This window comes from Bacillus cereus group sp. N8 (assembly GCF_016483685.1).
In the GTDB taxonomy this organism is placed as follows: domain Bacteria; phylum Bacillota; class Bacilli; order Bacillales; family Bacillaceae_G; genus Bacillus_A; species Bacillus_A proteolyticus.
The window spans coordinates 1-57671 of record NZ_JAEHBK010000018.1 but is presented as its reverse complement, the minus strand read 5'-3'; the positions used below and the strand labels follow the sequence as shown (position 1 = coordinate 57671).

Sequence of the window (57671 nt, the reverse complement as noted above, 5' to 3'; positions counted from 1 at the left end):
CCTTAATGAAAAGAGATCCTGCCTTGTATGAATGAAACAGGATCTAAACGAAGAATTACTAAATTAAAACACATGAGTAAATTGCAACGTTAAAATTAAAATGCCTAATCCCCATACGTAATACGCGAATACTTTTAAGGAGTGACGTTTTAAATATTGAATCATCCATGAAACAGCTATGTAACCAAAAAACGCTGCTGATAACGTTCCGACAATTAAAGATGTACTAGAAATAGATTCTGCTTTCCCTTGAAAAACATCTATAAATTGCAAAATGATAGCTCCAACAATGGCTGGTGTCGACAGTAAAAAAGAAAAGTAAGCAGCTGTTTCACGGTCTAATTTTCTCCATAATGCAGCGACGATTGTCATACCAGAACGGGAAATTGCCGGAAAAATAGCAGCCGCTTGAAATGAACCGATGATAAATGCATCTTTATATGTAATGTCATCCATTTTTTTACGACCATTTTTTTGTTTATCGGCCATGTAGAGAAAGAAACCTGTCACTAAAAACTCCCATCCAATCGTAATACCTGTTTTTGAAATATCTTCAAAGAAGTCTTTAAATAACAATCCAATTACAACTGCAGGTATCGTCCCAACAATAAGCAATAACATTAGTTTTGAAAATGGATTTTTAATTAAGTATATAAATTCTTTTTTGTAATAAATAAACACTGCAAGCAAAGTTCCGATATGCAGCATCGTATCTAAAAATAAACCTGCTTCATCTAATTGAAACAAATGCCTTCCTAAATAAAGATGTCCTGTACTACTAATCGGCAAAAACTCTGTTAAACCTTGTATTATTCCTAATATAAAAGCTTCTAACCAATTCATGATGGTCCCCTTTCTCGTTTGCTTGTACCAATATATGAAGGTTCAATTTTCGATATGAAAAAAACTATTTTTCTCTATGAATTCATTTTTATTTTATGGATATATATGTAAAAAATAGTGAGGAGGGTTACTATGTGGCAACATACGAAATTCGGCAATGTATTACTGTGGGCAGGACCTATCCATGTGTTTATAGGGTTATGTATTACAAATGTTATTTCAGATATTCCTTTTTTTGAAGGAAAACATAAAACGCTTGTAATTATAATTTTATTTATAGGGCTTTTCTGTTTAATTGCTGCTAATCATTTTAAAAAAGGAGAAAGAAATGAAGAATGAAACACAAAAAAACAATCCCAGTATATGTGCTAGGATTGTTTTTTGTTACTTATTTATAGAACACTTTATCAACGTTATATTTTGCTTTATATTCATTAATAATGTAAGTTTCGTAAATTTCTCTTTCTGTTGGATCTTCTACGATACATGCATCGATACGATATACTTCATCACGATGATTTTTGATTGGTGAAACATTGTCTTCAAAATGCTTTTTAATACGTTGTCTAATTTTACGAGCTTTACCTACGAAAAGAAGTTCGTCATTAATATTGTAAAACATAAAAATGCCGCCTTTATCTCTAGGGAACAAGTGGAAATCGATAAAACCGTTAATTGGAGTAATTAATGGCTCGTCTCCTTTAATAACTTGTTTACGTTCAGTAATTGAAACATCAGCTTCAGGAATATTAATTTTAATCAAGTTCATTCACGTCCTCTTTTATTATAAAGATAAATAATAGCATAAGTATGTAAGAAAAGCTATGTTAAGAGAGATATTTCATTTTATAATTCAAATATTATAGGTATATCATGTAAACTTTTTTTCCAAATCATATGATCGTTTGATTCGCCCCAATAATCCTTCAGCACATAACTAGGTTTTCCAAACTTTTTTGTCCATATACTTTGTGCTTTTTTGTATCCACTATCTAAACAGCATTCGGTTATTCCTCTGCTAAGTAATGTAAGATACATTGTATTTAGAAGTAAACTCCCTATACCTTTTCTTTGGTACTCCGGAAGTATAAATACAGTTCCTATTTCATACAAATCCTTAAGTACACCGTCTGTACAACTATTAATCAATGTACTTGCTGGACCGACTTCAATTGTTCCAATAATTTTATCGTTATTTGTATCTATTGCTAATAAAAAGTAACGGTTTTCTGCATTACTATCAAAATCATCTTTCAAATATTGCTTTTTCGAGTTAATTTCATTTTCTATGTCATCTAATAGATGTGATAACCCTTCGTTTTTAAATGTATTAGTAATAACAAGACGAAAAAACAAATGTAGTTCATCTAAATCATTCGAATTCGGCCTTCTAATTTCAATGTTATACATGACTTAAATCTCCAATCTTTGAAAATATATGAGAAAGTGTATTTGTTCAAAAAGATTTTATGCAATTGTTAAGACCATACTTTATATACTCTATTCATCATTATTCTACACAACTCTGCATAGATCCAGCAGTATACAAAACTCAGTATAAATATTAATGTAATAGCTTTTATATCCATACTTGTATGAACAGTAGGACCAAGTACTGGAAAGCGGAATATATCGAGAACGATCATAATTCCTATAAGTAGACATATTGCTGAAAAGGAAACTATCAAAATCCTCCTCTTGAATTGTAAAAAGGATACTCCTAACGCTATACCTAATAATCCTGTAGTAAAGGGAAAGACAATTAGTTCACTCGGCTCAATAATAAATAATAGGAAAATAGTAAGAATATAAGAGAGTATCCCCTCACGAATAGAATAGCAAATAGCAAAAAATATCGGCAGTGTCGAGAATGGACTAATAAATAGACCTATACCAGGAATTAAGTTCCCTGCAGATTGAAAGATAGCAGCAAGTGACCCGAGTAATGCTGTAACGACTAACCTACTTGCAGGATTCATCCTTCTTTTATGAACTAAGTTCACATCATTTGATATCATCAATCGATACCAATATCTTCTAAAGCGATTCATCAAATTCCCCCTAAAGAGACCTAATCCATCACTTTCTATTTTTATTCATATACTTAATGGTTATGTTTCTGCTTGTTAGGAATCACTATACAATAGATGTTTATCCATAGAAGGTTTTTAAGAGGCGCTAAATCATGCGTTTGAAAAAATATAAATTCCATATATTTTTAGACTCAAAGTTTATATCGTATTAAGGAACAATTTCAAAAATAGTACCTTTGTTAAAATCCGTTACTTTCATTGAACCATAAACTCCTAAATATAACCTAGTTTGATCTAAGTTTGTTCCCAAACTCATATAATAAGCTGCTTGAGCACCAAAATCATAATTGGTTTCAATAACATGAAAATCATTACGTTTCCCATCTGTAGCTGCTCTAGTAAAAGCTAACACTCCCTTTACTGGAGATTGAGATTCTTCTTTCTTAGCAAGATCCGTAAACACGACACTACCAGCTAAATTTTGAATTGCAGTTCCCATATATGGCTGGACTCCTGTAAGTGAAGTTCCTCCAAACTTATCGGCCCTGGAATCTTTATGAAAATAACTAATTAGAGGCTGAATACGCCTCACTGACGTTTGAATTGTTTCATTATAATAAGCCATTGTTCTCTCATCCAAAGTAGGATTCTCAGAACAGTGCCTTATAAAAGAAGTAGGTAATTCTCCTTCCCATCCTCGCCAACCAAAATTAATAAATCCATCTTGATTGGGTGTGGATCTCATTAAATGCGTTTGAACAAGTTCGGTAACCGGTATGGGTTTATAATACACAAACGAAAAAATAGACTCTGTAATATCCTGCCCGACATTTCCGATGCATTTGATATATTGATTATAAAACCTTTGGAATGAAATACCTGTTATATTACGAACCCCTTTCGCAATTACCGTAAGTGTTTCTTGTATAGATAAAGGAAACTCATTAAAGAGCGTAACTACTGGAGGGTTATTTATAAATGTATTTTTACTTACATCGATTTCAATTATTTTACCCGCTATTTCTAAGTCATCCTGGCTTAGATTAAATGGATCATAACCCGATCCACCATCTCCATTTGTAAAAACAAGTTTTCCAGTCTCGGGTGAAAAGTTTAAACTATTAACACCGTTATGATTAAAAAATGGCCGTTTTATATTAAGTAACGTTCTTCGTTTTTGAGGTTGACCGTTTGATTGTAAAATCCATTCTTCAATTGTATCAATATGATCATATTGAGTATCTCTATTTATCCACTTTAAGTTTAAAGTTTTCGGGTCACAAGGGTTCGGTTTAAATTGTTCTGCAAGTGCACCTGGTCCTTGAGTCCCAGCCATTGAATAATGAAGATAAAATAAGCCATTATGATTAAATTGCGGATGAAACGCTAGTCCTAGCAATCCGCGTTCATCATAACCGCTACTAGAAACACCTTCTTCAAACGTGCCTAATTTGATAATTCGCGGACGAATATTTAAAAATGTTTTTATTACACCGTCTCCTATATAAAAAATCTCTCCTAATTGGGTTGCAATAAATAGTCTTTCAGCCGATTCACCTGGAAGTATGGCTGTTTTTATTACAGTTGGTAAATTTATGTTATGAACGATGGGCCGTAAACTAACCTTAACTTTTGTCAACTTACTTTACACCCCTTTAATTGCGTTTTATTAAAAGAGTATGATTAGAACTGTTCGATTAGTATTCAATTAGGGACTAAGGACTAGGGACTTGGATACTAATTCTGACTGCGCTGCTTTTCCTGCTTCTCCATATAACTACGCATCCATCGCATATATTCAGGTGCGTCCGTTGGATTCCCTGCAATCATTTCAATTATACAGAGTCTTTTGGCGCTTTCCTTTTCAGCATGGATTATAGCCTGATCAAGCTCTCCATAGGTCCGGACCGTAACGGTAAACGCGTTACCTCCAAAAGCTTCGGCCAGCTTGGTGTAAGACCATCGAGGGATTTGGTTGTACTTTTGATCCTCTGTTTTGACATTTAAATATCTCTCGATCGTATAACCACCGTTGTTCAAGACAAAGATTATGGGCTTGCAGCCGTAATAGAGCATAGAACTGATTTCCTGTACTGTTAGCTGCAGGGCACCGTCACCTGTAAACACCAATACTCGGCGTTCCGGCGCGGCCATAATAGCACCAAACGCCGAAGGGATTGCGTAACCGATGGACTGCCATCCACCTTGTCCAATATATGCTACATTGTCCGGCAGTCTTACCTCTCCCATTCCATAATAAAACGTTCCGGTCTCGGCGATTACAATATCCCCATTTTTCAGCATGCGCTGAAAACGCGGATAATAGCCGTCCGCCATTAGAGGTCCGTCGGCAGTTGTTGTGAATTGCTCATAAGGGAGTGACAATTTTTTTGTCAAACCTTTGCCCGTATAACCCACCTTCTGAACGGCAAGTAGCATGTCGGCTGCAAGAACATTCGGATATTCCGCCTCAGCGATTTTAACTATATCTGGTTGAATATTGACAGTTATCAGCGGGTTCAGCTTCACGGTAAAACTTGCGGTGTTTGTGTCCGCCCATACCATGCCAATCGCAATGATACAATCTGCATTCTCCACCGTACTTTGGACTTCAGCCCTCCCGAAAGAGCCTAGATACATTCCGATATAATTTGGATGGGTCTCATCGAATCCTCCCTTCCCGTACAGCATCGTTACAACAGGCACATTCATTGCATCGGCCAGTTGCCGAGTTGCTGTCTGAAGGCCGAAACGTATAGTTTTCACATCCACCAAGATAACCGGTCGGTGAGCACGTTCCAAAAGCGGACGGACATGATTCACTGCAGCCTGAAGGGTATTCGAGTTGGATGTTGGGCGTGGTGGTATTGGCTCTGCCCAAATTTTAATCGGCTTGGTCACTAAATCATTAGCCACAACCAGGTATACCGGCTTTTTCTTTTCCTTAGCAATGCGAATCGCAGTCTGAATTTCAATCTTGGCATTTTCCGGCGTAAGCACCGCGGTATATGCCGTAATCTGCTCATACACTTTGCGAAAAACGTCAAAATTTCCATCCATTAAGGTGTGATGCATCAGTTGATGCTCTTTTTGATCCTTCTCAGGAGGCGCACCCACAATGTGTATTATTGGTACATGCTCGCTGTTGGCTCCCGCTATTGCATTGCAGGCGCTGAGCTCCCCGACCCCAAATGTCGTAATAAGAGCGGATATTCCTTTGATTCTTGCATAGCCATCTGCAGCGTAACCTGAGTTTAGTTCGTTTCGTCCTTCTATAAAACGGATGCCGTTATAACGCTCCAAAGTATCAAGAAGTGTAAAATTATAGTCCCCTGCGACACCAAAAATTTCGGTAATGCCCTCGAGTTTCAGGCAATCGAACAAATACTGGCCAACCGTTTTTTGAGCAGGTCCCCTTTGTAAACCAAAGTTGCCCGTATTAATCATGTTGTCCATCGCTAGCTCACTCCTTATCTATTTCTTGGGCTTGTTCTGTTTTATAGTACCCTTTTTGATAATTCCCTTTAATTAAACAGGTTATCCGTTAAGCAACAATTAATGGGGAAGAAATGCTCCTTATCTTTGGAGAAAGTCATAAAACAAGAGAAGGAGAAGAACACTAAAACTTTACGAGGCTACGGTGAAGATTTTTGTACAACCATAACAACTACATTCTTCGTATTTTATATATTATCAATAAAGAGTTCAGAAAACCCATAAATAAAAAAAACGAGTGCCGTGAAGAAACGCACTCATTGAAAGGAATTTACCAACCTCGACGATTATCATGATCACAGTCAGGATCATGGTTTCCCTTTAAAATATTCCATTTATCATGCTCCTCACTCTGCTTTGTAAATGTCTAGATTACTTTTAAAAACTTTGTAACAGAACCTTAAAAATGATAAAAACCCACGAAGAAAATGCATTTTCTTCGTGGGTTTAGTTATTTAAATGGACTTTCAGCTAACTCAAGAAGCATCCGCACCTTCAAACTGACTATTATAAAGCGAAGCATAGAAACCATCAGCTTTTAATAACTCTTCATGATTACCTTGTTCTACAATATCCCCGTCTTTCATGACAAGGATTAAATCTGCATCACGTATTGTTGATAATCTATGGGCGATAATGAAGCTTGTTCTACCTTCCATAAGGTTTTCCATCGCTTTTTGAATCAGTACTTCTGTACGAGTGTCAATGGAGCTTGTTGCTTCATCGAGTATTAATATTTTCGGATCCGCTATAAGGGCGCGTGCAATTGTTAGTAGTTGCTTTTGTCCTTGGGATACGTTGCTTGCTTCTTCGTTTAGTTCCATTTGATATTTATTTGGTAATGTTTTTACGAAGCTGTGAACGTGAGCTGCTTTCGATGCTTCAATTACTTCTTCGTCTGTAGCATCTAGTCTACCGTAACGTATATTTTCCATGATGGATCCGTTAAATAGCCAAGTGTCTTGAAGTACCATACCAAACATGTTGCGCAGGTCTTCTCGCGTAAAGTCTTTTATATCGTGACCGTCGATACATATTGCACCGCTGTTTATGTCATAGAAACGCATTAACAGTTTTACAATCGTTGTTTTACCAGCTCCGGTTGGTCCGACGATTGCAACTTTTTGTCCAGGCTTAATATTAGATGAGAAATTATTGATGATGATCTTATCTGGATTGTATCCAAATTGAACATCTTGGAAGGTAACTTCTCCTTGAACTTTTTGCAGCTTCACTGGATTTTCTGCTTCAGGCACTTCCTCTTCTTCTTCTAAAAATTCGAAGACTCTTTCTGCAGCAGCTGCAGTGGATTGAAGTACGTTCGCGATTTGCGCTACTTGAGCGATTGGTTGCGTAAAGCTTCTAACATATTGCACAAAGGCTAAAATGTCTCCAACTGCGATGGTTCTCTTTACCGCAAGCCATCCGCCTAAAATAGATACAGCGACGTAACCGATATTACCGATAAATGTCATAATCGGCATCATCATTCCAGATAAAAATTGAGATTTCCATGCGGAGTGGTAAAGGGTATCATTTACCTCTTCGAATTTTTTAACTTCTTCTTCTTCTTTGTTAAAGGCTTTCACGATATTGTGACCACTATAAATTTCTTCGACCTGACCGTTTACGTGTCCTAAATATTCTTGCTGAGATTTGAAGTATTTTTGTGATCGTTTTACGACTGCCATGATGAGAATCATCGATACTGGCAATATTAAAATCGCTACTAATGTCATTTGCCAGCTGATTGATAACATCATGATAAGTACACCGATGATTGTAATAACAGATGTGATGATTTGCGACATACTTTGGTTTAAAGTTTGGCTCACCGTATCTACGTCATTTGTAATTCTCGATAATACTTCGCCGTGCGTTGTTTTATCAAAGTATTTCAGCGGCATACGGTTAATTTTTTCATCGATTTCTTTTCTGAAGTTATAAGATACTTTTTGAGCTACTCCAGAAATAATGTACCCCTGGATAATACCAAACACAGTGCTCAGTATGTATAATCCAAGGAGTAAAATGACAATGTTTCCGATATAAGTAAAGTCAATGGCCGCACCGGGTGCTCCTGATACTTTGCTTACGAGTCCTTCGAAAAGTCTTGTTGTCGCATTGCCTAAAATTTTTGGACCAACGATTGTAAAGGCTGCACTACCGATTGCGAAAAGAATAACGACTAAGATTGATAATTTATAGGGCTTCAAGTATTGAAGGAGTTTATTCATCGTTCCTTTAAAGTTTTTTGCCTTCTCAATCTTTCTCATGCCGCCGCCCATAGGACCGCCACCGCCAGGACCGCTTTGTTTTCTATTTTCTATTTTTCTATCACTCATGATGACAACTCCTCTCTTGAAAGTTGTGATAAAGCAATTTGCTTATAAACTTCACAGTTTTCCATAAGCTCTTCATGAGTACCAGTTCCAACTATTTTTCCTTCGTCAAGTACAATGATCTTATCGGCATTCATGATTGTACTAATTCTTTGGGCAATAAGTAAAATAGTACTTCCTGTAATCTCATTATTTAAAGCTCTGCGCAATGCTGCGTCTGTCTTAAAGTCAAGAGCTGAGAAACTATCATCGAATATGAAGATTTCCGATTTTTTTGTAAGAGCACGCGCAATAGAAAGTCTTTGTTTTTGACCACCGGAAACGTTCGTACCACCTTGTGATATTTCTGTACGGAAGCTTTCAGGTTTCGCTTTAATAAACTCCATAGCTTGTGCAATTTCTGCCGCTTTTTCGAGTTCTTCTTCAGTTGCTTCTTTCTTACCGTATTTCAAATTACTCTCGATTGTACCTGAGAAGAGAACTCCTTTTTGCGGTACGTAACCAATTTTCTCTCTCAATTCCTTCTGCGATACTTCTCTAATATCCGTGCCATCTATTAATATTTGACCGCTTGTGACATCGTAAAAGCGTGGAATTAAGTTGATTAATGTTGATTTACCACTACCTGTACTTCCGATGAAAGCTGTCGTTTCACCAGGTTTTGCAGTAAAAGTGATATTGGAAAGCACATCTTCTTCTGCACCTGGGTATCTAAAGCTAACATTTTTAAATTCAACGTAACCTTTCTTGTCTGAAGCAAATGTTTTCGGCTCTTTTACATCACTAATGGTAATGTCAGTATCTAAAACTTCTGCGATACGTTGTGCGGAAACTGAAGCACGTGGAACCATAATAGATACCATTGAAATCATTAAGAATGCCATGATGATTTGCATTGTATATTGCATAAATGCCATCAAATCACCAACTTGCATATTTCCCATATCCACTTGGTGTGATCCAACCCAAATAATAAGTACAGTAACGGCATTCATGATAAACATCATCATTGGCATCATAAATGACATTAAACGGCTTACAAATAAGTTTGTTTTTGTTAAATCTTGATTTCCTTTTTCAAATTTCTTTTCTTCATGTTTTTGATTATTAAAAGCACGAATAACGAGCATACCTGTTAAGGATTCACGAGTGATTAAGTTAATTTTATCTACTAACTTTTGGATACGCTTAAACTTAGGAATCGCGACGCTAAATAAACCAATGACTAAGCTTAAAATTGCGATTACGGCAACTCCGATAATCCATCCCATTGAAACGTCTGTAGTAAGTACTTTAATAATGCCGCCTATACCTAAAATCGGTGCATAGAATACAATGCGAAGCATCATAACCATAAGTGTTTGAACTTGCTGGATATCATTTGTACTTCTTGTGATTAGAGATGCAGTGGAAAACTTATCAAACTCCGCATTCGAAAAGTTTGTAACTTTCCGAAATACTTTCTTTCTAAGGTCTCTGCCGAGTCCAGCAGCTACTTTTGCAGCAAGTAAACTCACGATAACGGTAGCTGCCATACTTACTAAGGATAAAAGCAGCATTTTCCCGCCGGAAGTAAAAATATAATTAGATTGAAGTTTATTAGTATTGATACCGATCTTCTTATACTCATTCTCAATGTATGGAACAGCTGACTGTGTTACCATGCTACCTGGCATATTCTTGAACTTCTCATTTGCCTTGTCTTTCATTGCATTGATTTGATCTTGAGGAAGTTTCGCAATGATTGCAAAAGGATCAGTATTTGGCGGAAGCTTCACTGGTGTTTTGTTGTCGCCTGTCGCAGCAGGAGGGAAAGCAGATGAGCCGCCTTTTTCAATTCCTTGTGTAATTAACATTGGTTTCCCAAAGATATCGTTAAGTTCGTTAATTATTTTTTTATCTTCTGTATGTAGCTTATAAAGTGGCTCTTTATCAAGCTGCGGATAATCTTTTAAATCATTTTTCAGTTCACTTTGAGAGAGGTTGTTCTTATCTAAAAGCGCATAGTTGTCAGCTACTTTTTTCTTTTCATTTTCATTCATAAAGAGCGTAAGTTTATCCATTTCACTTTTACGAATAACCTCAGGTACTGCATTTTCTACACCTTTTTGTTGAATCCCTACATTGACAATGTTAGACATATAGTCTGGTAGTGATAGATCGCATACTGCCTGTACAGTTAAAAGACATACAACTGCAATGATGGAAGCAACAAATGGTTTTAAATGTTTGATGATCTTTAACATTTAGTTCATCTCTCCATTTTCTTTGTCTAATTTTTTTAGTTTTTACTCCGCTTCTCTCCTTTATTCTTCGTATTCTCAGTAATTCATTCTAGCAGCTCTTTACGTATTTTCGACTACAGATTAATTTTATGACTATATGAAGATATGATGCAACTTTTAGGGTGTAGATGTTGTTTTATAGGACTTAAATCCCAAAATAGATATCTAACTAATCTTTTCTGGCGGAAAACCAGAATTTTGTAAACTACCTGAATTGATTGATGAATATCGGATTAATATGTTTCCTGTAGTCTTAGGCAGTGGACTACCTTTATTTAAAGAAATTACGGAAAAAATCAATCTTAAGCTTATAAAAAACAATACATTTAAAACCGGAGTGGTTGGTCTTATCCACCAACCGAAGGAAAATGCTTGACTGCTCGGCACTTCAACTATCGGGTGCTAATATTCAACAACGCGTACCGAAAATAATCAAACATATTTTATAAAAAGTGATTCTATAAAATATGTTTAGAGCCTGTTTTGATTACTCTTTTTTTCAAAAACGTTTTATTATATTAGGTAAATTAGCAGTAGTAGTATTACCTTTGATCAAACATGTTTATAAACCAACATAACGTACAGGAAATCGACTTTTCTCATGTCGGAATTTACTTAGCATACAGTGGTCATATATTTTCAAGAATAACGGAAGAATATATAGAAAATGCTACATAAACGTGAAGTTTAATCAACTTAGGGGGGACAACCTTGTTCAATCAAATAGTAAAAGCTGTACCCAATTTATTTACGATTGGAAATTTATTGTGCGGTGTTTTTTCAATTACCATGAATATGAGTGACTATTTGGAAGTGGCTTCTATTTTTATTTTCTTTTCAGCTGTTTTAGATCTCCTTGATGGAAGAATTGCGAGAAAATTAAAAGTGAACAGTGAGTTTGGTGTACAATTGGATTCCTTAGCTGATATTGTTAGTTTCGGAGTTGCTCCTGCACTTTTATTTCATTCGATAGCAACACCATCTATTTTAACTTCTTTGGCATTTATCCTTTTCCCAACGATGGGCGCTTTAAGATTAGCTAAATTTAGTGTAAAACCAACCATTGGATATTTTAAGGGATTACCTATTCCAGCTGCTGGATTACCATTAGCTGGAATGGGATTATTTTCATATAGCAATGCATGGATTACATTAATCCTTGCTCTCTTAATGGTAAGTCCAATTAGGTTTAAAAAACTTTAATTGGGATCCCGTCTATCACTTTAATTTCATTTATGAAACGGTTCGCTAATATCCATCAAGTTGAGGTTTTTGATGTTATTCATCATTTTACGGATTCAGCGATGGGACCGACTTTAAAGAGCTTACCTATTGTAATAGATTATGAAATTTGGATACCCTCCAATTTTTAAGGCTATTGTTTATATTTCTGATATGTATAAAAAGAAAGGATATTCGCCTCTATATTGAACGAATCAACCTTTCTTCTCTAATGCCTCAAACGATAAAAATGTACTTCGTTGCGAAAAAAGACAAAAAATTTCCGTTTTGTGGATTATCTATTTTCTTAGCTTAATAGTGATGTAGTGGTACCCCTTTGTTTAAAAGAACACCTACCGCCCAAATAACATAACAAAAAAGATTAGGAAATCATTCCTAATCTTTTTTGTTTATTACTATTCCAGTGCACCAGCAACATCATAATCATTTAAATCCAATTCAATTGGTTGTCCCAATGCAAGTTTAGCAAGTTCAGATCCTAAGTATGGTCCAGCAGTTAAACCCGAAGCACCTAATCCGTTTGCAACGAGAATACCTTCAAACTTAGGTAGTGGCCCAATAACAGGTAAGAACCCTGGTGTAAACGGTCTAAAGCCGACTCTTGTTTCAATCATTGTACCATCTTCTAAACCAGGCGCTACAGTTAATGCTTTATGGAATACTTCATGTAAACCACCTGCAGTTACACGGTGATCGAAACCAGTATCATTCTCATGCGTTGCACCAATTACGACATGGCCATTGTCAAACGTTAAAATATATTGATCGTTTGGCGGCATAACAACTGGCATATTTTCTGTTGCTGTATTTTCCATTTGCAGATGAACAATTTGCCCTTTTTGGAACGTAACTAAGAAATTAATTCCTAATGGGTTCAAGATTTCGTTTGCCCATGCGCCTGCAGTTACCATTACCTTTTCCGTTACAATTGTTTCGTCATTTACTTTAACTCCCGTAATATGATTCCCTTCACGGACTAATACTGCATCGCCTTTTATGAAAATTGCACCATGCTTTTTCGCAGCGCTTATTAATGCGTTGCGTAATAATCTTCCATTTACTCGTGCAGCGCCACTAATATGAACAGAACTATATTCTTCCGATAATGCAGGGAATAATTTTTTCGTTTCTTCAGCTGATAAGCGAGTGATTTCACCGATCTCCGGTGCATCTTCACGGCGTTTATACGCTCGCTCTTCCATTTGATCTAGTTTTTTCTCATCAGTATGTAAACTAATTGCGCCTACACGGTTGTAACCTGTATCCGTTTCACCGTCTTCTTCTAATTGCTGAATTAACGAAGAATAGTAACGTGCACCGCCTTTAACGATTTTATACCATGCTTTATTACGACGTTGCGACAGCCACGGACAGACAATACCTGCTGCTGCGTCAGTTGCTTGACCTAAATCTTGACGATCTACAATAGTAACCTTCGCACCAGCCTTAGCAAGATGATAAGCAGTAGACGCTCCTAAAATTCCAGCTCCAACTACAATATACGATTTCATTTCAAACACCTTTTCTCTTTTGCTGATTATTTAAATATAAGAACATACTTAAGTATAATAGAAGGAATCCTTTTTTCAATGTACTCATCGCAATCAATTGTTTCATCATTGTGACTTTCCTAATTGTTATTTTTTCTTCTTACGGAATAATTCAATTGTTTTATAGCCTTGTGAAAGGATTTCAATCATTTTCTCAAGGCGTTTTTCACGCGTTTTTTCTTGTTTCACAGAAAATAAATTACGTGCCCAATCTTTCTGATATCCAGGAGTTAAACTTTGATAAAACTTAAGTTCATTTGGATGATTAGCCAGTAATGCTTCAACATCTTGAATACGATCTGCATAATCAGCAACACATTGACTCACTGCAGGTGTTTTCTTCGCTTTTTTCTTTTCGCGTTTTAAACCTACAACTGTAAAGACATCATCCATACTTACCATTCGCGCAAATTTAATTTCGCTTTCCCCCACATATCCATCATCTCCAACGTTTAATGCCGGAAACATCTCATCACGGTGAATAAACGTACTGTAACGAGCGTTACCTTTTTTCGGATATGCGAAAAACACGTAGCCTTTTTCAATTAGTAATTCTTCATTACTAATAATAAAATTCGTTTGTTTCACCATTTCATCAAGTGTTTCAACAAAAATAAAAATAGCATCATGTTCTTTTGAAAATGAAGTTTCTTTACCTGTGAAAATGTCATAATCACTTGGTTCGTTAATTACGACCATATTTGTATACTTATTTAGTTTCAATTTATCAATTACTGACATTATAATCTTCCTTTACATCCAATATTCATTTTATATACTTCTTTATACTGTTCTAGTGTATTATATCTATTAAGAAAATTAAACGTTAAATAGTGTTATTCTGTTTCAAAAGAACAAAAATCTTTATTTGAAGGGGTGGTTTTATGCCGTATGTAATCCGAGATGAAGGACTGGTTTTACAGGGGGATGATGGAAAGGAACCAGTTTTCAATTCATATGAAGAGGCTGCAAAAACATTAAAAACATTAACTATACCACAGTTTCCAAAACACATTAGAAGAAAACCTTTTAAACCAAAATTATACAAATAGCCGATTCTGAATAAGAACCAGCTATTTGTATATTCACAACTCAATAGCAAATACAGTATATAAAAGCTCTCTATATTGATCTTCTGTAATTTCACGTTTCGTTTTTTTCCCATGAATCATTTCAGTTAAACTAGTATTCGTTAAAGAGACATGGCCATAGTCCGTCAATTTCACTACAATTGGTCCCTTATTGAAAATAGATTTCTCATCTTCTATTACTCTACTTTGAACATCATTGACTACTATCTCATCAATGATACGATTATAAAAAGCGTGACAAACTTTCCACTCTCCGTTAGTATCTTTTCTTTCTAAAACGAAATTTCCTTTACTCGTATCTTTTCGTCTCACTCGATACGTTCCATTTTTAGAGGTAACAGACTCGTCAGTAAAAGGTACAGGGACTAGAGGTACTAATGAAGCAATACCTACATCAATTAAGTATCGTACGTTATCATAATTTAAAATAATCGTTATATGCCCATCCTCAAGTGCCCATGCGTTTATTTCATTTTTATATACGGTACCTAGTGCAAGTTGTACATCAAAACCACAATCTTTTAAAAAGTAGTAAAAAAGAGTATTTAATTCATAACAAAGTCCGCCGCGGGATCTACTTAAAATTTTCTCCTGTAAATTTTCTATAGTAATTGTATTCGCATTACGTGCTATAACATCTAAATTCTCAAATGGTATAGTGTGTGCAAATGCAAAGAGAATTGTATCTAATTCTTCAAACTTCACTTCAGTAAGGTTTGCAAGATTCAATCTTGTAAAAAGCTTATGTTGTAGACTTGTCATAGTCAGCACCCCTTAAAATGTATAAGTTAAAATAGTATATGCTGATTGTAATTTTGATGGGGTACTGAAACAATGTACATTTCGTTTAACTGTACCGGTACAAAAAGTCTAACCAACAAGATTACTTAAGATAAGAAGCTACGAATACAAATTTAATAGTTTGTCTATGGGTATATTATGATCGCTTAAATCAACAAAATACTGAAGTTGCCACATTTGGCTCTTTTTAGCTTGGTTGCTAACAGGGGTATCCCAGATCGGATAAATCCTCATAGCCATCTTGCCTTTTTGATTTTGTGTTCTCAAAATTTTTTCCTTAAGAAGAATCTCTTTAGGGAAAATAAATTGTCCTAGTTTATTATCATCTATACAAGTAATAACTAATAAATCAGGAGCAGCATCATAAGAAAACGCTTGATTTTGCATATTGTCATCTTTCTCCCAAAAAGAAACAAATTGACCAATTTTATTAGGAGTAATTTTTGACTTTCTAAAACGAATGGTTTTGTTATTTAAGTGAAATAAACATCCTGCATATTCTGCGTTTTGCTTTTCTTCTTTTAGATTCGTAATTATTAAATTGTTAGGTTTGTAAACTATATTGTTTAAATTTCGGATCGTATCATTAAAATTGTTCAAGAAAACTCCCCCTTTATTCATTTCTTAGTTTACCACAAACATCAGTTCCTATATGCTGTAAATAATAAGCAATGTGAAAAAGAGGGAGATTTTACTGGGGTATTATTATTGCTTTAATGTACTTAGTTTTTCAATTGCTTGTTGTTCAGTTGCTAAGTAAAAAATATCTTTACCTTTATTACATTCATAAATAAAATCCTTTAAGCTTTTACTAGTATACATAGAAAAATCCCCAATGATAGCAATCTTTACCTTGTAGTTTATAAACTTTTGAAGGATATCGCCCGCAAGACGTGTTTTTAGATCAAAGAAATCTTCACTTATTAATGATTTATGGATAATAATATGTTTCGCATCTACCTCATATTGAACTGTTGCCAAAAGATCCAACGCAGTTTGAACATCAGATATTACTACTGTATCATTTCTAACAAGAGCAATCTTTATTCCGCCAATTACGACTTTCTTTATTTCCATAGTCTCACTCCTCTATAATTTATAAAGTATATATTAAACATGCTGTCTAGATCTTCATTAACACACATAAATGATTTGCCCCTGGCTCTATATCATCGTAAATAAATATTGTTTTAAAACTTCTCATACGGTCAATGAAATTAAGGGTAATCTATCTTTTTACTATTTTTGATAATTTATCTCCCCACAATAACTTAATAAATTATCAAAAGAAGTAATCTCGGCATATGGTTTTATGTCGGTATTATTCTTAAACATATTAGGATTGAACCATATGCCCTTTATATTTGCATTTTGACAACCAGCAATATCCTTTTCTAAGTCATCTCCAACAAATAATACATCTTCTGGTTGCATATTTAGCTTATTTAATGCTAGTTCGAATATACGTTTATCAGGTTTACTAAATCCCACTTCTTCAGAGATAATGATAGTATCAAAGTAATTGTTTAAATTTGTGTTAATTATTTTAGCCGTTTGCCTTTGAGTTGAGCCATTTGTAATAATACCAACCTTAATATGCATCTTGATACTATTTAAGAAATTAATAGTATTTTGGTTTATAGAAAAACATTTAGGGAAATTATTATTCCAAAAATCTTGAATGTAATTGCGTGGCAATCTATACTTCGGCGGGAATTCATCAAACAATGATTCCAAAACTATCGTTTTATTACTTATGCCGTATTCCCCTTTATCGTATTCTTTGAATTTCTGTAACATATTGTTTTTGACTGTATCACTAACATCCTCATAACACTTTTCTAAAACTAATAAAAACAAGTCATCTACTGCCTTTTCCCTATCAAGTAACGTATCATCTAAATCAAACAGCATCGCTTTATAACTCATCAAATAATTTCACAACCTTTCTCACATGATTTAAATAATCCCTAGTTCGCACCTTAGGCCTTTACTAAATTAGCAAAAAAACTCCAAATTTTGTGGCGTACGCTCTAGAATTTCGCTGGCTTCTTTTATATTTAAATTCATCTCCCTTTTCCCTTCTAGTAAAGTATCGAAAGTATATTTTCAAACAGTTTAAAAAACTACACACATTTTACATTATTATACATTAGTTTTTCGTAAATATTAATCGTTCAGCTTTTTATATGATAAGTTTTTTCAAGCACACAAATATTTCTCCATAAAAAAGGAATATGGGTAATAATACTTTTTTACGGAGAATACACAATCTTGAAAATGGAGTTAATACGTTAAACGTCCTATGAAGTTTCCTACTGTATCTCCACATAAACTACAGATAGTACGGCTATAATGACTACCAGAGGTGATATTATGAAAAACTATCATATCCTCGTGGTTGAGGACGATCAAGAAATTCAGGAATTAATTAAACAATTTTTAATGACACAACAGTATACAGTGGTAGTTACTTCAGATGGACTAGAGGGTATGACACAATTTAATAAGCAATCCTTTGATTTAGTTCTTCTAGATGTAATGATGCCCAATCTTAATGGATTTGAAGTTGCTAAAATGATTCGAAGTCAGTCAAACATACCAATTATTATGCTAACTGCGTTAGAAGAAGAGGAAGATCAAATGAAAGGGTTCGATCTTGGAATCGATGATTATATAACAAAACCCTTTTCGTTTCATGTTTTGATTAGACGAGTCGAAGCTGTACTTAGAAGAAGTTATGATAAAAATGTAAATAATCATTTGGTATTTAAAGAAGTGCGCATTGATGTTGATGCATATAGAGTATATGTAAATGATGTTGAAATTTTATTAACGACAAAAGAGTTCGAAATTCTACAACTACTATTTCAAAATGAGAGAAAAGTACTCACAAGAGAAAATATCGTAGAAAAAGTTTGGGGGTACGATTATTTTGGAGAAACACGAATAATTGATACACATATTAAAAACCTACGTAAAAAGTTAGCTATTCCTTATATTAAAACAATAAAGGGTATTGGTTATAAAATTGATGAATAGTATTGTGAAAATCATGAAGATGAAGCAAATTACTTATAAACTCTTTATGACTACCTCTCTCATTTTGTTATCCTTTGCATTATTGATTTATTTAACTTTATACTTCTTTCTCCCTACGTTTTATGAGCAATACAAAACAGATCAACTTCAAACAGGGATAAAAGAAATCATTGATAAGTCTAAAGATCTTACGTTTCAAGATGCGATACCACTTTTTGATGAATATGCCAAAAAAAATAATGCGATGCTTTATCTTCAAAATAATGAGGGAATAATTAAATACTCTCCTTCATTTTCTTTTACTCAAAATGGTTCGCAAACAACAGTAGTTACTAGAGCGACACGGTTCGATAATGCAGGTACCCTTAGCAATTCATATAACGTTACGCAACCAATTCAATTCCAAGATGGTAGTTTAACGCTTATAGTCTTTGCTACATTTCAACCAATTGATGAAGCTTCACAGGTTTTAGTACGCTTTCTCCCCTATATTAGTATCATTGTACTCGTAATTGGTGTAGGGAGTGCTTATTTCTATTCCAGGTTTATTACAAAACCACTTATTTATATTAATGAGGGTGCACAAAAGATGGCAAATTTAGATTTCTCCGAAAAAATTGAGGTTCGCTCTACAGATGAGTTAGGAGAATTATCTAATAGTTTGAATGACATGTCTATTAACTTACAACAAGCTATGTTTGATTTAAAAAAAGCAAATCAACAATTAAAAAATGATATTGAAAAAGAACGAGAAATAGAAACAAAACGCAGAGAGTTTTTTGCGATTGTAGCACATGAATTAAAGACCCCTCTTACTGTAATGAAAGGATACTTAGAAGGGATGATATATAATATTGGCCCTTATCAAAATCGTGATCAATATTTAAAGAAAAATCATCAAATTATTGAAAGTATGGAACAATTAGTTCGTGAAATTTTAAGCATGTCGAAATTAGAACAACACACCTTTAAACTAAAAGTAGAAGAAGTTAATCTTTCGAAGTTAATAGATACAATCACAAAAGATCTCGAATTTTTTGCTTCTCAAAAAAGCATCCAAATAATAAAAGAAATTGATTCTGATCTTTCTGTTTATACAGATCGTGTTCTTTTTGAAAAAGCATGTAAAAATATTATCCATAATGCGGTTATGTATTCACCACATAATGAAAAAGTCTATATAAAGTTAAGTGAGGATTCTAAACAAGGTCAAATCAAAATGCAAATTATGAATACAGGTGTCAATATTAAAGAAGAGGATATACAACAAATTTTCAAACCATTTTATCGAATTGAAAAATCAAGGAATCGAAATACTGGAGGAAGTGGTTTGGGGCTATATATTGTTAAACAAATTCTTGAAACGCTAGATATAAAGTATTCTATAAAGAATATGGAACGTAGTGTACAATTTAGCATGAACATTCCATTATCTAAACAAAAAACAAACAAACTCCCCTCTTAGTAGGACGAGTTTGTTTGTTTGTTTTTTCTAGTTTTAGTATTGTTATTTTTCAAGTTACTTTTTAAGCAATATTGGGATTAGCCTTTTTACCAATCCACATACCTAAGCCCACCATGCCAAGCCAACAGCAAATTGCTAGCATAAACATCAATCGTTGTACGGATAACCTTTCAATCTGCATTTGACTCTTCCCAACAATGGTTTGGAAAAGTTGCGACCATTCGACATTGTAAAAGACCCCTACTCCCACAATCACAATCAATATAAAAAATTGTAAAAATATATTCCCCATATTTCTCCATGTTGTGTAAATGAGTAAAGAAAGCTCTCTATGTGTAGCATCCACCATATATACTTTCAAATTATTTTGAGAAGACATACTATTAATGGCATAGCTCCCAAATGTAACGCTAAGGACTATAAATATTGGAGAATAAGACCCGAATATCATGATTAAAGTACTTACTAAAAACAAATGGATTGGATTAACTTTCTTAGCAGCTTTGATATCTAAAAATATGGACATCAAAATCCCTAATAGGTATGGTCCAACTAAAATGAAAATACAGGTTAACATGTTATAGAAAGTAAAACTATAAAAAATACCTATCAAAAATAAATATCCATTTCCTAATCCAAGTAAAAATGATTCTGCCTTTAAGCGAATTGGTAAAGAAGATGAAAGTTTATGAAAAAACTTTCCTTTCAACAAACTCAAAAACATGAAACAAATAAGCGCTATAGAAAGTAGAAAAAAATAGAAAATATATTGTTCATTATTTATGTTACGACTTGTTCGTATCAAAAGAATAAGCATTGAGACAAAAAGAAACTTTCCTACTACCGATACGATAGAGAAAGGTAAAAGCCCTTTGGCTAACTCTATTTTCGGCATTTTTTTTATAGCAAAAAGGATACTGATTAAACAAATCCCATATATGCATGTTATCAGCGGTGGCGATAGAAAACTAATCGCTAACAATACGATTATTAGTAAAAGAAAAACGATACCAATAATAATCGCTTGTTGATTTTTATTATAAATCTTTCCCCCGCCTTCCACATGTAGAAACAATAAAGTACTCGTCATGGTAGAAATTGTACTAACTGCAAAACTAGAAACTAACGCACTTATTTCTAGCCATCTTGAACTCCATCCAAAGAAAGTAACACTAAGTAATGATACTATCAGAATAGAAACAGTCCAATATAAGGAGCGGTGAATCCCAGCCCTATTCACAATAGGTATCCAGATAAACACACCCGTCATATAAGTTGTATAAAACAAGATTGATGGCCAGTATCCCTCAAAGCCTTTCGAAATCTGTAATCCATAAACAATGTAAATAAGCATGGGTGTAAAGATAGTCGTTATTAGTAGACTAAATGTAGTTATACTTTGCACCACAAGTCTTTTTTGCTTTGGCGTATGTATCGTATAACACCTCACTTAAAATGAAATCAGTAGTTGTTATTACTTATTCTATCCGAAACGAGGTTGTTATATATGCGCTATCCAATTGAAATTCCCGTTACAAGGAAAACTCAATCTAAATCCATATTAAATTAAGTGAAGTTCAAAAATGGATTTTGCGATGCTTAAAAACAAAGTTAATGGATATACTAAAAACTTTAATCATAAATGGAACAAATGCGTTACTTAGATTGTCTATTACATATAAAAAAGGTGCTTTTGGTAGTTCTCTCATTTTGTAATGCAAGAAACACATGAAGAGTGCTATCCTGTGCATTTGTTAATTGTATAGGTATGTAAAATACCTATACAAAATCCATATATTCTTGAAAGAGGTTGAAAATGTATGATAGTTTCAAAGAAGTTTTTTCACATTGCACATTATAAAAAGATGCTCCCTGTAGTATTACTTTCATGTGTAACGCTTATAGGCTGTTCCAATAGTAATATTCAATCCGAATCCCCTAAACAAACCAAACAAGAGCATATAAGTAATCAATCTTTTGTTAAGCTTGAAAAAGATTATGATGCTAAGCTTGGTATTTATGCATTGGACACAGGTACGAATCAAACCGTTACTTATCGTTCAGATGAACGGTTTGCATACGCATCTACCCACAAAGCCCTTGCTGTGGGAGCACTGTTACAGAAGAAATCAATAGAAGATTTAGATCAAATAATTAAGTATACTAGCAAAGATCTTGTGAATTACAATCCAATTACTGAAAAATATGTAGATACAGGTATGACTCTGAAAGAGCTTGCGGATGCTTCCATTCGATATAGTGATAATACTGCACAAAATCTTATTCTTAAACAATTAGGTGGGCCAAGTGAATTCAAAAAATCACTGAGAGACATAGGAGATACTGTCACAAATCCTGAACGTTTTGAACCAGAATTAAACGAAGTGCAGCCAGGAGACACTCGTGATACTAGTACCCCAAAGGCATTAGCTACTAGTCTTCAAGCATACGCGCTAGGGGATATACTTTCCATTGAGAAACGGAACTTTTTAATAGATTTGATGAAAAGAAATACTACGGGGGACAACTTAATTCGTGCTGGAGTTCCAGGAGAATGGGAAGTAGCCGATAAGACTGGCTCTGGGTCTTATGGAACAAGGAATGATATTGCAATCATTTGGCCACCAAATAAAAAGCCAATTATTCTTGCGATACTTTCTAATCATGCGAAAGAAGATGCGAAATACGATGATAAACTTATTGCAAATGCAACTAAAATAGTGTTAGATTCTTTAAAAGTAACGAATAAATCATAGTAATGAATTTAAGCTACTCCTGCTTTACGGCACATATAGTTAGACTTGTACTTATCTAAATGCTAAGAAATGTAAGCGTGTTTTCAGGCAACGAAGGAGGCAAAGGCCTCCTTCTGCTCCTAATCGAACTCTCATCCCATTCCTAAAGAAGACGCCACCACATCGTAGTGGTCTTTCACGTTCGAATCTCCTATTTAGAGTTAATATTTTACGTTTCCTTTCATCTTCAACCATTCTAATGCTCAATCATATTACGCATATTTTTAGATTTTCCATTTGTAGCTATATTAATCGAGACATTTAAATCTAATTCTTTATTTTGAAGGGATATTCCCCCCTCTTTTTTATATTGTTTCCACAATTTAGAATTCTGCCGATATAAGGAATGTGATAACTGATACGTGTCAATCCCTCTTTCGATTCCTTTTCGGTACGTTTTTTTAATTTCTTTTTCAACTTGGGCCTCTGCAATTTTTTTAATATCATTTACAGGCATAGAATTTATTAATTGAAAAATATCAGCATCAAAATGGATGTTCATAAGCATGCGTAACTTTCCATTTTTAATAAAATGCTTTGTATCTATCTTTGGATTTTTTAATACTATATGTCCAATGATTTTCTTGTTAAATTTTAATAGTAATGGAGCTCGTTTAGTATTTTCATCCGTCCATCGAACCCCAGCAATATCATGGTTGTTTAAATGATTTATATAGGATTTATCGTTTATAAAACCATAACCACTAAATTTTAACATTGGAAATGATGTATGCCCTTTTTTCCAATATGTTTTAGTCGTAGCTAAGAAAGGAATGCGAGTTGTCATCCCAGGTTCATAATAATTTCTTTGGAATTTATATAAAGGTAAAGGATCTATTATTGTATATTGCTTGGTTATCTCTTTTGGTAAATTAATGATTGTATATAATTGAGAAATATTTAATATGTTATTGTTCGCTAATATATTTTCTAAAGGTTCTTTAGTTCCAAATATCCACATAGTATCTCGAAATTGAAAAAAACGAGAAAAAAAATCATTAAATTGATTTAAGTCACCATGTTTTAGAAATCTCTCTGTTACAACAATTGTTTTGAGATGCTCCCATGAGATTTCTTGTTGAGCACCCTTATAAAAATCAAATGCTGCATCATCTAAAATAGGGCCTTTTCCCTTTCCAATATAGGCCTGACTATAATTACGGGTAGTGCTCCCTTCTTGTTTAGCTATGTTAGAAAAATTAATAAATTGCGGACGGATGATATAGTTATTATCTTTAAAATCGATACTTAGACTATTTATATACAAAACGTGATGCAACTCTCTTTGATCCCAACACCCTGTTAGAAACGTACACATTATAAAAAGAAATATAACTATTCTTTTATTTTTCTTCATCGGTACTCTCTCTTTTCCTTGTATTATCTTGCGTATGCAATTCTTTAGGTCTTTTTTTCATATACGTGAAAGGAAGTCTAAATGTGGCTGCTAGCATACTTTTAAACACAGGGGGTGAATATGGTGTAAAGAACGGAACTCCAAAAGAGCGTAAATTTACTACATGTATCACCATCACAAGGACACAAAAGATAAATCCTACTATGCCTAATAAAGAAGATACTAAGAATACTACATACCGCAATATACTTATTATTCCTGTTACTGACTGATTAGTTAAAGCAAATGTCGAAACAACCGAGATTGCTATTATAATGACCATAGATGCTGAAACAATTCCTGCACTAATAGCAGCTTGTCCAATAATTAATCCCCCTACAACAGATAATGTTTGACCAAATACGGCAGGAACACGCAATCCTGCTTGTCTCAAAATTTCAAATAAGGTCATCATAATTAGCCCTTCTAAAGGAGCTGGAAAAGGAATCCCTTCTCTTGATAAGCTTAATGTAGCTAGCAACGTATAGGGAATCTGATCTGGATGATATGTAATTAGTGCTATCCAAATTCCTGGAAGAAATATAGAAATTGCTATCCCCAAAAGACTTACAAGTCGTACAAAGCTACCGAATATGTAGAAAAGATCTTGATCTTCAGATGTATTCACAAAAAAAGGAAATGTAACTGGTGCAATTGTCGCTGTTGGTGACCCTTCAACTAGTAAAATAAAACGCCCATATAGCAAACAATTCACAGCATAATCAGGGCGCCCTGTATATTCAACTAAAGGAAATACACTAAATTGATTGTTTGTGATTAACTCTTCAATTTGTGCACTTGAAACAACCCCGTCCATTTTAATTTGTCTTAATTTTAATCGAACTTGATTAATGATATCTTGGGATGCGACATCTTTTAAATACAGGAGTGCTACTTTAGTTTGTGTTCTTTCTCCAATAATAAATTCTTCATAACTAAGAGAACTCGTTTTTAGTCTTTTTCTAATTAATCCTATATTTGTGTTTAACTCTTCAACAAATCCATCACGTCCACCACGAATGGTCATCTCTGTATTTGTTTGTTCAACCGATCTGGTAGGTATTTGAGCAATATCAACTATATATCCATGTTTAGATTCTTCAAAAATAATAAGGAGGTTACCTTCAAATATAATCTGAGAGATAGTTTCATTCGAATTTACCATATCTAATTTCTGTACTGATAACTGGGGAATTAATGTTGAGAGGTTAAACTCTTCTGTCGAATTACTTGAAAGCTCTTTGCAGACATGGGATGATGTGGCTTGTTTTAATTTTGTATTGTCAATTAAGTTTTGACAATACATAAACAATACTGATCTCTTTTTTTCTTTCTCATCCAATTCACGCTTTATTATTTTTACATCGTTGCATCCTTCAAACCATTCTAGAATTATCTTCTCGTTTAATTCTACTCGTTTGTTCATCTACGTTGTCTCCTTCAAACTCAGCAACCTTATATAAAATACATCTTCATACTCTTTTAAGAGCTTTTCTTAAATTTAGCAACCCATACAAACACTATTAGTAAGATAGAAAACAAAAATAGCCCTAAAGCTGAAACTGGTAAAATAATTTGAGATACAAACCAATAGAAACTAGAGTCACTGATGGGTAGTATACTTATTAATAAAATACATGAAAGTATTGCAAACATAATCCCATTTCTCGTTTTCCGATTTGTAATTGATAACAAATCTGGTATAAGAAAAACAACAAGTGATAGACGAATAAATATCCCTACAAGCCACTGATACACGGAGAGAAAGTCTAAATTTTCAATATACCTTCCTATTGACACAAGTCTCCATTCTTCAAATGCTGGATATCGTTGGTTTGCTGCTACGAAAGGTCCAAATTCTATAATAGCTGCCATAACTGGGCCTATTGTGATACCAATAATAACCATTCCCAAAGCAATCAGTTGATATAATTTGACTTTTGAACAAATGTGATGCTGTAAGAAAAGAATAAAAATTAACTCTAAAAATCCTGCTGCAGGATAAACCATCCCCTTAAATACTGGCTTCATTCCATTTTCCATCATTGGCTGAAGTAAAGAATAATCTTTATGCGGAACATTTGCAAACATTACAAAAAACCAAGTAGAAATACAATAGGTAACAAAACACCTGTTGTAAGTGCAATAGATTGAATTCCTCTTGTAGCATTATAGAGACAAATCATTGAAAAAAGTATTCCTAATACAAAGTGAGGTGTTTCTGGTAAATAAAAAGAGAAAAAGGTTAATGTTTCTTTTAGTGCAACGACACCAATTGTTATTAAATAAATCACAACTATGAATATGATTGGATATACACTGAGTTTCCCAAAATTATTTTTTAACCACGAAAACAAGTGTTCATTTTTTATGTTTCTATATATGATGAATATTAATGAAATCCAAATCAAGTATATAACGCTTACTAATATGATAGAGATCCACGAATCTCTACCTGAGGTATCTAATAACATAGGAATCATAATGACATGATTAATTATCCCAATACTACCAATGAGTATCATAGAAACTTGAAATAAAGTAATTGTTTGCTTAGTCATACATACCACCATATTTTGTAATGAATAAATATTACATAGTATAACTGATACATTGCATCTTTATTCCAAATGGTTAGTGCTTAGAGCCATGGACAATTAAACGCTCTTATTTATAAAATCTATCACATGAGATGTAAGCTAGTTCCTTTTTACAGATAAATAATTAAACGGGACAGTATTTAGATCATACATCTAAATACTGCCCCGTTTTTTATATGCAATTCTTCAATGATATAGTAAACCGATCATAACAAAAAGAACCTGTAGAATATACTACAAGTTCTTTTTCAAAAATTGTTAAAAAGGGAATAACAAACTATCTTAATATTCAATACAGGGAGACCATTTTGATTATGGCTTGGTTATATTGTATATCAAATATAAATATTTGAAGAAACTGATTTCGAAAATTATGTGAATTAAAAAACTAGGGTGATATTAAATTTCGTTTACTACCAACTTCTTCTTACTTAAATAGACTGCACAGTCTGATTTTTTAGCAACTTCCTGTGAGTGCGTCACAACAATAATACATTTATTTTCTTTGTGTGCAAGTTCTTGAAACAGTTCTATTATATCCATTGCCGTTTCTTCGTCGAGGTTTCCTGTCGGCTCATCCGCAATCAGTAAATCAACATTACAAGATAATGCTCGAGCGATTGCAACACGCTGCTGTTGCCCGCCACTTAGTTGCAGAACATTTCGTTTCGCTTCTACTTCTGTAAGTCCTACTTTCTCTAATAATTCTAACGCCCTTGCCGTTTTATTTTGCACTTTAACACCTGTAATTTCCATTGCTGTTAAGACATTTTGAAGAGCAGTCATATAGGTAATCAAATTATAAGATTGGAAAATTACCGATACATTTTGATTACGGTACCGATCCAAACCAATTTTTCGAATATCCTTTCCATTAAACAGTACATAACCATTTTTAGGTATATCTAGCCCGCAACCTAAGCTAAGATTAGTGGTTTTACCAGATCCGGATGGTCCTAGAATTGTGTAGAAATGTCCTTTTTGAAAAGAAAAGTTAACATTGTCTAGTATCGCTACTTTTTTTCCGTTACTTTCATAATAATAATCTAAGTTTTTAAATTGTAAAATCGTCTCCATATCGAGCCTCCTTATTCATCTTTTAAAAGAATTTGTTTTGGATTCAGGCGTAGAATAGATAATGCTGGAAGAAGCGTTGCTAATATAGCAATAGCTAGTCCAATCCCCCCCATTTTCCCTACATCTTCTCCTGTTACACTTACATTAATTTTATCAATTGGATCCTCTTTTTGATTTTGTACAGTTCCACCAGGTCCAGCTACCATTACAGTTCCATTTTGTGGGGTGTTTGTTTCTTCTCCTGCTGTAGCAATTTCACTCGAAAGTAAATTATCCCCTATAAATTGAGAAATTTTTGCTCCTGTTGTTATGGATAATCCAAATGCTAAAATAGCGATACATACTACTTCTACTACGAACTGCGCCATCAGTTTCCACTTTTTCTCTCCAATGGACAATAGAATCCCCATTTCCTTACGACGTGCTTTAATCGATAACATAATGATTAACCCTAAAATAATCGCACCTGCAATTGATACAATATAAATAATCATTTGAGAAGTAGATGAGATATTTTCGATAGGCCCAATCATTTGTTTGTACAACGAATCATGTGCATCTAATTTATAATAATTAAAATCAATATCAGATTTTTTTGCTTCTTCTTTAAATGCTTCAATGTTTTGTGGATCTTTCAAGAAATACACGACTTGAATGCTACTTATACCTTGATCTATTTCTAATTTTTTCATAGTTGAATGCGGCATATATAGTTTATTAGCTGGATCCATTATAGGAGGAGCTTGTTGACCCATTGCTTGCTCATTCGTTTCGTAAATACCGATAATTTCAACCTCGAGGGATTCCTTCTTATCCCCTGATTGTACTTTAACTTTGTCTCCTACTTTCAAGTTGTTTAATTCCGCTAATCGTTTTTCCATTAAAGCTACATTCTGATCTTTCATCTGTTCTGTAATTGGTTTCCCATCAATGATTTTACTTTTTCCATTCTTAAAGCTTTCTTGTAATGCAGTTTTGCGAACTCCCTCAATCATAAAAGAAGAATTCATATCTATTTCTGTACCGGAGCCTGAACCGCCTCGTACAGCCGCCATTCCCGCTTTTCCTTTTCCTTCTTCTTCTCCTTCTGAAGCTCCTATTAGTTTAAGTCCGTCAGAAATTCCGAGAGTGTTAGTTATGTAATTATAGTCTTTTACATACTTTGACTTCGCTAATTGATCTGCTTCTTTTGTATTAAGCTTCGGTGGATTAGGCATCTCTCCAGTTTCCCTAGCTTGTTGACCTAATTTGTCAAAATCAAGAATTAAAGTAACATCTGCACCGAGTTTTTTTCTTGCTGCATCAGCAGCTTTTTTTGATGCATTTTGGATTGTGAATCCTGCCAACACTAAATTTGTAACAATTAGGAAGACTGCCATCAAAATTAATGATGTTCCTACTCTTTTTTTCATACTGAGAATTGCTCGTTTCATAAAGTTCATTTTTTCTTACCTCCTTGATAACTTGTATTCTATATAGGTTATCTAGAGTCTATATGGAGCTAATCGGTAGTTTATCTAGAGATATAAGGAGTTTATGTGTAGTTATTCAATGACCTGGTCAAGAAAAACCGGAACACCAATCCAAAAACGTAATCGTTTTTGAATATTGATAAAGAGGCAGTCCTTAGAGTTAGGTTAAAATTCATTGAATGAGAGCATATAAATCAATGCTTATTACGTAATTTCTATACAACAAATAAAAACCACCCTATTTGGATGGTTATATGTGTGCTTGTTAAATATGAAAATTCATTAAAGAATATGGAGTTTTATTGAAGTTGGTCGGATTTTCTAATAATAATATGGTGTTAAAAAGCCTAACTTATAATTTTATAAGTTAGGCTTTTATGCTATCTATAAGAAAAAGTTATAGAGACTCATAATATTTTATAATTTAACCTATTGTATTTAAACAAGTAAAATAAAAGTAACAAGTGCATATATTAAGGAGGTTTTTTAATAGTGACAGAAACTATAACATTTAGGATTGCAACGGCCGATGATTTAGATGAAATTGTAAAAATGCTTGCTGATGATGTTTTAGGAAATAAAAGAGAGCGCTATGAAACGCCACTCCCTGATAGTTATATAAGAGCATTTCATGCTATTGATTGTGATCCAAATAACGAGTTGATTGTAGCGTGTGATGGGACGGAGATTGTTGGTATTCAACAAATTACATTTACGCCTTACATTGCACGTCAAGGGGGTTGGAGAGCTACAATTGAAGGTGTACGGACAGCCTCATCAAAACGTGGTAAAGGTATAGGAAGTAAACTTATTAAATGGGCTATTCAACGTGCTAAATTACGGGGATGTCATTTAGTACAGTTAACAACAGATAAAGAACGACAAGAGGCTTTACAATTTTATAAGAAATTAGGTTTTAAAGATTCTCATGAAGGATTAAAACTCTTTCTCTAATGAATATAGCTATTTATATACCAAAAAAACGTATATTGTAAGGTTAATTAACTATAGGATTCAAAATTATGGTAACTATCACTGTATTAGATATACAAATTGACACATTGTCTTTCATATAAATTACTTCACTTCAAAAGGTGTACCTTTTGATACGAAAATAAGAAAGTTAATGTTCTCTTTTATGAATAAGAATATTAACTTTCTTTTTAGATTTTAGTAAAAATTATTTATAGTTTTATTTTATTGATAACTTTATAATATAATATACAAATTCCTCACCTGTTTTATAATTCAAGCATCTACTATTAGGAAAAGAGAATATTTTATAATTAATTTACAGCATAAATTTTATCCATCTTTTAGACAATATATATTTTGGAGGAGGTTAATTTGATTTTTTCAAAACTCATTGATCGATACGCCTTGTATGATTTGCACAAAAAAAGAAGTGTAGAGTTTCAGTATACTTCTCTTTCTAACACCTCACTATATATAAAGGACATAGATTTTTTTTATAAAGTAAAACCATCTCATATTCATTTTAACATTAAGCATTTAAAACAAGACAAGGAATACATGGTTGGACAATTCAAATATAAAAGCTCGGTTCAATCTGGTGATTCACGCAACGACTCTGTCACTGGGGAATTATTCTTACATAAAAATGAAGATGCACCTCATGTCATCTTTGTTCACGGTTGGAGGATGGATTCTAACGAACGTGTAAAAAAAATATTCCACGACCATATGACCAACTTGAAGTGGAATATGTATTATTTCACTTTACCATATCATTTTGACAGAAAACCGAACCAATCCCTATACAGTGGAGAGTACATGGTAAGTGCCAATGTTGAACGAACTGTAGAAGCAACTAGACAAGCGGTAGCTGATTTACGAACTTTAATCAAATGGATTAAAGTAAATAAAAACGGTCCCTTGATTTTAATAGGAATCAGTTTAGGTGGAGTCATTACTAACTTAACATCTCTTGTTGAACCAGAAATTGATGTGTTAGCATCCATTTTCTACGCGAATCGACTCTCTTATTCAATTTGGAAGACAAATCCAGGTAAATTTATTAGAGAAGACTTGGAACATCATGGTGTTACGTATGATGATTTAAAAGCTTATTGGAAAATCACTGAACCGAGTCAAGCATTACCAAAAGTAAAAAAAGAAAATATTTTATTAATTTCAGGCAAGCACGACCTATATGTGCATTCTGAGGATACAGACTATTTGTGGGAATCCTGGGAAAGACCTACTCGATATATTTATACATGTGGGCATGCTGGGATTGTTCTTAAACGTAAAAAAATTGCAACTGATACTATCAATTTTATTCAGAATCGATTGGACTCCCAAAACTTACCCAATGACATGCCTTAAATTGTGAGATTACTAAGTAGGGGGTAGTACCAACATTCGTACGCTAAGATTCTTTCAACATAAAGATTGTTGATAACTTGTACGTGTCAGTAATACTGGTGTTACTTTAAGTACAAAGAGCATGTTTTAAAAAATGATAATAACATGCTCTAAACTTATCTATTTATTTTAATTTCCAAAAGATATCTACAAGTAATATTGAAACATCTCATGTATTAAAAAGTGTTCCCTGCAGTGCTTTTGTGTATCGATCTGCTGACTTCTGAACAGCAAGGTCCGCATGCTCTGACACGACTCGATGAAAAGCATTATAAATACGGTTGAATGGTAGCCCTTTTACTTTAATCCGCCATCTCTCTTACTTTACTAGCAGGAAGTAGAATCAGATTTGGATAACTGTATATGAAACTAACCCACTGACAGTCGGCAATCACTTGAATGATATCACCTGTTAGCAAAATACCTTTATTATGATTTCCACCTTTCCAGTGTAAAACAGTTCCTCCTTTAAAATGACCTCCAATACGATTTAAAGTAATGCCATTTGTTAATTCAAAAGACTCGCCCGACCCAAAAATTATTTTGTTACTTGGACGTACTACCCATTATTTTTCGTTTTCGTGGATGTAAATAGGTGCATTGAATGTATCAACCCATTCAACTTGTGTAGAATAATAATGAGGATGAGAAAGGGTTATACTCAAAATCCCTTTGATTTGTTTTTGGATGGTAAAACATGTTTCTCTACTCTTTCATATAGAGTAAGCAATTGCTTGATAAAAGAAAATTTCGGTACTAACCAATACGAAAATAATGCTGCAACACATCCTATTAAAGCCCCTATTGCAACATCAAAAGGATAATGGACCCCTACCCAAATACGAGAAATCGCTACACAAAATGCAAGTATAAGCCATAACCATCCAGTCTTTTTACGAACAAGCCAAAATGAAAAACAAATCGAAAAAAAGAGAATCGTATGGTCACTAGGAAATGAATTATCTACAGTATGGTCGACAAGTTTATTAACATCAGGTAATACTGCAAATGGTTGATAATTCAGATGAAATTTCCCTGCTATTTTTCCAATCACCTCAGCAATTACAAAAGCAACCATCGCTTGCATAACCATCATCCTACTTTTTCTGGACCCAGTAAACCAATAAGCTAAAATGATTAAAGCAAAAATATATACCATATATTCTGCCAAAAATACCATGGTTGAGTTTAGGAATGAATATTGTTTACCTAAATCATTAATTGCTCGGAAAATATCAATATTGAATTGTGAAAAAGACATTTTCAAATCCCTCCTTTTTAGTAAGTTGTATTACTGATTGCCATATGCCTTCATTACATGAATAGTTTTGGTTATTGTACTCATCTAAAAATATCAACCTCTTATGACATCGCTTTCTTCTTTTTCACTTTAATAAAAAAAGAATAAGGAAAACATCGAACTTTCTTACAAACATTCGTGCATTCTTACAGTTTTGTCATTTTCTCGTCATTTAGTAAATGGATTCATCGTAATGAAATTCCAAATTAAAAAGCCCAACTTCTCTACAAATCAAAATAGAGAAATTGAGCTTTTCAGTTACTTCATTTATTTATTGAATTCATTAACTGGAAGAAGTATTCAGGTTTATGAGTCTTATTTAAGTTATACCATGAATGTAATGCATCTGGTGTAAATACATCTATTTTTTTCAGTACCTCCATTGCAAATTCCAGAGGAGCTATTCCTGATGCAGTAACTAAATTTGCATCAGATACCGCTGATCCCAACTCATAGAACTTTTCTCCTTTATAGTTAGGACATACCATTTTAGTGTATTCTAAATTATTACTTGTATGCTTTCTAGTATCTAAGTATCCCATATTCGCGAGGGCCTCTGTTGCACCACAAATTGCAGCAACAATAGTGCCAAACTTTAAAGCTTGGCCAATTCTTTCCAAGATAGGTTGATGTATTTCTTCACTCCAAGTAGTCCCTCCTGGTAAAATTAAAAGATCTTTACTCTCAAGAATACATTCATCAAGGGAAATATCTGGTTTTATGCTCAGTCCTCCCATAGTAGTAATCATTTCTTTATTAGCTCCTACTGTAATTAATTTTAAAGGTGCTAAATCTTTTTTGAAATATCTTCCTGAGTTTAGTTCAGCAATTAAATATCCATATTCCCAGTCCGACATTGTATTAAATACATATAGAAAAGCTTTTTTTGTTTGCATCGAATAACACTCCAATCACAATTGATAGAGCTATTATAATATAACTTCCCTGACAGTTAACGTCAGGGAAGTTATCATACTTGATGAAATTTTATTAATTCCGACAGAACTACAATAAGTCTTTTCTTAAGACTTATTGGCTCAATAACTTTAATAGATTTATTGTATGGTAAAAGTAAATAAGGTACATATGTATGTATCATATCTTTTTCAAGAAGAAAAACTGCTTGATTTGAAGTCCGTTCTTGTAAATAATGTCCTAAAAACCAATGTTGGCAAATATCAGCCAATACACTTTTATCCCCAGTAATTACCAAGTGAATAATTCCTTCCTTATCTTCTATAGTTGGAAGCAGACTTTTTATAAAAAAGTCACGTGCTGAAAAATTTTCTGGCCGGTTAAACTTTTTTTCGGTTAGCATTTGACTTTCAATTCGATCTACTCTAAAACTACGGATATCATTCCTAAGATGACAAAATCCAATCACATACCACTTATTATTCCAATAGATAATTCTGTACGGATCGACCAATCTATAATTTAATTGCTTTTCGCCACTTTTATGGTAAAGAATTTTTACTGAGTACCCGTCAGCTACGGCCTGCTCCAATTCCTTCAAAAAAGGTTTCATAGAGAGTGAACTTAATCGACTTATTACTTCAAGACTAGTTAAATGTTGGTTTATTTTTATTTCCTGTTCTTGATTTGAGTATTTACTTAGTTTTGAAATGGCCCTATTTAGTGCTTCACCTCCATAATATCCGGCTTCTTCTGCAAAAACAGCAGCGTGAAATAGTGAAGTTTGCTCCTCAAAATCAAAAAAAAGAGGAGCCTCAATAAAATTGTTCAATAAAGTGTATCCACCGTTATGTCCTGGTTCTGAAATTATAGGTACACCACTTGTTGAAATTGTATCAATATAACGATACACAGTCCTTATATTCATCTCTAACTTTTCTGAAATTTGTTTCGCAGTAATTTTTTCACCTGAACGAAGCATCCATAGAATTGCTAACATATTGTCAATTTTAGGCATATAATTCCACCTCTATATGAATTTTTTCTATTATACATTTCCGGTTTTTGGTATAACTCATCAACTGTTCCTTTCCGATAGCTTTCTATATAATGAGGCCCTAGACACATTTGTAATTTCACAAATTTGATTTACAGTCATTTCTCCTTCCTTATAAAGCTTTACTGCCTAATTCATTCCTGCATGATTTTTATGGTACTTCTTTAACCGACCTTTAAACTTTCCTTCTTTCTTAGCGTTCAATTCCTTCACGCTGCCGCATACGGATAAGATCACGTTCTAATTGGTTTACACCCGCCATAACTGTAATTAAGAATTGGCTGTAGGGATTATCTTCTGATAAATCTAGCCATGTATCTTTTAAGGATTTTAAATTTGCCTTTTTACTCCGTATGTTATCGATTAATTCAAATAAATCTTGTGTACTACGAGTAATCCGAGTTAAGTCCGTAACATAAATGATGTCACCTTCTTGTATATCCTCTAACATTTTTTGAAGTTGCTCACGATCTTTTGTTGCTCCGGAAACTTTTTCTTCAAAAATAATATCCATTCCGATTTCGTTCAGTTGCTGAAATTGCCTTGAAGGATTCTGGCTAGTTGAACTGACACGTATATAACCGATTTTCCGCAAAATATCACCTCATTTTTGAGACAAGTCTTATGAGACGCTCTTAACTATGATTTTATCAGTCTCCTATACTTGTATCAATAGATTACACTCTATTGATATATAATCGAACTAATTAACTGAATGATCACATAAATGAGATGATACTGAATGAAAATTGCTAGAAGTAGAGACTTGCTTACACCAAAACAGCGGCAGGCTCTTATGCAAATTCCTGAAGAAGAGTGGGTGCTAGGAACCTACTACACTTTTTCCAAACGAGATTTAGAAATTATAAATAAACGAAGTAGAGAAGAAAAAACGTTTAGGGTTCGCCGTTCAATTAGCCGTTCTTCGGTATCCCGGTTTCAAAAGCCGACAGGTAGTTTTAATGAAGACTTATTGCACCATATGTCACCTTTTGGCTGGGAACATATTAATTTGCTAGGGGCATACCATTTTAATTCGGAGAAAGTGATCTCATTAGATTCTTTAAGACCACTGAAACTTTCTTAACGTTGTTAAAAACGGGAGAATCGTCAGGGAAATAGGATTAGCGTTGTAAATCCGCATTTTCCTGACGGTACCCCATGCCCATCAAGTCAACCAAGTAATTTACTAGGTAAGAAATGATCCTTGTTTCAAAACTAGCAAGTGATAAAAAAGTAGGCATGCTAAAGAAGCCTATTAAAACGCGATTTTTTCGCTAGGCAGCTTGTCTATGCTTCAATGTCGTTTTATACACAATCCCTAGAATATCAAAGACGGTCATCTTCTTATGCCTATGACATTTACGACCGTTCTTTTTGAGCAGTTGATAAAGGCGATGCAGAATTTTCAAAAGTTCTTCTGTGCCAAAAGCTATCGTTTGAAACAGTAACGGAAAGTAATCTTTAATTATATAAATCGCTTTGTATTCACTCAGTTCCTGTTTTTTCTTTTCAAGCAGAAACTGACGCATTTGAAACATCGTAGAAGAACAGAGGAGAATGCTGATGAGTTGTCCATATAAATGGCACTCTAGGCGTTCTCTTTTTATATTTTTGCATTCATCAATTTCAAAGAATGACTTCCACGTTTTAAACAAAATTTCAATCTGCCAACGAAGTGAATATAATGAATGCACGTAGTTTGTCGGTACTTCTTCTAGCGACGTATTCGTGATATATACATTCATGCCCATTAAACGTTTACTTTTATCCTTCATGACAATGCCTTTCTTCTTTTCACGTATTGCTTGATTTTTCAGACGTGTTTGCGTTTGATCATCAGTTAAACGATGGATAGTTACATTACTTTCATCAGAACCTCCACCACGGCTTCTTCTTCTCTTTCGCTGCAGCAACTTCATCCCGAGATTCCTGCATCTCACGTAGTGTCTTCATCAACGTCTCATCCCACGCTTCCAGTCGTTTTTCCACTCGTTCATTATGCTGCTCTATACTCACTTTAATTTCCTCGTTGCTTTGCCTGTTCACTCAACCTCTGCTCCATCGCTAACATACTTTGATTCATTTCTTGTGCCATAACGCTGTACTGTTGCTGGAGCTGTTCTTGAATGTGGAATGGTATTAAATTCATTTCCTCAGTTTCTTCTTTAATCAGATTCGGATTAACTTTTTCTATTTGCTGTGCAATCATCTTCGCTGCCTTTTCTAACGTCATGCCGTCATGCTTACTAAGGTCAATTTAAATGACAAAGGTGTGGAGATAAAAGGAACAAACGATTTTGGCCGTAATAATGAGCCTGTTAAGAAAAAGGTTATGACTCCTATCATTAATAAAGGAAAAATACCTGCTCCTGAAAAACCAGATCAACGTTTAGTTCCATCTAAAACAGCTAAAATTTCACCAGCTGTTTTGCTAAAGCTAAATACCCTTAAACCATTTATACAAGAACAAGAAGGTATGGATAAAACATCAATTAACAACATCATTGATATGCTTGTTGAAAACTATGTAGATACCAATCTAACAAATCGACATTCTAAAGGATATAAAGATATGTACAAGCGTCTTTATGAGATGTTAGAGAATAAATAATAAGCAAAAAATACAATGAGCTTCCCATATGGACAGCTCATTTACATAATTATCGTTATTGGAAGTTATTTTGTATATTAGCATTCGCATTCGATGTTTTTAAAAGCTTTGGAAATAACATATTAATCAGGTTCCAGAATAAACATCCCAATAATGTTCCAACAGTGTTCAATATTACTCTATATCTGATGAACGTCCTGACGGAAAGGCATATTGGATAAATTCAATTAGCAGAGAAAATAAAAAGCCTATCATTATTACTTGATAGATAGAAAGTTTTGTGTGACTTTTCCATAACAAGGTGAAGCCGAATGGCATAAATAGGAGTATGTTAAACAGTATATTTTTGATAGGAACCATAATATCGACATAATTGGTCATTAACTTATACATACCAATAAAAGGGATTAAGTTTACTATTCTTATTTGTTCTATTCCTGTATGTTTTGGTGTAACAGTAATCAGTAAAATAGCAATTATCGAGAGAGCAAAAATTATGTTCATAATGATTGTGTTTTTATGTAAAACTGTTTCATTCCCCTTCTTTTTTACTACTATAATTGCAATTGTACATACAATAACGATTGCAATTAAAAACAGGGGAACTGCATATCCAAAAGATCCCCATAACTGTGTCATATTTTCCCATCCTTTTTATTCCATTCTAGCATATTTAAAGATATAAAAGGAAAATGTATATCCTATACATGCTCGGTTAACATAATGTCTCATTATCGGGAGTCAATGTATTTTAGAGACTATCAAAAGCCCTCCAGTTTAATTGATCTGGAGGGCTCTTATGTTCACATAATCAAGTGTTATCGGAAGTAAATACATGTGTTTTGCTTAACATTAGATAGATGAAATAAGGGAATTAAGCACTGATTTTAATTGTTCTCTCGTTGTAGGATCTAGGATTTCTGCTTTACTATTAATCTTGGTTCCTACGACACCAATTTGTAAAGTGCTTTCTTTTGGGATATTTGCTTCAATCATTTGTAATGTGAGCATTATTGATTCGTGTGCTTTATCTCCACCTGTAATACGTGAAGAAGCACTAATAACAGCTACTGGTTTATTCATAAATTCTCCCGATGATACAACCCAATCAAGAGCATTTTTTAGAACTCCTGGAACTCCCCTCGCATACTCAGGGGTACAAATTATTACACCATCAGCTAGTTTAAGTTGTTCACGTAAGTTCTTAACTGAAGCAGGAGGATCATCTGTATCTGCTTCAGGACTAAAGTATGGGAGATGTTCCAATCCTTCATAAAATTGAAAATCAAAATTTTCCGATTTCAGATTAGAAATAGCATATAAAGCGTTTGTATTAGAGGAATTCTTCCGTAGACTTCCTGAAATAGCGAGTATTTTTATTCTGTTTTCATTCATAGTATCATCCATTCTATTTACAAATTTGATTTTTAAATTTCCACTTTTTCCAAATCCCTTAATATTCCATCCTCCATAATCATACTGTTTTTGAAATGTCGTGTTCAACTAATTTGCTCCATCAGTTGAATAAAGAACCCTGTATATTTTATACATGTCAAGTTTACATAACGTCCTATTACCAGTAGCAAGGACAAGGAGGAATCTTCCCCTTACAAGGGAACCTCCTTTCTTTGTTCTATCGACCTATGCATTTTTTTATACATTCCTATCCTGGCACGGTTTCAGGGTTCTTTTTTATTGTTGGATCAACAAAAAAACTGTATTAAATCTTGCATGCTCCTAGGGGTCACTATATATGAACGCTACGTATTTGACTTTCTCAATGACCAACATTACTTAACGTGGTAAAATAGTATTCGGATGGGAATCCAATGTTTTTAAAATTAAAGTGGTTATCAAGTCGGAGGAAGGCACCTTAGGGTGTCTTTTTTTAAAAAAATATATAAGCGCACCATCCCTTTCCTAATAGAGGCCTCCCCTCATGCCTCCTTACAGGGAGAATGATAAGGCTTTTTTTATTTACCCAATTACCGAGCTCGCAAATGTTTTAAATAGTTACAATACATGTATTGCTTCAATAACATATGATTATTCTTAAGAATGTCATTGAAATGTACCAATAGATGTTAGTGAAGCAAAATAAATTGTGTTATGATGTGAGCAAATATAAAGCTATCTAACGGAGGGATTCACATGCCGCATGTTGTGTTTCGTGGAATTACTACTGAACAATTAAAACGCATAAGCAAGCCATTAGTAGAAGAGCTCGCAGAAATTTGTGAGTGTGGTACGGATAATTTTACGTTGGAACTACCAAGTTCTACGTTTGTATTCAATGGAGAAGAAATAGAAGCATTTCCTCTTATTGAAGTGAAATGGTTCGAGCGTGGACAGGAAATTCGTGATCGATTTGCCAAGGCCATTACTACATATGTAATGGCTTTTGGACTTCCAGAAGTAGAGGTTGTATTTACGGTTTTCACAGAATCAGCGTATTATATTAACGGGAAGCATTGTGCAAGTTAGAGCTATTTGAAAGATTTTTGTAACATTTATTAGGGGTAGAACCGCATTGCCATCAAGCTAAGAAAAGCAAATATCCAAAAACAAAATAATGAACTCAATTCTCATAGACAACTAACTGTGAAGAGATAAAATTTTTGTTTTGGGGGACATCAAAATATTAGCTTGATGGATATGTGGCGGAACCCCACATCCATCAACTTAAGGTATCCTTTTATACAAAATGTGGTTTTTTCACGTAGTCTTTTATTATCTTTTATAGATAGCATAAAAGTAGGCACATCAAATAAACCCTAACGGGTTTCAAATTTTTCGCTATGCTACCTGATGGGCAGAAGTGGTATACTCATACACAACACCTAAAATATCAAAGACTGTTTTTTTCTCATATCTGTGAGATTTTCGTCCGTTTCGCTGTAGGAGGTTAAACAGACGAAGGAGAATCTTTGATAATTCTTGGGTGTTTTTATGTAGTGCTTGATGAAAAAGTAAGAAATAATCTTTAATTATGTACATCGCTTTATATTCACTTAGTTCTTTCTGTTTCTTACGTAACAGGAGTTCTCTCATTTTAAACATAGTAGAAGAACATAATAGGATACTAATGAGTTGTCCATAAAGGTGGCATTCTAATCGCTCTTGTTTAATAGATTTACAACGATGAATTCGAAACCAAGATTTCCATATTTTAAATAACAGCTCAATTTGCCAACGCAGTGAATATAAATCATAGATTTTCTCTTTTGGTACCCATTCCGTAGGAATGTTTGTCATATATACCGTAATTCCTTGTAAAAGTTTCGTACGCTCTGTATATGTAATCCCTTTTTTCTTTTCACGAATAGCTCGATCATGTAGACGTTTCTGTTTTTGCTCCTCTGTACATCTATAAACCACAATGCGAGTGGGTAGTTTGTCTTTGCTCCCTACATATACATCATGTAATTCATATACTTGGCCAGGTTGTAATTGGTTCATGATGTCTTCCAAATGAATTTGTATATATACCGGTCTCAATTGAGCAGGTTTTGTTTTAAATACCACTGTTTCGAATTCTTTTCTATATATTTTAGTTGGCAATTTAAGACGTGATAAATAATAGCCTTCCTTATCTTGGATCGATTTAAAGTCTTGTAAACGAAAATACCCTAAGTCACGAATATATAGTTCATTCTTTTGTGTCATGTCCATTCGAGTCGCCCCATATGCCTGATCACTTCGTTTTCCTGGTTCAATTTTCACATCAGAAAACTCTCCACTCAACAAGTCATACTCTAATTGAATTTTTACACCAGCTGTATGACTACAGCCTCCGGCACCAGGATAAGTAGCTGCGAATCGATCTGGAACTTGAAAGGTTGTAGAATCAAGGATGCGAATCCGCTCAAAGTAAGCAGAAAGAGAATGAGAAATTGTAGATGATCCTCCAATTTTAGCTTGTAGAAGTGTAGTAAATACATTTCGAAAGAAGGCTACAGAAGCCGAGTTAAATCGTCGATTCAGTCCCTCAGGACTTAATAAAATTCCAGTAGAAGTTTCTAATTGACTACAAAGTTGAGTAAGAGAGGTTGTAGCGATTTGTTGATTTAACCATACACACAAAGATAAAAAATGGTGCCCATGGCACTTACGTTTTCGTTTCATTCCACCTGCTTCTATAGCTAATTGATTAAGTGTAGAGGGAGACATATATCGATATAACTCTTCGGCAAATAAAGACAGCTCTTGTTTTTGATGCATATTCATAAAAAGCACGTCACCCTTTCTCATTAACATAAGAGAATAGTAACGTGCTTTTAAGTTTAAGAATAGTCTAAATCCTTAAGTTGATGGATGTGTGGCGGAACCCCATACCCATCAACTTAAGAAAACAGATCCACCCCAAAACAAAGAAATAAGCTTTTTATTACAAGTTAACATAAAATTTCGTTCTGGGGGTACTATAAAATTTTAGCTTGATGGCAATGTGACGGTACCCCTGATTGATATAATTTATTTGTAGACACCTATCCGCTAAAAAGTTAAATGTACACTACCCATACTTGCAACTATGGATACTCTTATTACACATAAACAAAAAGAGAAGAACCTTGGTGAGTTCTTCTCTTTTTGTTTATTAAATTGTAATATAATTACAGTATGTGAAATTATACTAAGTTAACTTTTAATGCGAAGTGAAAACAATCGTCACTTCGCTTTTTGCATTTATTTAATCGGCTTCTCTGTTTTTAAAACAAATGAACTTAATGCAGGAACTTTAATTTTATTATCATGGACAACATAAAGTGTTTTACTTCCGGCTTGCTTACCATCTACTAGCACTTTCCATGGACCTTTCGATGGAAGTGTTATGTCAACGGCTTCCCTATTTGCATTGTGAGCCACCATAAAGTATTCGCTTTTATTCCCACTTCCATTTCCATCTATTGTATAAGCTACAACATTTTTTGGAACATCGATAAAAGCTACATACTTTTTAATTTGCTCTGCAGATGTCATTCGAAAAGCTGAGTACTTTTTGCGCAATTCTATTAAGCCCTTCATATACTCTACTTCATTATTAAATGCTGCACGGCGTAACCAATCCATCTGGTTAATTGAATCAGGAGATTTATAACTGTTATGATCACCATATTTCGTGCGCATAAACTCTTGTCCTGCATGTAAGAATGGAATACCTTGTGATGTTAATAAAATCGAAGAAGACAATTTGTGCATTTGTTTTCGCACTTCTTCACTGTCACCTGGATTAGTCAACTCAAGTTTATCCCATAATGTATGATTATCATGTGCTTCCACATAAGTTAGCACCTGCTCCGGATCTTGATAAGTAGACGAATTTGTATCGTAGTCAATGCCTGCCGTAATACCTTTTTTAATACGTTCTTCCATGTTTTCCTTTCCATTTACAAACCCATTTTCTTTCTCCTCAAATACACTACCTTTCAATCCATCACGTATATTATCGTTAAAATGGGCAATCCCTTTCATTTTCTCTGCATTTTTTTGATTGGCTTTCAACTCAGCTGCAAGAGGTGTATTTAAATCCCAACCTTCCCCATGCAGAATAATAGAAGGGTCAATTTGATTAACAGCTTTACGTATTTCATTCATCGTTTCATAATCATGAATGCCCATTAAATCAAAACGGAATCCATCTAAATTATATTCTTTTGCCCAGTATGTGACGGAATCAACCATAAACTTCCTCATCATTTTTCGTTCTGAAGCGGTATCATTTCCTACTCCCGTTCCATTTGCAAATGTTCCGTCTTCATTGTAACGATAATAATAACCTGGAACTAACTTATGAAAATTAGATTCAGCAGCATTATACATATGGTTATAGACTACATCCATAACAACACGAAGATTATTATCATGCAGTGTTTGAATCATTTGCTTTAATTCAGTGATTCGAACAGTCGGCTCATATGGATTTGTAGAATAGGATCCCTCTGGAACGTTGAAGTTTTTCGGGTCATATCCCCAGTTATACTGTGGTTCATTTAAATTCTCTTCATTTACTGAAGCATAATCAAATATCGGTAAAAGCTGAACGTGTGTAACACCAAGATCTTTTATATGATCAAGTCCTGTTTTCACACCTTCAGGCCCTTTTGTTCCTTTTTCTGTTACTCCTAAATATTTCCCTTTCTGCTTAATGCCACTTTCAGGTTGGATGGAAAGATCGCGTACATGCAATTCATAAATAATAGCATCTTCCGGATTTTTAAATTCCGGTTTTTTGTTTACTTTCCATTTTTTCGGATTTGTTTCGTTTAAATCAATGACTACACCTTTATCTCCATTTATAGAAGCAGCACGCACATATGGATCAACTGCTTCAGTCCACTTATCCCCAATTTTCACCTTATACGTATAAAAGAGACCTTTTTGGTTCCCTTTAAGTTCTGCTTTCCAAGTCCCCTTTTCACCTTGTTGCATGTTTATTTCAGTACCTATTTTATCGTTCCATTTTTTATATGTAACTAACTTCGCTTCACTCGCAGTAGGAGCCCATACACGGAATTTTGTATGTTGCGGGGTATATATATTACCTAAATCGTTACCACTATAATAAAATAATTTATCAAACTCTTCGCTACGAATGACTTTACCGATTTCAGTATTCGTATCAGCTAAGTTTTCTATTTTAACTTTGTATGTCTGTTTTAAATCAATTTTCTGTTCCGTAATTATTTTCACCTTATTAGTAATATCTCCACCATTTTTATCAAAAGGATTAATTTCCTTAATTTTAATGCCCTCAATTTCAATTTTCTGTTCCTTACTATTAAACGGAACATTAGTCGTTACAGTGATTTCATTAAAACTATCAATAGTAGCTTTTTGAATTGAGAGATCCGATGAAGGCTTAGAGTTATATACTTTTTCATCACCCGAAATTATCCACACTTCAGCACGACCGTCCTTTATATTTTCAATCCAACGATCGCTACCATCTTTTTCCCACTCATTCGTACGAATGATAAATCCTACACGATTATAGTCACCATCTATTTTAATCTTTGCGTACTTTCCAAATTCATCTTCACCAGTAAATTCATATGATTTACCATTTGCATTTTCTCCCCACATCCAAAGATTCCAGTCTTTTGCATTTCCAGGCTGCTCTTTGTAATGAATGATAATTTCAGTTGTTTTTGAATTTGAAACTGCCTTCACATTCTGAAAAGAGAAAACAGATGATAACATAACGATTATAGTAAGTAATAAAACTGATTTGTTAATTAATTTTTTTGTCATTTGCACCACATACACCCTTTCTTTAAATAGTACGAGCAATTTATTCGTCTAAATTACACTGCTTAAATTAATGTAGAAACCTCGTTTACTTCCCCCCCATATTGACTATTTTCACGTATGTATTTCAATGATCTTTTAATACGAAAACGTTTGCATTAATCCTTAAAAAAATAGATTTGTTTTTCCCTTCATATATTTGTAAATACTAAAAGATCAGGGAAATCATTTTAAAGCAATCGTTTGTTATCGCTTTCATTCTATAGCACTTTCTATTAAGAGGTCAATATATTATTAATTTTCTGTTTTTATATACTTTTAACCTTATATATTTTTCGCAACTTATTGAAGATAGACAGCCTAATTATCGCTTAGTAAGTTTATTTTCTTTTGACCAGTTCAGTAACTTCCAATCCGTCTAATAAATGCCACTTCGAATGATGGTAAATTTTTTATAACAACTTTCATTTACATTAGCCCCTTTATAAATTTACACTCAATTTATTTACCCTGCATTTACAAATATTTCTTCAAAAATAAAACAAATTCTCTAATTTTATAAATCTTAATTGTAATATGATTGTTTACTACTACCACTAAAGTTGTATATACTTTCATACTTTCATCTGATTTTATATTCTATTTAAATCGCTATATTAATAATAAGAATACACAAATATGAAGGAGGATTTTAATTGATTAAAGGACTATGCGAAGCACACTTACCAGTTAGTAATTTACAAAATTCTATTGATTTTTATCGAAAATTAGGACTGAAATTAGCATGGAGTGATGAAACGACCGCATTCTTTTGGATTGAGGAAGGGAAAAGTTGGCTTGGGTTATGGGCGGGCTCTGAATATGAAACTAAGTATCATCCTTCTTTACGACATATTGCATTTCGAGTATCATATGAAGATTTAAAAGAATCCTTAACATGGTTAGATTCACTTCACATTCAAGCTATTCCGTTTACAATGAATGAATCTATTGAACCATTTATTCGTCCACATCAAGGTAATGCATCTGTTTATTTTTATGACCCTGATGGTAATAGCTTAGAATTAATGTGTCATATCGTTGTGCCTGATGAATTAAAACATTTAACAAGTAAATTATCCTTTAATGATTGGGAGAAGCTAGTATTGACACAATTAAATAAGTGAATACTAGCTATAAATCATAATCGTCTATATTAATTTTTATAACATATATATTTAATTCAAATAATAATGAAGTGCAACTCAAGCGTTAGACCAAACTAGCGATTGAGCTGCATTTTTTTGTTATTTAATTATTATTTTGTAGGCTGTTTTTATCTATTGAAATGTTTTACAACTTGTTGCTTAATATCTTCTTTATAGTAAAATAGCTTGCCTCTTAAATCCCTCAGCCATAATGGATAATCTTCTGAATCCGGAATATCAACGGACCGAGTCAATCTGGCAAACATCATTAGACGATGCATTCGTAGAAACCACTGTATATCTTTTAAAATCGTGTTATCAATAGTTGTCTCTTCTTTATACCCTTGCAAAAACGCTTCAAAACATGGTCTATCTAGTTCAAGTTCTTTATTACAAATATCCCGTAAAGCATATGCAATATCGGCTACATACCAATAATGAGCGCAATCATCAAAATCAATAATTCCAAAGTTATCCCTATCAATACACAAATTATCTAATTCAAAATCATAGTGGATGACTCCAAAATTCTCTTCTGTAGTCGATAAAGTGTGAATCCAGTTTATAATTCTCTCAAACTCTTTTTGTAAAACAAGTTCGTCTTGAGGTATTGAACTTTCCATAAAAGATACATGTTCCTGCCATGTTACTCTATTTTTCACTAATTCTTTCGGCATAGTTTTAAAAGCTGCATGTAGAAGTCCTAATTGTTTACCCCATAAGTGAAATTGATCTTTTGTTAAGTCTGCTACTTCATAATGTTTTCCGCTACACGCTTTAAATACAACTGCATAAAAAATTCCTAACTCTGTATGAATTTCTTCAATATAACGCTGACTTTTCGATAAAACTGGCACATTTACTTCTAATGCACAACTTGATAAATATTGCAAAATATGAATTTCAGCCTGAATAGCTTCTTTACTTTTTTCTTCTTTTTCTATAAATCTAAGAAAAAAATGCTCACCATTGTTTTGGAAAACAAATACAAAATTTGAGCTAGCACGCATGTAATAAAGAGTACCTTCATCGTGTTCCCAGTTTGTTAAAATGTTTTCGGCAAAAGAACTACGCCATTCTTCATCAACAGTTGCAACCACTTTTAACATCGAACTTAATTTCATCATACAATCCACCTCATCACGTTTTTAAACAATGTGGAAATGCACTTTATGTATGATGTATATAATGTTGCTTATTACTTATTAATGTATACACCATCAATTACATGAGAAAGATCTAGATGTATTTCCACATGTTTCTCTTTTAGAGACTTCATCTGATCTATTCACCTCCTTTTATTTGTCAAGAAAATTATAACAATTATGAACGTGTTCTATCAATCCAACATTAAATATATGTAAAATATCACCCTAATCATTCATTTTTAATGCTTATGTATGTACATTTGTTAATTTATTAGTTATATTATGGGTATTGAATGATTACGAAAAGTTAATAAATCGCTTGTATAACACCTTATATTTTTATATCCGTGAAAACTACAAAATGTATAAAATTCCATTTGTCAAATGAATTTAATGCGGAAGGAGGTTTGTGGTTACTTCATCGGGATATAATAATCAGTTTTGAACTGATAAAAATATAGGAGGCGACATAATGTTTCGTACGATTTCAAATTTCATGAGAGTAGCTGAGATAAGAAATAAAATTCTTTTTACACTAGCGATGTTAATTGTTTTTCGAATTGGCACGTTTATTCCAGTTCCTCATACTAACGCAGAGGTATTAAAAGTACAAGATCAAGCCAACGTTTTAGGCATGCTGAACGTATTTGGTGGAGGAGCACTGCAACACTTCTCAATCTTTGCTGTAGGTATTACACCATATATTACAGCTTCTATCATTGTACAATTACTACAAATGGACGTTGTACCTAAATTTACAGAATGGGCAAAGCAAGGAGAAATGGGCCGCAAAAAATCAGCTCAATTTACTCGATACTTTACAATCATTCTCGCATTCATACAAGCTATTGGGATGTCTTATGGCTTTAATAATATAGCAGGCGGACAATTAATAACGGATCCAAGCTGGACTACATACTTATTTATTGCGACAGTATTAACTGCTGGTACTGCATTTTTACTTTGGTTAGGTGAACAAATTACTGCTAACGGCGTTGGTAATGGAATCTCAATGATTATCTTCGCAGGACTTGTTGCGGCGATTCCAAATGTCGCTAATCAAATTTATTTACAACAATTCCAAAACGCAGGCGATCAGTTATTTATGCACATTATAAAAATGGTCTTAATTGGACTTGTTATTTTAGCGATTGTTGTTGGTGTTATTTACATCCAACAAGCAGTTCGAAAAATACCGATTCAATATGCAAAAGCTGTTTCAGGGAACAATCAATATCAAGGAGCAAAAAATACTCATTTACCTCTTAAAGTAAATAGTGCAGGTGTAATTCCTGTTATCTTTGCTTCTGCCTTCTTAATGACACCGCGTACAATTGCGCAGCTCTTCCCTGATTCAAGCGTATCTAAATGGATAATTGCCAATCTTGATTTTGCACATCCATTTGGAATGACACTTTATGTTGGTCTTATCGTTGCTTTCACATATTTCTATGCATTCGTTCAAGTAAATCCTGAACAAATGGCTGATAACTTAAAAAAGCAAAACGGATACGTTCCTGGTATTCGCCCAGGTAAATCCACTGAACAATATGTAACAAAAATTTTATATCGCTTAACATTTATCGGTGCCATTTTCCTAGGCGCAATTTCAATATTACCGCTCGTATTCACCAAAATCGCTACATTACCACCTTCTGCTCAAATCGGTGGTACAAGCTTACTAATCATTGTAGGTGTAGCATTAGAAACAATGAAGACGCTTGAAAGTCAACTTGTGAAGCGTCATTATAAAGGCTTTATAAAGAAAGTGAACTAATAAAAAAACACTAGATCTTAAAGATCTAGTGTTTTTTTATTCTATCTGTATCTTTACTACTAAAAAGCAGTTCCTTATTCTCACCTTCAATACATCTCTTAGCTGTTATAAAGAATCTCATCATGAGTTTATCAATAGTTAGATAATCTGGTACAAAATCTTTTAATGTAATTAATTTGTGACTAACAACTCTATTACCATCTTTTATCCCAAAGATTTTCACTTCTAAGTATTCTATTAAACATTGATACTTATCACTTTTTATATTGAATAAGAAGCTAGATAACATTATAGAGAGGGCTTGCGCGTTGAATTATTATATATTTTAAAATGCCTACGATTCCGTATCATGTTTTTCTTTCAGAATAAAAAAACAGAGAGCTATTCATTTAGCTCTCTGTTTTAAAATGCTCCGATAATTTTTATTTATATCTCTTTCTTCAATAACTTCCCTTGCTTAAAATAATTTCCAAGTGTAGTACGATTTGCTAAAAATACACCAATCAAGATTAAACAAGCACCAATTCCCATTGTAGGATTTAATGGTTCTCCTAATACAAAATAACCTACAATAACAGCGATTAACGGAGATACATATAACCACGTTGATGGAAATACAGGATTTGTTTTTGATAAAAGCCAGTAATATAAACCGTGTCCACCGATAGACCCTACAAATATGAGGTATAAAATTGGCCATTGTACATTCCAAGATGTTAAGATCGTTAGATTAGGCTGTTCCATTACGATAGATACAATTAACAACAAAACTCCTCCATAAAACATTTGAATGCCGTTAATGAGAAATGGAGATACGTTAGGTAAATCTGAAAGTATCTCTTTAGAACGAATAGAACCTATTCCATAAAACAACTCTCCTACTAATATAACAAGGCAAGCGATACTCCATATTAATGTAAGTTCTTGATGCATTCCAGGTAAAGAAATGCAAAAAACACCAAGAAGTGCTATAACTAAAGCGACAAGTTGTTCTTTTTGCAATTTTGTTTTATTTCTCTTTGATTGCAATAGCAAGATCATCATTGGACCCGTAGCAGATAGAACTGCAGCTAATCCAGAAGAAATATATTGTTCAGCCCAGTAAAGGGTCGCGAATGTCATAAATGTTAAACAAAAACCAGCATATATAATACGTTTCGATATTAAGTAAAGCATAATATCCTTTCGCTTTAATTTAAAAATAATAATGAGAATAAGACCTGCCAAAAAGAAACGAATTCCAGCTGAAAATAATGGTGGTGCGCCCGCTTCTATTCCAATTTTTATCGTTAAAAATGTCGTTCCAAAAATAATACATACTAAAATATAATTTAAAATGACCATTTTGCTTCCTCCTTTTTACTCTTGAAACGAGTATAGAAGAAATGGTGTATAACAGTGTATCAACGCATATAACAGTTGAATAAAAATATAGTTGATTGCCAGAATATTTTTCGCTTTAATTAAATTAAAAAGAAAAACAGGTGATTCTATGAAGATAGTACTGCGTAAAGAATCCAACATACCATATTACCAACAAATATATATGCAAATCGTTGAGAGAATTCAAAGCGGGATGCTTTCACATGGCGATTACCTCCCTTCCTTACGTTCTATGGCTAATGATTTACAAATTAGTTTATTAACTGTTCGTAAAGCTTATAAGCAGTTAGAAACGAAAGAATATATACGCATTGAGCAAGGAAAAGGTGCCTATATACATAAACGTGTGAATAAAGATTTCAAACCAATTCCGTATCAATGGCAACAAACGAAATCCATTAATGTTATGCGTTCTCAATATGTAATGAACCAACACCGTAAATATTTCGATTTTTCACAGGCGGTCCTTTATCCACGTTTATTACCAAATCCGTTTCTTTCAGATGAAATGCATAAATTACTTAATAAAGATCAAATGATACTAGCAACTTACGGACCTGTTCAAGGTGATAAAGAACTTAGAGTGGAAATAACAAACTACTTAAAAGAATACCAACAATTAGTTACTGATCCATCTCAATTATTGATTACAAGTGGTGCCCAGCAAGGAATCGATTTAATCGCCCAAACATTATTAAAGCCGGGAGACATAGTGTTAGTAGAAAGTCCGTGTTATGGAGCGGCGCTTGATGTATTTGTTAATAAAGGAGTTCAAATCATCCCTGTTAGTCTTGATAACCACGGCATTCGCTCAGATTTAATCGATGATATTTGTCAAAGAAAGAATCCTGTTTTGTTATATGTGAATCCTACTTTTCAGAATCCAACCGGCACAGTAATGAGCAAAGAAAGAAGAATGGAACTTGTAGAACTATCAGAGCTTTATCAATTTTTCATTTTAGAGGATGATTCTTTCGGAGAGATATATTTTGAGGATTTTAAAATTCCCCCTCCAATAAAAAGCTTTGATACAAATGGTCATGTTATATATTTAAAAGGATTTAGTAAAACGTTAGCACCAGGTCTTCGCATCGCGGCGCTTGCAGCTGAGGGTCCTATTTTTGAATGGTTATATGCCGTGAAAGCTTCGATGGATATAGGTAGTCCCTTATTGACACAAAAAGCACTACTTCCTTTTTTACGAGCGGAACGAATGAAAAATCATTTAGAAAAATTACGTACTGCTTTACAAATTAGACGCGATTTAACAATTGATATATTATCTCTATTAAAAGAATTAGAATTTGAAATACCTAATGGAGGATTTAACTTATGGGTTACACTCCCTCAATCAATCGATCCTTTTACATTATTACAAAAAGCGAATAAAGTAGATGTTTCTTTTTTACCCGGCACAGCTTGTCTGTTAAGCCATGAAACTCAATATAATCATTTACGAATTAGTTATTCAATGTTAAATGAAAAAGATATGTTGATTGGATTAGAAAGATTACATGATACAATTGCCAAGTTTAAATCAATGATTTAAACTCCAAAACAACAACTAACCTCTTATTCACACAATAAAAAACCAACACTTTAAAATTTTATTAAAAGTCAAGATATAAGCTGAACCCATTATTAATAGTGCATTCTTATCTAATGTCATACATTATATGTATAAAAATTAAAAGGATAGAAGAGCTTGAATAAATTCACCCTATCTATCCTCTTTTTAACCACTAATGACTAATCATAGCGGACTTCGCTGTCAACAGAACCCGTATTTCTCTATTACTATGCTCAAACTTCTTTTTATTACTACTTGTTCAATGAGAGGTGTTTTCTTCCTGTATAAAATTTATTTTATAGGGAATTCATTATACATATTAAAACAACAACATGATATAGACAAAGCCAAAGAATAAACATAATGGACTATAGATCCAAGTGTCGTATCTAGCAAACTGAGAATGTTTGATTTTTTTGAAAAATCCAACAAATTTAAAATCACCAATTGCCCTAATAATGAAAACTAAAGCACAGACAATACTTCCGATTTTAGATAAACTATTTGCTTGGAACCCTTGCAAATAACCTACTTGAACAACAATAATGACACTAGCTAGTAGAATAAGAATGGCTATAAATAATGTTCCCCATATTCTCGGAGTAAAAGCGGGCTTATGTTCTCCTTCTTTTACTGGGATAACAGCGGCAGAACCCCATCGACCTCCAAAAGCCCAATAAATATGCAAAAAACTGATAAAACACAGAAGCACTACAGCTACTAATGTTAATAGTAATTTCATTTATTCGCCCCCAATGTCGTAACTTCAAAAATAACATACACTACCGTATGTTACAGTGAAAATTTTGTCCCTTCAGGTTTTATAACCATATTAGGGACATTTATTATCGAATAATCAATTATGCCTCAGCATAATTGCGTCCGGAAGCTTTACTTCTTTCAGTCGATGTTTGGACACCCGCTGAAAGAAGTTAAAAGCTCAACCATTTTATCAATATCAAAATTAGGATTTGCTTCAAACCTTGTCATCCATCCTACATACGTTAAATAGGCAAGTCTCGCTCGATCAATTGATTCAGTTTCGTCTATGCCCATTTTTTGATACAATTTTGCAACACAAGAAATTCTTTGTTCTTCTATATCTACTAAACGTGTTGCCACAACAGGATCATATTTAGCCCAAGCATAAATACCATTCTCAATTTTTTTATCTCGATTAAAACTAATCTGTAATAGCTGTTCTAAAGAGGCATCCTGTTGCTCCATACTTTGAACAATCAGCTTTGTTGCATGTACTTCCCAAAAGTCAAGCATAGAATTTAAAAGCTCTTGATGGTCACGAAAATAATGATAGAAGCTTCCTTTGCTTATTTTTAATAATCGAGCAAGTACTTCAATGCGAACTTTATGTATTCCTTCATTAGCTAATTGTTGTAATCCTACTTTTATCCAGTCTTCCCTCGTTAATTGCATATCATCTCTCCAATAAAATACGGTAGCGTATGTTTTACGTTAGGTTACTATTATTCTCATTTTTTGTCAATTATTCATTCTGTTTATTTTTTGAAACTTTAATGTTAATCGCAATATTGATCGTTATCACCCTTGGTAAAATACAAGCACATACTAAATCAAATAGATTTTCTGTTATGTCCAGTAAAATATCTTCCTTTGTAAATTTTAAGAAAATCCGGATGGCCCACAGCCTAAAACCCCTGAAAAAGCAGTTAGACCACTAAATTTTTCTGTATATTATTTTAAGTCCTATTAGTTTCACATGTATAAGGGATATATCAATGATTTTCTTGGTCAAGTATACAAACAATATAACATTCACGTAATAGAATATATTATATTAAACGAAAGGAGATAGCGATATTTGGAATTAAAAAAATTTATTGATCCCCTTCCGATTCCCTCTGCAATAAAACCTATAGGAACATATAAAGGTAAGCCGTTTTATGATGTACGTATGATTGAAACGCTACACAAGTTTCACAGTGATTTACCAAAGACGAAAGTATGGGGTTATAATGGAATGGTACCTGGTCCAACGTTTGAGGTAAAAAAAGATCATCCTGTATATGTGAGATGGTCAAACGATTTACCTAAAAAACACTTCTTACCTGTTGATACAACCGTTCACGGGGCGCATGATAACCCAGAAGTACGAACTGTTGTACATTTACATGGAAGCCCAAGTGAACCAGATAGCGATGGTCATCCTGAAGCATGGTTTACGAAAAACTTTCAACAAACAGGACCTAGTTTCGTAAAAGAGATTTATCATTATACGAATCGAGAACGAGCAACTGCCCTTTGGTATCATGATCATGCACTTGGGATTACTCGTTTAAATGTATATGCGGGTCTTGCAGGACTTTACTTGATTCGTGATAAAGAAGAAAAATCACTACCCCTACCGAAAGGGAAATACGAGATACCACTTATCGTTCAAGATAAATCTTTTAATCCGGACGGTTCCCTATTTTATCCTGCTCAACCTGAAGATCCATCACCAGGTTTACCATACCCTTCTATTGTTTCTCTATTTTTAGGAAATACAATTGCAGTCAACGGGAAAGTATGGCCATTTTTAAAAGTAGAGCCCCGCAAATATAGATTTCGTTTATTAAACGCTTCTAATACTCGCACATACAAGTTCCAATTAAGTGACCTTAGCTCATTCTTTTTAATAGGAACTGATGGAGGCCTTCTTAAACGGCCGATTAAAGTACAAAGTTTAGATGTTTCACCAGCAGAGCGTATAGACATTATTATTGATTTTTCAAGGTTTGAAAGAAAAAAAGTAGTTTTACAAAATGGAATTGATTTAGATAATCCAACTGGTGAGATAATGGAGTTCCAAGTAACAAAACCATTATCCTGCCCAGATAAAAGTAAAATCCCGTGCATATTAAGTAACATTGACTTTATTCCATTAGAAAAAGTAAACGTAAAAAAAGTAAGACGATTAACATTAAATGACTCAGAGGATGAATTTGGGCGTCTCATGCTTTTACTAGATAATAAAGAATGGGCCGATCCCGTGACAGAAACACCTTTACTTAATTCTGTTGAAATATGGGAGTTAGTAAATTTGACCGTTGGGATTCATCCTATTCATATACATCTAGTAAATTTTCGAGTTCTTGATCGTCATGATTTGAATGGAAACTTGTTAGAGCCTCTCCCAGCTGATTTTGGTTTAAAAGATACCGTGCTAGTAGCAGGTGAACAAACCGTTCGAATCATAATGAAGTTTGAACCCTATTCTGGAGATTATGTATGGCATTGTCATCGTTTAGAGCATGAAGACCATGATATGATGAGACCGTTAAAAATAATACCTTCCAATCTTAATAGACACAAATTAAATTACTAGATACAGTAGATAGCACGAAAGTCCCTTCAGAATTACTGAAGGGACTTTTACATATTTGCGAAAAATACCTTTATGTACAGAAAGCGTTTTTCAGTCTACAACTATTTTTTAAGATTGTATTGCTCTAATAGCTTTTCTAACATTTCCAACGTAATCGGTTGGGCCGTGGTAGTTAGTTGGTATCCAATACGTCCGTTCGTTTCTACAGTTGCTTGTTGTAAATTCTTGATTTCATGTATACCTTTTTCTCTCAGATGCATAAATAATTGTTGTTCTGACATTTTTGCACGTAATAAATTCTTTTTTAAAATCTCTCCGTTTTCTACAACAATAATGCTAGTTCCATTTAGAAACTTTTCTATTTTTCGTGATTTCAATTCAAAAAAATGAATGATAAGTAAAACACTCGCAAAAATAAACGCAGCAAAAATAGATGGGACTACTTTCCTACTTAATACAGGTTCTACAATAATACGACCTATCGAAACAACAATAATAATTTCAGCACGAGTCATTTGGCTAACAGATTTACTCCCCGTCAATTTTAAAAAAATAATTCCAGTGAGGATTAAAATTATGCTTTCAAAAAGTATATTCATTACAATCCAATCCTTTAATTGTGAATGTTACTAGTATTCCCATTAAAGGACTTTTATAATATTTTAAACCCTTCAGACCATGAAGGATGTAAAGGTATCCATCCATACTCTATACGTACTTTATTATTTGAAGCACCCCTCTCCCAGCTATTCTTCCCCGTTTGAATCTTAGGATTAGGTGCCCCTCTTTTATTAACATTGGCAATAAAGTACGTCCTATTACACCCGTTGCACCTGCTACAAAAATTTTCATATGTGTTCCTCCTCATTTTGAATATCATAATTAAGACGAAACATATGTAAGCTATGTGACAAATATTTGGTTAGTTTTTTCATTATTCATATGAAACGTATACTTTTAAAGGATTAATTATCCCTTGCCCCAATTCCTCAAAACATTGTATGAGTGCAGTATAATGTATTTCATGTTGAAAAACTTCTTCTATACATGGTGTTTGTTCTATTTTGCTAAAAAACCAATCTGCATGTTTTTGATAATCATATCCGTCACTTGACCCAATGATTTGCAATTCTTTCCGATAAAAGTCGGCGGTTAATGTTAGTTCTTCAATATTACCATCAGAAATTATACATATTTCTCCATTACTATTAAGAGCTTTTTGCAATGTACGAAATCCACTATTTGTAGCTGAACATTCGAAACCGTAACTATATGTTTCTATTATTTTCTCTTCTGAATCATATATGTTTTTTGCACCAAATTTCTTTGCAAAGTCTCTTCTATTTCTATTAGGTTCAACAACATCCACATGATCCACACCTGCATAGTATTTTAAGAAATAACAAGCGAGTAAACCCATAACTCCCAATCCAGTTATAAGTACTTTTTTATTATTACTTGGATTTAGTTTTAATACTCCTTTAGCGGCATCACATGAAAGAATGGATAATAAGGCAATTTTAGGTTTTATATAACTGGGTACTCGAATAACTTTATGTCCCTTAACTATTCCTATCGTTTGATGACCATAAAAAGAAACTACTTTATCACCTACTTTTAAATGTGTTACTTTATTTCCAACTTGAATGACTTCACCATAACTTTCATATCCGGTTTCTCTCGGATATAAAGGATTAACATCTGAAATGTCCGATTCTTTATACTGCGGTAACTCTGCTCCAATACTAATTGCACCTGCGATTGTTTTAACGATAATTTCATCATCCTGTATAGACTTAATTTCACAAGTTTGCCAATTTAATTGTTTAGATCCTTCTAAAACTAACTTATATTGTTCCATTACTACCCTCCCACTTTACAAAAATATATTCTCACTAAACTTCAAACAATGTATAATAGATTCATCTGAAATTAAAGCTATAACGTTAGCTAGCACTCAACAGTGATCACATGATAATTGAATTTGATGGATATGAAATTAATGAGTATGTTATTGGAAGTAACTGTTCTATTGCTGATTTAAAGAAAAAGTATAAAAATATAAAACGCGATGATTTATCTTATAACGAAATTGTTGCCTTATTTTGCGTTAGAAATAACTATCAACTCATTTCAAAAGTTTATTTAAAAGATATTTTAAGTGATATTGTAATTGCTGTCTCTTATACACATCTGACGCTGCCGACGA

At 33.5% G+C, this 57671-nt stretch carries 46 protein-coding genes and 7 pseudogenes; 15 read left to right on the top strand and 38 right to left on the bottom strand.

Annotation, left to right across the window (positions count from 1 at the left end):
- Nucleotides 1-63: 63 nt before the first annotated feature.
- Nucleotides 64-843, bottom strand: a complete 780-nt coding sequence (locus tag JDS80_RS21805) for an undecaprenyl-diphosphate phosphatase (RefSeq protein WP_098889173.1) — start codon at nucleotides 841-843, stop codon at nucleotides 64-66.
- A gap of 132 nt (nucleotides 844-975) precedes the next feature.
- Here JDS80_RS21805 and JDS80_RS21800 point away from each other — a divergent pair, with 132 nt between their 5' ends.
- Nucleotides 976-1182 (top strand): hypothetical protein, encoded by a 207-nt coding sequence (locus JDS80_RS21800; protein ID WP_199639942.1) that lies wholly within the window; start codon nucleotides 976-978, stop codon nucleotides 1180-1182.
- Nucleotides 1183-1231: 49 nt separating this feature from the next.
- Here the strand turns inward: JDS80_RS21800 and JDS80_RS21795 are convergent, their stop codons facing one another.
- The 7 genes from JDS80_RS21795 to JDS80_RS21765 all read right to left on the bottom strand — a co-directional run bounded on the left by JDS80_RS21795 (nucleotide 1232) and on the right by JDS80_RS21765 (nucleotide 10959).
- Nucleotides 1232-1612, bottom strand: a complete 381-nt coding sequence (locus JDS80_RS21795) for a nucleotide excision repair endonuclease (RefSeq protein WP_002147616.1) — start codon at nucleotides 1610-1612, stop codon at nucleotides 1232-1234.
- A 77-nt stretch (nucleotides 1613-1689) separates the two neighbouring features.
- Nucleotides 1690-2253, bottom strand: coding sequence for a GNAT family N-acetyltransferase (locus tag JDS80_RS21790; RefSeq protein WP_098889172.1), 564 nt, complete (start codon nucleotides 2251-2253; stop codon nucleotides 1690-1692).
- Between the two features lie 68 nt (nucleotides 2254-2321).
- Nucleotides 2322-2894: a YybS family protein gene (locus JDS80_RS21785; RefSeq protein ID WP_199639941.1), complete on the bottom strand. Its 573-nt coding sequence runs from the start codon at nucleotides 2892-2894 to the stop codon at nucleotides 2322-2324.
- Between the two features lie 190 nt (nucleotides 2895-3084).
- On the bottom strand, nucleotides 3085-4515 hold the full coding sequence (locus JDS80_RS21780) for a PQQ-dependent sugar dehydrogenase (protein WP_098889170.1): 1431 nt from the start codon (nucleotides 4513-4515) through the stop codon (nucleotides 3085-3087).
- Nucleotides 4516-4613: 98 nt separating this feature from the next.
- A complete protein-coding gene (locus JDS80_RS21775; protein WP_199639940.1) occupies nucleotides 4614-6332 on the bottom strand; it encodes an alpha-keto acid decarboxylase family protein in 1719 nt (572 codons plus the stop codon).
- 515 nt (nucleotides 6333-6847) lie between these two features.
- Nucleotides 6848-8716, bottom strand: a complete 1869-nt coding sequence (locus tag JDS80_RS21770; protein WP_098889168.1) for an ABC transporter ATP-binding protein — start codon at nucleotides 8714-8716, stop codon at nucleotides 6848-6850.
- Nucleotides 8713-10959, bottom strand: coding sequence for an ABC transporter ATP-binding protein (locus JDS80_RS21765; RefSeq protein WP_071772597.1), 2247 nt, complete (start codon nucleotides 10957-10959; stop codon nucleotides 8713-8715). Before JDS80_RS21765 ends, JDS80_RS21770 begins: the two co-directional genes overlap by 4 nt.
- Before the next feature lie 750 nt (nucleotides 10960-11709).
- On the opposite strand from JDS80_RS21765, the gene pssA reads away from it, so the two are divergent.
- Nucleotides 11710-12201, top strand: a complete 492-nt coding sequence (gene pssA, locus JDS80_RS21760) for a CDP-diacylglycerol--serine O-phosphatidyltransferase (protein ID WP_002085344.1) — start codon at nucleotides 11710-11712, stop codon at nucleotides 12199-12201.
- Between the two features lie 434 nt (nucleotides 12202-12635).
- On the opposite strand, the gene JDS80_RS21755 is transcribed toward pssA, so the two are convergent.
- Complete coding sequence (locus tag JDS80_RS21755; RefSeq protein WP_199639939.1) at nucleotides 12636-13751, bottom strand: NAD(P)/FAD-dependent oxidoreductase; 1116 nt, start codon at nucleotides 13749-13751, stop codon at nucleotides 12636-12638.
- A 126-nt stretch (nucleotides 13752-13877) separates the two neighbouring features.
- On the bottom strand, nucleotides 13878-14531 hold the full coding sequence (locus JDS80_RS21750; protein ID WP_098889165.1) for a YdeI/OmpD-associated family protein: 654 nt from the start codon (nucleotides 14529-14531) through the stop codon (nucleotides 13878-13880).
- Between the two features lie 143 nt (nucleotides 14532-14674).
- Between JDS80_RS21750 and JDS80_RS21745 the strand changes: the two genes are divergently transcribed.
- Complete coding sequence (locus JDS80_RS21745; RefSeq protein ID WP_180237352.1) at nucleotides 14675-14842, top strand: hypothetical protein; 168 nt, start codon at nucleotides 14675-14677, stop codon at nucleotides 14840-14842.
- 33 nt (nucleotides 14843-14875) lie between these two features.
- Here JDS80_RS21745 and JDS80_RS21740 read toward each other — a convergent pair whose 3' ends face one another.
- From JDS80_RS21740 to JDS80_RS21725, 4 genes are all read right to left on the bottom strand, one after another.
- A complete protein-coding gene (locus JDS80_RS21740; RefSeq protein ID WP_098889164.1) occupies nucleotides 14876-15643 on the bottom strand; it encodes an arylamine N-acetyltransferase family protein in 768 nt (255 codons plus the stop codon).
- A gap of 138 nt (nucleotides 15644-15781) precedes the next feature.
- Complete coding sequence (locus JDS80_RS21735; RefSeq protein ID WP_083596194.1) at nucleotides 15782-16303, bottom strand: MepB family protein; 522 nt, start codon at nucleotides 16301-16303, stop codon at nucleotides 15782-15784.
- A gap of 84 nt (nucleotides 16304-16387) precedes the next feature.
- Nucleotides 16388-16759 carry a DUF4180 domain-containing protein gene (locus JDS80_RS21730; protein WP_071746021.1) on the bottom strand — a complete coding sequence of 124 codons (372 nt, stop codon included), beginning with the start codon at nucleotides 16757-16759 and terminating at the stop codon, nucleotides 16388-16390.
- 162 nt (nucleotides 16760-16921) lie between these two features.
- A complete protein-coding gene (locus JDS80_RS21725; protein WP_199639953.1) occupies nucleotides 16922-17611 on the bottom strand; it encodes an HAD family hydrolase in 690 nt (229 codons plus the stop codon).
- A gap of 447 nt (nucleotides 17612-18058) precedes the next feature.
- On the opposite strand from JDS80_RS21725, the gene JDS80_RS21720 reads away from it, so the two are divergent.
- Both JDS80_RS21720 and JDS80_RS21715 read left to right on the top strand, forming a co-directional pair.
- Nucleotides 18059-18724, top strand: coding sequence for a response regulator transcription factor (locus JDS80_RS21720; protein WP_071746020.1), 666 nt, complete (start codon nucleotides 18059-18061; stop codon nucleotides 18722-18724).
- On the top strand, nucleotides 18717-20189 hold the full coding sequence (locus JDS80_RS21715; protein WP_199639938.1) for a sensor histidine kinase: 1473 nt from the start codon (nucleotides 18717-18719) through the stop codon (nucleotides 20187-20189). The genes JDS80_RS21720 and JDS80_RS21715 overlap by 8 nt, the downstream gene beginning before the upstream one ends.
- 61 nt (nucleotides 20190-20250) lie before the next feature.
- Here JDS80_RS21715 and JDS80_RS21710 read toward each other — a convergent pair whose 3' ends face one another.
- Entirely contained in the window at nucleotides 20251-21543 is a 1293-nt protein-coding gene (locus tag JDS80_RS21710; RefSeq protein WP_071746272.1) for a hypothetical protein, read from the bottom strand.
- 466 nt (nucleotides 21544-22009) lie between these two features.
- Here JDS80_RS21710 and bla point away from each other — a divergent pair, with 466 nt between their 5' ends.
- Nucleotides 22010-22945 carry a class A beta-lactamase gene (gene bla / locus JDS80_RS21705; protein WP_199639937.1) on the top strand — a complete coding sequence of 312 codons (936 nt, stop codon included), beginning with the start codon at nucleotides 22010-22012 and terminating at the stop codon, nucleotides 22943-22945.
- A gap of 235 nt (nucleotides 22946-23180) precedes the next feature.
- Here bla and gerXC read toward each other — a convergent pair whose 3' ends face one another.
- The 5 genes and pseudogenes from gerXC to JDS80_RS21680 form a co-directional block, all read right to left on the bottom strand.
- Complete coding sequence (gene gerXC / locus JDS80_RS21700) at nucleotides 23181-24341, bottom strand: spore germination protein GerXC (RefSeq protein ID WP_199639936.1); 1161 nt, start codon at nucleotides 24339-24341, stop codon at nucleotides 23181-23183.
- Nucleotides 24328-25806 carry a spore germination protein GerXA gene (gene gerXA, locus JDS80_RS21695; protein ID WP_071746016.1) on the bottom strand — a complete coding sequence of 493 codons (1479 nt, stop codon included), beginning with the start codon at nucleotides 25804-25806 and terminating at the stop codon, nucleotides 24328-24330. Before gerXA ends, gerXC begins: the two co-directional genes overlap by 14 nt.
- Nucleotides 25807-25862: 56 nt before the next feature.
- A pseudogene (locus JDS80_RS21690) lies at nucleotides 25863-26863 on the bottom strand (endospore germination permease).
- A gap of 516 nt (nucleotides 26864-27379) precedes the next feature.
- The gene (locus JDS80_RS21685) at nucleotides 27380-28057 is read right to left on the bottom strand and encodes an ABC transporter ATP-binding protein (RefSeq protein ID WP_199639935.1); all 678 of its coding nucleotides are present in this window, start codon (nucleotides 28055-28057) and stop codon (nucleotides 27380-27382) included.
- Between the two features lie 11 nt (nucleotides 28058-28068).
- Nucleotides 28069-29499, bottom strand: a complete 1431-nt coding sequence (locus JDS80_RS21680; RefSeq protein WP_071746014.1) for an ABC transporter permease — start codon at nucleotides 29497-29499, stop codon at nucleotides 28069-28071.
- Nucleotides 29500-30021: 522 nt separating this feature from the next.
- On the opposite strand from JDS80_RS21680, the gene JDS80_RS21675 reads away from it, so the two are divergent.
- On the top strand, nucleotides 30022-30483 hold the full coding sequence (locus JDS80_RS21675; RefSeq protein ID WP_016129523.1) for a GNAT family N-acetyltransferase: 462 nt from the start codon (nucleotides 30022-30024) through the stop codon (nucleotides 30481-30483).
- Nucleotides 30484-30876: 393 nt separating this feature from the next.
- Nucleotides 30877-31878 carry an alpha/beta hydrolase gene (locus JDS80_RS21670; RefSeq protein ID WP_071746013.1) on the top strand — a complete coding sequence of 334 codons (1002 nt, stop codon included), beginning with the start codon at nucleotides 30877-30879 and terminating at the stop codon, nucleotides 31876-31878.
- A 208-nt stretch (nucleotides 31879-32086) separates the two neighbouring features.
- Here the strand turns inward: JDS80_RS21670 and JDS80_RS31595 are convergent.
- The 5 genes and pseudogenes from JDS80_RS31595 to JDS80_RS21650 all read right to left on the bottom strand — a co-directional run.
- Nucleotides 32087-32579, bottom strand: a pseudogene (locus JDS80_RS31595) (MBL fold metallo-hydrolase); the annotation flags it as partial.
- Nucleotides 32579-33178 (bottom strand): undecaprenyl-diphosphatase, encoded by a 600-nt coding sequence (locus tag JDS80_RS21665; RefSeq protein ID WP_071746012.1) that lies wholly within the window; start codon nucleotides 33176-33178, stop codon nucleotides 32579-32581. The gene JDS80_RS21665 and the pseudogene JDS80_RS31595, both read right to left, overlap by 1 nt.
- 302 nt (nucleotides 33179-33480) lie before the next feature.
- Nucleotides 33481-34113 carry a type 1 glutamine amidotransferase family protein gene (locus tag JDS80_RS21660; RefSeq protein WP_199639934.1) on the bottom strand — a complete coding sequence of 211 codons (633 nt, stop codon included), beginning with the start codon at nucleotides 34111-34113 and terminating at the stop codon, nucleotides 33481-33483.
- Between the two features lie 74 nt (nucleotides 34114-34187).
- Entirely contained in the window at nucleotides 34188-35150 is a 963-nt protein-coding gene (locus tag JDS80_RS21655) for a helix-turn-helix transcriptional regulator (RefSeq protein ID WP_199639933.1), read from the bottom strand.
- 60 nt (nucleotides 35151-35210) lie between these two features.
- Nucleotides 35211-35784: pseudogene (locus tag JDS80_RS21650) on the bottom strand (recombinase family protein).
- 147 nt (nucleotides 35785-35931) lie between these two features.
- Between JDS80_RS21650 and JDS80_RS21645 the strand changes: the two are divergent.
- Nucleotides 35932-36130, top strand: a pseudogene (locus tag JDS80_RS21645) (DUF4158 domain-containing protein); the annotation flags it as partial.
- Between the two features lie 336 nt (nucleotides 36131-36466).
- Here the strand turns inward: JDS80_RS21645 and JDS80_RS21640 are convergent.
- Nucleotides 36467-37057: pseudogene (locus tag JDS80_RS21640) on the bottom strand (transposase); the annotation flags it as partial.
- A gap of 4 nt (nucleotides 37058-37061) precedes the next feature.
- Nucleotides 37062-37449: pseudogene (locus tag JDS80_RS21635) on the bottom strand (DUF3967 domain-containing protein); the annotation flags it as partial.
- Between JDS80_RS21635 and JDS80_RS21630 the strand changes: the two are divergent.
- Complete coding sequence (locus JDS80_RS21630; RefSeq protein ID WP_071746008.1) at nucleotides 37432-37803, top strand: hypothetical protein; 372 nt, start codon at nucleotides 37432-37434, stop codon at nucleotides 37801-37803. The pseudogene JDS80_RS21635 and the gene JDS80_RS21630 sit on opposite strands and share 18 nt — an antisense overlap.
- Before the next feature lie 174 nt (nucleotides 37804-37977).
- Here the strand turns inward: JDS80_RS21630 and JDS80_RS21625 are convergent, their stop codons facing one another.
- Both JDS80_RS21625 and JDS80_RS21620 read right to left on the bottom strand, forming a co-directional pair.
- Nucleotides 37978-38442, bottom strand: coding sequence for a VanZ family protein (locus JDS80_RS21625; protein WP_242477405.1), 465 nt, complete (start codon nucleotides 38440-38442; stop codon nucleotides 37978-37980).
- 213 nt (nucleotides 38443-38655) lie between these two features.
- Entirely contained in the window at nucleotides 38656-39198 is a 543-nt protein-coding gene (locus JDS80_RS21620; protein ID WP_199639952.1) for an NADPH-dependent FMN reductase, read from the bottom strand.
- 756 nt (nucleotides 39199-39954) lie between these two features.
- Here JDS80_RS21620 and JDS80_RS21615 point away from each other — a divergent pair.
- On the top strand, nucleotides 39955-40287 hold the full coding sequence (locus tag JDS80_RS21615; protein ID WP_098079615.1) for a DUF1904 family protein: 333 nt from the start codon (nucleotides 39955-39957) through the stop codon (nucleotides 40285-40287).
- Nucleotides 40288-40599: 312 nt separating this feature from the next.
- On the opposite strand, the gene JDS80_RS21610 is transcribed toward JDS80_RS21615, so the two are convergent.
- Together JDS80_RS21610 and pulA are read right to left on the bottom strand one after the other, a co-directional pair.
- Entirely contained in the window at nucleotides 40600-42030 is a 1431-nt protein-coding gene (locus JDS80_RS21610; protein WP_098216578.1) for an IS4-like element ISBce2 family transposase, read from the bottom strand.
- A 459-nt stretch (nucleotides 42031-42489) separates the two neighbouring features.
- The gene (gene pulA / locus JDS80_RS21605) at nucleotides 42490-45060 is read right to left on the bottom strand and encodes a type I pullulanase (protein ID WP_199639932.1); all 2571 of its coding nucleotides are present in this window, start codon (nucleotides 45058-45060) and stop codon (nucleotides 42490-42492) included.
- 686 nt (nucleotides 45061-45746) lie between these two features.
- Between pulA and JDS80_RS21600 the strand changes: the two genes are divergently transcribed.
- Nucleotides 45747-46217 carry a VOC family protein gene (locus JDS80_RS21600; RefSeq protein ID WP_071772580.1) on the top strand — a complete coding sequence of 157 codons (471 nt, stop codon included), beginning with the start codon at nucleotides 45747-45749 and terminating at the stop codon, nucleotides 46215-46217.
- 149 nt (nucleotides 46218-46366) lie between these two features.
- On the opposite strand, the gene JDS80_RS21595 is transcribed toward JDS80_RS21600, so the two are convergent.
- Nucleotides 46367-47365, bottom strand: a complete 999-nt coding sequence (locus JDS80_RS21595; protein ID WP_084667459.1) for a phosphotransferase enzyme family protein — start codon at nucleotides 47363-47365, stop codon at nucleotides 46367-46369.
- A 493-nt stretch (nucleotides 47366-47858) separates the two neighbouring features.
- Between JDS80_RS21595 and secY the strand changes: the two genes are divergently transcribed.
- Nucleotides 47859-49163 carry a preprotein translocase subunit SecY gene (gene secY, locus JDS80_RS21590; RefSeq protein WP_071746004.1) on the top strand — a complete coding sequence of 435 codons (1305 nt, stop codon included), beginning with the start codon at nucleotides 47859-47861 and terminating at the stop codon, nucleotides 49161-49163.
- Nucleotides 49164-49589: 426 nt separating this feature from the next.
- Here the strand turns inward: secY and JDS80_RS21585 are convergent, their stop codons facing one another.
- Nucleotides 49590-50507 carry a DMT family transporter gene (locus JDS80_RS21585; protein WP_199639931.1) on the bottom strand — a complete coding sequence of 306 codons (918 nt, stop codon included), beginning with the start codon at nucleotides 50505-50507 and terminating at the stop codon, nucleotides 49590-49592.
- A gap of 148 nt (nucleotides 50508-50655) precedes the next feature.
- On the opposite strand from JDS80_RS21585, the gene pdxR reads away from it, so the two are divergent.
- Nucleotides 50656-52095, top strand: a complete 1440-nt coding sequence (gene pdxR / locus JDS80_RS21580; protein WP_071746002.1) for a MocR-like pyridoxine biosynthesis transcription factor PdxR — start codon at nucleotides 50656-50658, stop codon at nucleotides 52093-52095.
- Nucleotides 52096-52435: 340 nt separating this feature from the next.
- Here the strand turns inward: pdxR and JDS80_RS21575 are convergent, their stop codons facing one another.
- Both JDS80_RS21575 and JDS80_RS21570 read right to left on the bottom strand, forming a co-directional pair.
- Nucleotides 52436-52858, bottom strand: a complete 423-nt coding sequence (locus tag JDS80_RS21575; protein WP_199639930.1) for a DUF3995 domain-containing protein — start codon at nucleotides 52856-52858, stop codon at nucleotides 52436-52438.
- 158 nt (nucleotides 52859-53016) lie between these two features.
- A complete protein-coding gene (locus tag JDS80_RS21570; protein WP_071746001.1) occupies nucleotides 53017-53550 on the bottom strand; it encodes a TetR/AcrR family transcriptional regulator in 534 nt (177 codons plus the stop codon).
- Between the two features lie 406 nt (nucleotides 53551-53956).
- Between JDS80_RS21570 and JDS80_RS21565 the strand changes: the two genes are divergently transcribed.
- Complete coding sequence (locus tag JDS80_RS21565; protein ID WP_071746000.1) at nucleotides 53957-55462, top strand: multicopper oxidase family protein; 1506 nt, start codon at nucleotides 53957-53959, stop codon at nucleotides 55460-55462.
- A 101-nt stretch (nucleotides 55463-55563) separates the two neighbouring features.
- Here the strand turns inward: JDS80_RS21565 and JDS80_RS21560 are convergent, their stop codons facing one another.
- From JDS80_RS21560 to JDS80_RS21550, 3 genes and pseudogenes are all read right to left on the bottom strand, one after another.
- The gene (locus tag JDS80_RS21560; protein WP_071745999.1) at nucleotides 55564-56061 is read right to left on the bottom strand and encodes a DUF421 domain-containing protein; all 498 of its coding nucleotides are present in this window, start codon (nucleotides 56059-56061) and stop codon (nucleotides 55564-55566) included.
- Nucleotides 56062-56114: 53 nt separating this feature from the next.
- Nucleotides 56115-56246: pseudogene (locus JDS80_RS21555) on the bottom strand (NAD-dependent epimerase/dehydratase family protein); the annotation flags it as partial.
- A 150-nt stretch (nucleotides 56247-56396) separates the two neighbouring features.
- A complete protein-coding gene (locus JDS80_RS21550; RefSeq protein ID WP_199639929.1) occupies nucleotides 56397-57323 on the bottom strand; it encodes a zinc-binding dehydrogenase in 927 nt (308 codons plus the stop codon).
- Between the last annotated feature and the right edge of the window lie 348 nt (nucleotides 57324-57671).

Bases quoted from the DNA above. Each gene is read 5' to 3' on its own strand.
- JDS80_RS21805 (WP_098889173.1), bottom strand. From the start codon at position 843: ATGAATTGGTTAGAAGCTTTTATATTAGGAATAATACAAGGTTTAACA.
- JDS80_RS21800 (WP_199639942.1), top strand. From the start codon at position 976: ATGTGGCAACATACGAAATTCGGCAATGTATTACTGTGGGCAGGACCT.
- JDS80_RS21795 (WP_002147616.1), bottom strand. From the start codon at position 1,612: ATGAACTTGATTAAAATTAATATTCCTGAAGCTGATGTTTCAATTACT.
- JDS80_RS21790 (WP_098889172.1), bottom strand. From the start codon at position 2,253: ATGTATAACATTGAAATTAGAAGGCCGAATTCGAATGATTTAGATGAA.
- JDS80_RS21785 (WP_199639941.1), bottom strand. From the start codon at position 2,894: ATGAATCGCTTTAGAAGATATTGGTATCGATTGATGATATCAAATGAT.
- JDS80_RS21775 (WP_199639940.1), bottom strand. From the start codon at position 6,332: ATGGACAACATGATTAATACGGGCAACTTTGGTTTACAAAGGGGACCT.
- JDS80_RS21770 (WP_098889168.1), bottom strand. From the start codon at position 8,716: ATGAGTGATAGAAAAATAGAAAATAGAAAACAAAGCGGTCCTGGCGGT.
- JDS80_RS21765 (WP_071772597.1), bottom strand. From the start codon at position 10,959: ATGTTAAAGATCATCAAACATTTAAAACCATTTGTTGCTTCCATCATT.
- JDS80_RS21755 (WP_199639939.1), bottom strand. From the start codon at position 13,751: ATGAAATCGTATATTGTAGTTGGAGCTGGAATTTTAGGAGCGTCTACT.
- JDS80_RS21750 (WP_098889165.1), bottom strand. From the start codon at position 14,531: ATGTCAGTAATTGATAAATTGAAACTAAATAAGTATACAAATATGGTC.
- JDS80_RS21745 (WP_180237352.1), top strand. From the start codon at position 14,675: ATGCCGTATGTAATCCGAGATGAAGGACTGGTTTTACAGGGGGATGAT.
- JDS80_RS21740 (WP_098889164.1), bottom strand. From the start codon at position 15,643: ATGACAAGTCTACAACATAAGCTTTTTACAAGATTGAATCTTGCAAAC.
- JDS80_RS21735 (WP_083596194.1), bottom strand. From the start codon at position 16,303: ATGAATAAAGGGGGAGTTTTCTTGAACAATTTTAATGATACGATCCGA.
- JDS80_RS21730 (WP_071746021.1), bottom strand. From the start codon at position 16,759: ATGGAAATAAAGAAAGTCGTAATTGGCGGAATAAAGATTGCTCTTGTT.
- JDS80_RS21725 (WP_199639953.1), bottom strand. From the start codon at position 17,611: ATGAGTTATAAAGCGATGCTGTTTGATTTAGATGATACGTTACTTGAT.
- JDS80_RS21720 (WP_071746020.1), top strand. From the start codon at position 18,059: ATGAAAAACTATCATATCCTCGTGGTTGAGGACGATCAAGAAATTCAG.
- JDS80_RS21715 (WP_199639938.1), top strand. From the start codon at position 18,717: ATGAATAGTATTGTGAAAATCATGAAGATGAAGCAAATTACTTATAAA.
- JDS80_RS21710 (WP_071746272.1), bottom strand. From the start codon at position 21,543: ATGCTTATTTACATTGTTTATGGATTACAGATTTCGAAAGGCTTTGAG.
- bla (WP_199639937.1), top strand. From the start codon at position 22,010: ATGATAGTTTCAAAGAAGTTTTTTCACATTGCACATTATAAAAAGATG.
- gerXC (WP_199639936.1), bottom strand. From the start codon at position 24,341: ATGAAGAAAAATAAAAGAATAGTTATATTTCTTTTTATAATGTGTACG.
- gerXA (WP_071746016.1), bottom strand. From the start codon at position 25,806: ATGAACAAACGAGTAGAATTAAACGAGAAGATAATTCTAGAATGGTTT.
- JDS80_RS21685 (WP_199639935.1), bottom strand. From the start codon at position 28,057: ATGGAGACGATTTTACAATTTAAAAACTTAGATTATTATTATGAAAGT.
- JDS80_RS21680 (WP_071746014.1), bottom strand. From the start codon at position 29,499: ATGAACTTTATGAAACGAGCAATTCTCAGTATGAAAAAAAGAGTAGGA.
- JDS80_RS21665 (WP_071746012.1), bottom strand. From the start codon at position 33,178: ATGTCTTTTTCACAATTCAATATTGATATTTTCCGAGCAATTAATGAT.
- JDS80_RS21660 (WP_199639934.1), bottom strand. From the start codon at position 34,113: ATGCAAACAAAAAAAGCTTTTCTATATGTATTTAATACAATGTCGGAC.
- JDS80_RS21655 (WP_199639933.1), bottom strand. From the start codon at position 35,150: ATGCCTAAAATTGACAATATGTTAGCAATTCTATGGATGCTTCGTTCA.
- JDS80_RS21630 (WP_071746008.1), top strand. From the start codon at position 37,432: ATGCTTACTAAGGTCAATTTAAATGACAAAGGTGTGGAGATAAAAGGA.
- JDS80_RS21625 (WP_242477405.1), bottom strand. From the start codon at position 38,442: ATGACACAGTTATGGGGATCTTTTGGATATGCAGTTCCCCTGTTTTTA.
- JDS80_RS21620 (WP_199639952.1), bottom strand. From the start codon at position 39,198: ATGAATGAAAACAGAATAAAAATACTCGCTATTTCAGGAAGTCTACGG.
- JDS80_RS21615 (WP_098079615.1), top strand. From the start codon at position 39,955: ATGCCGCATGTTGTGTTTCGTGGAATTACTACTGAACAATTAAAACGC.
- JDS80_RS21610 (WP_098216578.1), bottom strand. From the start codon at position 42,030: ATGAATATGCATCAAAAACAAGAGCTGTCTTTATTTGCCGAAGAGTTA.
- JDS80_RS21595 (WP_084667459.1), bottom strand. From the start codon at position 47,365: ATGATGAAATTAAGTTCGATGTTAAAAGTGGTTGCAACTGTTGATGAA.
- secY (WP_071746004.1), top strand. From the start codon at position 47,859: ATGTTTCGTACGATTTCAAATTTCATGAGAGTAGCTGAGATAAGAAAT.
- JDS80_RS21585 (WP_199639931.1), bottom strand. From the start codon at position 50,507: ATGGTCATTTTAAATTATATTTTAGTATGTATTATTTTTGGAACGACA.
- pdxR (WP_071746002.1), top strand. From the start codon at position 50,656: ATGAAGATAGTACTGCGTAAAGAATCCAACATACCATATTACCAACAA.
- JDS80_RS21575 (WP_199639930.1), bottom strand. From the start codon at position 52,858: ATGAAATTACTATTAACATTAGTAGCTGTAGTGCTTCTGTGTTTTATC.
- JDS80_RS21570 (WP_071746001.1), bottom strand. From the start codon at position 53,550: ATGCAATTAACGAGGGAAGACTGGATAAAAGTAGGATTACAACAATTA.
- JDS80_RS21560 (WP_071745999.1), bottom strand. From the start codon at position 56,061: ATGAATATACTTTTTGAAAGCATAATTTTAATCCTCACTGGAATTATT.
- JDS80_RS21550 (WP_199639929.1), bottom strand. From the start codon at position 57,323: ATGGAACAATATAAGTTAGTTTTAGAAGGATCTAAACAATTAAATTGG.